Below are 56,687 nucleotides of genomic sequence, written 5' to 3'. Positions count from 1 at the left end.
GCGGCGAGTTGCGTCACCACGTCCTTACAATCACGGCCCTGCTCGATCATTGAAATAACACCGGCCAGCTGTCCCTGTGCACGGCGCAACCGATTCAACACGGCAGCGATGCTGTCTTCGTCTCCAACCATCACGGTCCCCTCGCTTGTTATATGCCAATATAAGCCATCATCCCCCGGGGGGTATTTCGCAGCGCCAGACCGGGCGGCGCGCACTCTGCCTCGCTCGCCGAGTGTGACGCCGCAGCGGCGATCCGCCGCCACTCAACGCCGCCAGTTCACACTCGACGCGGGTTGGTGTGTGGCGCGGGGTTAGGAAACCTTCTTGACCGGCGGTGAATAGTTGGGCTTGCCCAGCCCGAGCGTGTACTGGCCGATCATGTTGCGGAACACCTCGAGGGTGCCACCGTAGATCCCGACCAGAGGCGCGAACCGGTAGACGTATTCGGCGCTGCCGTCATCGGCGGCCCCGTCGGTGCCGAACGGCAGGGTCGACGCCGCGCCGTGGATGTCCATCAGATCCGGGGAGATGTCGCGCATCGTCTGCGCAATCGCCACGCGCCCGTAGATGTTAGGGGATGACAATGCCGCCTCCAAGCGGGCGACGCTGCGGCCCAGCCGGTACGCGACCGAATGGTCGTCAACGAGCTTAAGCCCATTGGGATCCGGCCGCGTCACGGCCTTCACGGCGTTGTCGACCGCCAGGGCCATCGAACCGGCCTGGTGCATCATGATCGAAGTGTCCTGCAAGCCGTCGGGTGAGGCCGCGACCGCGCCGTGCTCGGTGTTGAGCGGCTCGCGCAGCACCGTCCAGCCCGCGTTCACCTCGCCCAGCCGGTACTTGTCGTCGACGCGGACATCGCTGTAGTAGACGATGTTGGTCCGGTCCCCGTCTACCGTGCGGATGCCCTGGATCTCGATGCCCGGGGAGTCCAATGGCACCAGGAACATGGTCAGGCTCTTGTGTTTTGGCGCATTTGGGGCCGTGTTGGTGATCAGGAAGACGTACTGGCAGTTGTGGGCGCCGGTGGTGAACATCTTCGAACCGTTGACCACCCAGTTGTCGCCGTCGCGCACGGCGCGGGTTTTGCAGGTCGCGATGTCGGAGCCGCCCTCGGGCTCGGTGTAACCGAGGCAGAGCCTGACCTCGCCGCTGAAGACACGCGGCATGACCTCGTCCTGCAGCTCGGCCGAACCGAACCTCGCGACCGAGCGGGCGACCATGGCGGTGGTCCCCCAAGTCACCCAAGGAACTTGAGCGCGGCGCTTCTCCAGCTCGTAGATGCGCCGGCGCACGCGGCTGAACCCGCCCTCGGATTCCGGCTTCCATTCGCGCGCCAGATACCCCGCGGCGCCGAGTGCCAGGTGCACGCCCTCGTCGAAGTTGTCACCGGTTTCGCGGTCGCGCCGCAGAACTTCTTCGGTCACATGGGTTTTCAGGAAGCTGCGCAATTCCTCGCGAAACGCTTTGTCTTCGTCGGATAGCTCCACCCGGGAGAAGTCCATGTTTTGCTCCTGCCCTAGACCGCTGCCGCGGCGCTCTCGCGGTCGGTCACGATCTCGGCAACCCGCTTCGCGGTGGCACCCGGGTCTCCGGCCGCCAACGGCCATCCCCGGGCACGCACCAGGTAGGCCGTCGCCGCGGCTTCGGACGAAACACCAAGTCCACCTTGGATATGGACGGCCATGGTCGCCGCCTTGGCGGCCTCCTCCGCCATGAACACGAATGCCGACGGCGCCAGCTCCGCCCGTTCGCCCGGTTCGTTGTCCAGGAACCAGGCGGCCCGCCGGGCCAGGTTGCGCCCGCCCGCAACGGTGATGGCCATGTTGGCCAGCGGATGCGAAATGGCCTGCAGCGTCGAGATCGGGACACCCAACGTGTAACGGGTCTTGGCGAATTCGGCCGCGATAGTCATCGTCTCCTCGACCAGGCCCACCAGGGCAGCCGCGGTCAACAGTCGCCATTCGTCCAATGCGAGTTCGTAGTTCGCCAGCGCTTCGGGTCCCTGCGCCACAACCGTGCGGGTGTCGGCGTTCGCCGGGTCCACCCAGGCCATCGGCAGCCGGCCGAGGTTGTCGACCTTGGCGGGCCGGGTCCCGAACGTCAGGCGCACGACCTGCTCGCCATCGCGGACGATGATGTGGTCGGCGATCGATCCGGTCGGGATCAGACGAAGGCCCGGTGCGCTGTCGATCCGCGCGTCGATGCCCGCGAGCTGCTCACCGTCGGTGATGCCGGCGGTATCTTCGTCCAGCGCGTCGAGCCGGCCCAGTAGCCGCGCCGCGCACACGTGATCGACCCATGGAACCGGCGCCATGCAGCGCCCGATCTCCTCGGCCACCAGCGTGAGGTCGACGAGCGTCGCCCCGTCGCCGCCGCACGATTCGGGCAGTGCCATCGTCGTCGCGCCCATCGCGCACAAGCGCTCCCACAGGTTCTTGTCGAATCCGGAAGGCTCTGCGGTGCGGACCGTTTCGATGGAGCAGTGGGTCTTGAAGAACTGCTTGTAGGCATTCTGCAGATCGACATGGTGATCGGACAGGCTGTAGTCCAGTCTGCGTAGCTCGAAGCGGTCCATCTCTGTGCTCCTGTCGTATCTCAGGCTCGGTCGCCGAAGAAAAACTCCTGTGCGTTGTTGTACAGGTAGTTGTCCAGTACCTCGGCGGGCAGGTCCAGCGAGCGGGCTTCGGGGATCACCCGGTGCATCCGCAGGACCGGCCAGTCGGATGCGTAGATCACCTTGTTCGGGCCGCGGGTGCGCATGTAGTGCAACAGGCTTTCCGGCAGCCGCTTGGGCGACCATGCCGAGGTCATCAGGCGCAGGTTTTCGTACTTGAGCATCAGCCTGATCGCGACATCCCACCATGGATCGGCGCCGTGGATCATGCACAGCTTGAGCTCGGGAAACCGCACGCACACCCGGTCGAGGTGAATGGGGTTCTGCACCTCGCCGGGAATCGGCGGCCCCGGAATACCGGTGTTGACGCATAGCGGCAGGTTGAGTTCCGCGCACTTGGCGTACAGCGGGTAGTAGACGGCGTCGCTGGGCGGGTACTGGCCGTCGGCCCAAAAGCTCGGTCCCACTACGGCATACGCGACCGGCAGGTCGCGCACGATATCGGTCAATTCGCGTAACGGCCCCACCGGGCGCAACAGGTTGACGCCGCCCATGGCCAGCGCAAAGCGGTCCGGCTTGGCTTCGACGAATTTGCGCGCGGTGGTCGACGGGCTGGCGAGGTTATCCATCAGGACGGCCTTCTGTACGCCGTGCGCGTCCATCTCGTCGAGTAGCTCGGCCAAGTCGACCGGCGCGAACATCGACTGCGGGCCCTTGAAGTAGTCGTCGCGGACCTTGAGCATCCAGGTGGGCTGAGAGTCGACCTCTCCGAAATGTACATTGACCAGGCAGTCGATCGCTTTGTCGTTCACGGTGACCCTTCTGCCTCGGCGCCGGCCAATGCTGTGGCCGGAAGCTGTTGTGCGGCAGCTTGTTTAGCCCACCGGTAGTTTGGCTTGCCATTGCCGAGGCGCTGAACCTGCTCGACGAACAGAATGGCCTTGGGCGCTTTGAAGTGCGCCAGCTGCGACTTGCACAACGCGGCCAGCTCGGCATCTTCGACGGTGGCGGCGCCCGGCGCCAGCGCGACCAGCGCGACGACTTCCTGGCCCCAGCGATCGCTGGGGCGCCCCACCACCAGCGCGTCGGCGACGCGGGGATGGGTACGCAGCACCTCTTCGACCTCTTCGACGAAAACCTTTTCACCGCCGGTGTTCACCACCAGCGAATCGCGCCCGTACAGGCGCAGGGTGCCGTCGGATTCGATACTGGCCCGGTCGCCGGGGATCACCACCCGCGTGCCTTCGATCACCGGGAAGGTGCGCTCGGTGGCTTCGGCGTCGTCGAAGTAGCCCAACGGAATCCGGCCGCTTCGTGCCACCCAGCCGATCTCGGGATCGCCGGGTGCCAAGAACCTGCTGCGATCCTCCGACACCACCGCTCCGCCCTCGCGGAGGTGAAAGGTCTCGCTCTGCGTGCCGCGCTGACTGTGCCCGAAACCCATGTTGCCGGATTCCGACGACCCGTAACCATCGATGATGGTGACCTGCGGCAGCTTTTCCATCAGCGCACGCTTGAACTTGGGATTCGTTGCGGCCCCGCCGGTGCCGATTCCATTCAGTGTCGACAGGTCGTAGGAACCTCGTTGCAACTCGGCGACCAGCGGGCCGGCATACGCGTCGCCCACCATGGTCATCATGCCGACCCCTTCGCGCTCGGCGGTCTGCCAAACCGCTCGCGCGTCGAGTTTGCCCCGGCCGTCGTAGAGCACGGCGGTGAACCCGCCCATGATCGCCGCGAAGGCGGTCCACATACCGGCGGCATGCATCAGGGGAGAAACCGCGAACCACGGCTGACCGCCGCCGCGTACCTTTGCGTGGATCTCGTCGACGCTGGCGTGGTCGGCCCCGACCATCGACGCCACGTACATGTCGCTCTGCCGCCACAGGACGCCCTTGGGACGGCCGGTCGTTCCGCCGGTGCAGATCATGATCAAGTCGTCGGGTGATCCCGGCGTCGGATCGCCCGAACCACCTTGCGCCAGCGCATCATCCAGCGATACCGCGCCGGGCAGTTCGGCGGCGTCGCTGCCGTCGTCGATGGAGATCAGCAGCTCGGCACCGGGCGACGGCAGCACCTCGGCGCACCGCGCGCCGAGGGATCGGTGATAGATGATGCCGCGCGGCCGAACGTAGGAGAGTAGATCGGCGATCTCCCGGGGCGAATAGCTGTAGTTCACGTTGACCGGGACCACGCGGGCTTTCAGGCACGCGATCACCGCGTCCGGGTACAGGTCGTTGTACATCAGCAGCGCGACCCGGTCTTGACCGCATTCCCAGCGGTTCAGCGTGTCCCGCTCACGGTGCGCCCCGAAACCGTTAGAGCTCAGGAAGTTTGCCAATCGACTGGTTCGTTCTGCCGACTCCGCAAAGGTGCTGCGGCGCGATCCGCACACCGTCATCACCCGGTTGGGGATGACGGCGGCTATGGCATCGAGAACCGCCCCGACGGTCCATTCACTCACTGCCCGGGCCGCCTAGGCCGCCACGGTGGCTTTGACGCCGAGAAGATCTAACGCATTGTCGCGCATGATCTTTCGGATATCCGATTCGCTGAAGGCCGTGAGTTCCTCGGCGAACGACAGCGGCGACTCGAGGCCTTCGCCGTGCGGCCAATCGGAGCCGAACAGGATCTTGTCGACGCCGATGACCTCGGCCAGCTCCGGCAGGTCGTCCTCGTAGTACGGGGCGATCCACACGTTGTTGCGCAACTGCTCCACCGGATCCTCGGGGAAGTCGCGTGGCTGGGTGTTGGCCGCCTTCTTCAGGCGCTTGACGAGCCGATGCACGAAATACGAACCATTTTCGATACTGACCGCCTTGAGTTTCGGGTGGCGGGTGAACACACCGTGCACGATCATCGAGGCCATCGTGTCGTGGATGGCACGGTCGTCGAGGAGCACATTGTCCAACGGATCCTTGGCGCCGAACCCTTCGAACGTCGCCTTCCCGCCCCAGGCGGCCGCGATGTGCAGATAGCCGCTGTCGCTGAGGTGGAATCCCACCGGCACTCCCGCCTCGGCCAGCCGGGCCCAGACCGGGTCGTGGCTGGGATGCCCCAGCGACCGCGGCTTGACCAAGCCGGGCACCGGCGCCGGACGAACCAGCACCAGCCTGGCGCCGCGCGCCAACACGAAGTCGACCTCCTCGAGCGCTTTGACCGGGTCGGCCAGCGAGATGATCGGCGCGGAAATGATGCGGCGATCCGGACGGTCGAAGCCCCAGTCCTCGTCGAGCCACAGGTTGAACGCGTGGACTGACGCCATCGTCGCGTCGATGTCGTGCTTGAGCGCTTCTTCGACTCCGCACCCGAATGTCGGCAACATGAAGACGGTCTCGATGTCCTGGGTGTCCATCACCGTGATGCGGGCGTCGCGGTTCTGGTACTCGGGGTGTTCGCCGAGCCGCTCGACCTTCATCAGCGACGCCGGATCAACGCCCTCGGGAATCTCACCGCGGAACAACAGGTCGAGGCAACCGGGCACGATGATCGGGTCGAACGTGGGGTTGGGAACGAAGTAATTGACCTGGCCCCCGATGATTGCCAAGGTGCGCTTGCCGTGGGTGACCATCTGCACGCCGCGGCTCTTGAACGCCTTGTCCAGGTGGCGAGTGAACGCGTCCAGTGGTTCGTAGTAGTGGTTGTCGACGTCAATCGCCTTGTAGCTCAAGCTATTCATGATCTTCCTTCCCGGGGACTACGCGTCTGTTGGGCTAAGCGAAGGAAACTGCGGGGGCCGCTTCTCGAGGAAACTCGTGATCCCTTCGATGACGTCCGGCCGCGACATCGCCTCGTGCACCAGGACTTCGGAACGGGCATTCGCGTCCGCGACCTCGCGAATGTCGTCGCCGTAGACCTGCCGTTTGATAACGGCCATCGATGCCGGCGAACAATTCTTGGCCATGTCCTCCGCGTACTGCAGAGCACGCTTCATCAGGTCGTCGGCCGCCACGACCTCCTTGACCAGACCCAGCTCGGCGGCCTCCTCGGCGAGAAAGGTACGTGCGCTCAGCAACAGATCGAGCGCTATTCCCATACTGGTCAGCCGCGGCAGAATCCAGGAGATGCCGAATTCGGCGATCAGTCCCCGGCGAGCGAACACGGCCCCGAATTTGGCCCCGGCAGCGGCGAACCGCACGTCACACATCAGCGCCTGGGTCAGGCCGATGCCGACACAGGCACCGTTGATGGCCGCGATGACGGGCTTACGCAGGGTGGTCACGAAGTGCGGCGGTCGTTCACCGACCAATTCGGCCAAATTCGTCTCACCGGCCTTCTCCATCGATTCGCCGACCTTGGTCGCATCGCTCGGCGCGCCCAGATAGGCACCGGCGCAGAACCCTCTGCCCCGACCGGTCAGCACGATCGCCCGGATCGCGGGGTCGGATTCGGCGCGGTCGACGGCCGCATAGAACCCGGCCGCAATGTCAGGACCCCATGCGTTGAGGCGGTCCGGCCGATTGAACGTGAGAATTGCGACGCCGCTGTCGGTGGTCTCGTACAGCACCGCGTCGTCGGCCGCAGAGTCCTGGGAGGCGCCGTTGCTGCCGGACATCTTCCGCGGCACCTCCTCGTGCTTTTGACGACGGATTTCAGTGGGCTTTGTACCCATACTGTATACCTATCGGTACCGCATTCCACAACCGTCCCCACGGCCCTGCGAACCCACGCCAAACAGCGAATTTCGCGACGCGCAACCGCGGTCCGAAAGGTCTGGAGAGCGGGCCCGCGGAGGCGACGGCAAGCCGAAATCTTCGGCAACAAAGCGCGTCGCATTGTTTGGGATCGCGACTCGCCGGGTTACCGGCAGGGAGGGACTTGAACATCTGGCAGCTGAGGGGACCAGTCGTGAAATCGACGGTTAAGGCGGTCTTGCATCGCTTGAAACAGGCACGGTCTGCGCTATTGAAGGTCGAGGCGGCATGGGCGGGCACTCAATTCCTGCTCGGGTTGGGGCCGCTCGGTGTGCTGATCGCGCTCGTCTTGTGGGCACGACGGCGCCGAAATAGCAACGGACCGGCGCAGTCGGACCAGCGGGCGCCGCACGCCATGGACACCGAAGTCGAAGCCGAAGCGAACGCACCGGTAACCGCGGCTTCGGCACACGCCGCCGGTAATGGGCTGGCGCACTGACACTGTGGCAAGCGCCACGTCCCGATCGTGTTTTCGCCCGTCGGGTGGCTGGGAAGAGGAACTAGTGGCACCCACTAGGCAGGAGGAGGGAATCGCCAATGGTTGATGTCATCAGGGGCGTCGTCGAAGATGTTGTCGGCAAGGCCAAGGAGGTAGTCGGTACGGTCGCGGGTCGCAACGACTGGATCACCGAAGGCCAGGCGCAGCAAGACAAAGCAGAAGCGCTGCGCAACGCCTCGAAGAAAGAGGCTGAAGCCGACAAGGCGCGCGCCGAAGCGAAAGTTCACGAGGCGCGTCAACGCGCCGAACAGAACTAGCCAACGTCCGCGTTCGCAAGGCCCGGTCACCCCCTCGGTGGCCGGGCCTTCGCATAGGCTTGCGGCACAAGGACTTTGGGCACACAGTTGCTAGTTGATAAGCCCGAGCTTACGATACGCCGTCTCCATCTGGGCTTTGGCCTCGACGGGCAACTCGGCCTGCGGAGGTCGGGAATGCGGATAGGAACCTACCGGCAGGCCCAATAGCGATGCGGCATACTTGAACGCCCCTCCCCAGTGGGTGAAGTAGTCCGATCGTCCCGGATAGCAGGTCCACCACGGACCAATGTCGAGGTCGAATTGGTCCAGACCGGACTCGCGCCCGTAATCCATTGCCTCGAGCAGCTTGTCGGACATCACCAGATCCCAGTACTCGGAAAACAGTCGCCGCTGCGGGGTCTCGAAGAGGTAGCCGGCGGTACCCAATTGAGCCGGGCAGACGATTCCGTCACGCAGCCATCCGGCCCGATACACCGTCTTGTCGCATTCCCACACCGCCAGACCGGGTGCCAGTTCATGCAGCATCCTGCTCGCCGCGGGCCGGAACGCGCCCTCCTTCGTGGCGCACACCGCGGGCACCTCGTCGTAAATGCGGGCGCTCTCGGCCGGGCTCAACACATAACCCGAGGACGGGGAGTTGAACATGCCTAACGCGATATCCGTCCGTGCCGCAACGTATTTGAAGAAGCGCAGCACGCCCTCGCCGCCGTGCGCCTCCATCATCGGTGTTTGAATGTAGACGATGTCCGCACCCGCCTCCTGGGCGTGCAGCGTCAAATCCAGACAGTCCTTCGCCGACATGGCCGCTGTGCAGGACTGCACCACCACATCGGGATTGATGCGACGCGCCTCCTCGATCGCCACTTCCAGCAGGCGCTTGCGCTCGCCGTTGGTCAGCGACCAAAACTCGGAAAGTCCGCTGGTGCACCACAACATCGGATGCCCGAGATCACCGACGCAGTACCGCACCAGTGCCCGGTAGGCGTCCCAGTCGATGTCGTCCCCGTCGGTACCGCAAAACGGCGTGTAGAGGGAATCTCCGATTCCCCGCAACGCTCCGCGCGCCCAGGCGCGCGCCTCACCAGCTGATGGCACAATCCACTCCTTTTGTCAGCCAGTCGATTTGAGTTCAGGTGAAGTCTGAACCGCCGTCGACGTTGATGTTGGCGCCGGTCATGTAGGAGTTGCGCCGCGATGCGAGAAATGCGACGACGGGCCCGATCTCCTCCGGCAAGCCGGCACGCGGCATGTGCGCCGGATGCCCAAAGTGCTTGTCGATGGCCTCCATCAGACGATAGGGGTCGCTACCGTCGACGCCGACCGAGTCGGCCCAGCCGAGAAGCGACTCGGAGGCGATACTGCCCGGTGACACCACGTTGACCAGGATCTCGTCTTTGGCGAGCAACAAGGACAGGTTCTTCGAGACGCTCGTCAGCATCGACTTGGCCGCGGTATACGCGGGCAACATCACACTCTGCCGCTGTGTCGAATGCGCCGAGAAGTTGACGATCCTCGCCCACTGCGCCTTACGCAGCAGGGGCAGCGCCGAACGCACACAACGCACCATCCCCATCACGCCGTCTTCGACGGCCGCACGCCACTGGTCGTCGGTCAGATCTTCGAAGCCGCCGGGCGCTCCCGGCCCGACCGTATTGATCAGTACGTTGAGTTCGTCGTTCCATCGGGCGGAGATCTCGGCGAATAACTCGTCGACCTCGGCGGCGTCACCGATGTCGACCGCGAACCCAACGGCATCCGGACTGCCACGTTCAGTGAGATCCGCCACTGCGCTGTCGATGCTGGCTTGGGTTCGACCGACCAGCGCCACCCGGGCGCCGTCCTCGGCCAGGCACCGGGCTGCGGCCAAACCCATGCCACGGCTACCACCGATAACTACTGCTGTCGCATTCGCCAGGCCTAGATCCATGGCGATTTCCGCGGCTCGCGCGCTGCGGCAGCCAATGGCTTGCGTCCGGTCATCTTTGCCCGTCCAGCCTTGTATACCAAAAAGCCTACGATAGGTATTACAGTAGCAGATGGAAAAGCGTAAGAGAGCCCGGTTGACGGTCATACCCGAATGGCGACACGCCTACATATACGCAGGTGGGAGCACATCTGCCGGTAGATTTGATTCAATCGGTGGCACGGTTTCCAGACCGTACGCACAGGATACGTTTGATGGAGGTGCCCGTAGTGGCAAAGCAAGCAACCGCTGATAAGCGTCAACGACGCGAACGCGGGTCCATCAACCCCGACGACATCATCAGCGGCGCATTCGAACTCGCCGAGCAAGTCTCGATCGACAACTTGAGCATGCCGCTGCTCGGCAAACACCTCGGCGTCGGAGTCACCAGCATCTACTGGTATTTCCGTAAGAAGGACGACTTGCTCAACGCGATGACCGACCGCGCATTGAGCAAATACGTGTTCGCCACGCCCTACGTCGAAGCCAGCGATTGGCGCGAAACCCTGCGCAACCACGCCCGCTCGATGCGTAAGGCGTTCATGGGCAACCCAATTCTGTGCGACCTGATTTTGATTCGCGCGGCGCTGAGCCCCAAGGCGGCCCGAATGGGCGCCCTCGAGATGGAGAAGGCGATCTCCAATCTGGTCGAGGCCGGCCTCACGCCCGAAGACGCCTTCGATACCTATTCGGCGGTTTCGGTACACGTCCGCGGCTCGGTGGTCCTGCAGCGGCTCTACGAAAAGAACCAGTCCTCCGACGTCGGCCCGCGCGCCATCGAGGACGCCGTTGCCATCGACCCCGAAAAGACTCCGCTGCTGGCCCAGGTGAGCCGGATAGGTCACCGGATCGGGGCGCCGGATGAAACCAATTTCGAGTACGGCCTCAACTGCATCCTCGACCACGCCAGCCGGTTGATCGACGAGGGGTCAACAGCCGCCAAGTCGACGGCATCGCGACCGCGCAAGGCGACAAAGTCCGCCTCTGCGGGTGCCCGGGCGAAAGCAACCGCAGAGCGCTAGTCGCGAGTTCCGTTACTAGGCTTCGGGTTCCGGCACATGAAAATGCTCGTCGCGCAGCCGGAACGCTTCCTTGGTGCCGTGCTGGGCGCGGGTTTTGACGAAGTTGAATTCGTCCGGCCCGAATTGCAGGTTGGTGCCGTAGGCGTGGAAGAGGTAGCTCGCGACTTCCTCACCGATGTACGCCTGGGACTGCTCGACGAGGCGGAAGGCTTCCTTGGCGATCACGACTCCGTCGGCGGGCATCTTCGCCGCCTTTTCGGCCCAGTACCGGGCGCGTGCGGTCACCGCGCCGGAATCGCATGTGTCGGTGAAGATTCCGAGATGCTCGAGCTCACCCGCTTCGATCACGTCACCGGTCAATAGCAGGCGCCGGGCCAGCACCGGTCCCAACCGGTGGAAGAACATGTGCAGGCTGCCCAGCGCGGGTCCCAGGAATCGTGTCGCCGGCATGCCGATCTTCGTGTCGCGCGCGATCACCGAGATATCGGTCATCAGCGCCATCTCGAAGCCACCGCCCAGGGCGTAGCCGGAGATCTCCCCCACCGTCACTTTCGGGAAGCCCATGAAGTTGTGGTAGAAGCTAAATGACTTGCGGTCCACCGTAAGTCGCCTGCGCTGGCTGGGCCGGCGCCTGGCCGCAGCCTCGTCGGGCGCCTTGGACTTGTCGCCATACCAGCCGTATGCGTTGTTCATATCGGCCCCGGTGGAAAAGACTCCCTCGGCTCCGCGCAGCAACACCACGGTCAGATCGTCGTCGTCGGCCACCTGATCCAGGCAGCGGCCGACGGCCTCGCGCATGGTGGCGTCATAGGAGTTGCGCTGCTTGGGATTGTTCAGCGTGATCGTCGCGATTCTCTTGCCGGGGTCGACCTCGAAAAGCACGCGATCGTCGTGCGGGGCAGTCATGTCGCGGGTTCCTTTCGCCGCCGGCCGAATCGATAGCCGGCCAGCTTGTCCGGTTGCGACGCCAGGGTGTTGACCTGGCCGCTGCACAGCACCTCGTCGCCGAGTAGCAGCCGTGCGGTCGACTCGATACCCCGCTCGAGCTGCGACCGCACAATGTCGAACCGCAGTTCGGTCAGCAGCGGCGTGGGCCGCCGGAAGCTCACGTGCAGCGAACGGGTCTTGCCCGACAGCCCCATGACGCAACTGTGGTGCTGGATCACGCAGTCGAAGAACACCGACAGGAAGCCGCCGTGCACCAGTCCCGGCGGCCCTTCGTAGACGACCGGGAAGACGACCCGTCCCTCGGCCTGGTCGGCGTCGAGGTAGTCGAAGGAGTACTCGGGGAAGGACGGGTTGTAGGCGCCGATGTCGGTGGCGTGGTTGAGATAAACCCGCCGCCGATCGTCGTCCACCTCACCGATCCGGGGCGCATAGTCCGGCGGCGCGGCGGCTGCGAGCTCGCCTTCCCATTCGCCGAACTTCGCCAGCATCGCGTCGACCGTCGGGTGCGGATGTTCCAGCGAGAGCAGTAGCGAACTCAGCCGCCGCATCGCGCCGGCGGCCGCCTTCGTTTGGGCAAGGGGCAACTCGCCGAATTTTGCGTCGTCGGCGCGTACCGGTGTCCCCTCGGGCATGCGACCCTCTTCCACCGGGTTTGACCCGGTTGTTCCGTCGGCAGCGTTTCCTTGATAACTTATACAGCGTATCAATCGTATTGCCTACTGTATGGGTAACCGTATCGCTGAGAAAGGCCGGATCCGACGGTGAGTCACGACGCCGATGCGGCCGACGCCGAGGGGTCGGTGATCCCGCGCCGGGACGGTGCGATTCTGCGGCTCACCATTGACCGCCCACAACGGCGTAATTCGTTGACCCACTTAATGATCGAGGCGTTGGTCCGCGCGCTGACCGAGGCCGCCGCCGACGACTCGTTGCGCGCGATCCACCTGCGCGGCGCCGGGGAAGACTTCTGCTCGGGCGCCGACTGGGTCGCCACGAACAACGCCGGTGGACAGCGGCCGCGTGCCGGGGACCTGGTGCGCCGGATTCCGCACGCCGCACACCGGCTGATCGAACTTGTGCAAACCATCCAGCTCCCGGTGGTCTGCACCGTCCGGGGCTGGGCGGTCGGCATGGGCTGCAATCTTGCTCTCGCCGCCGACTTCGCCATGGCGGCCAACGACGCCGTGTTCTGGGAGCCGTTCATCGAACGGGGCTTCAGCCCGGATTCCGGTGCGACCTGGCTGCTGCCCCGCCTCGTCGGGGTGGCGCGAGCCCGGCGCATGCTGCTGCTCGGCGAGCAGGTGAGCGGAGCCGACGCGGCCGCCTGGGGCTTGATCCACCAGGCCGCCGACCCGGCCGAACTCGACGACAGCGTCGAGCAGCTGCTGGTGCGTCTCGCCAACGGGCCAACGGTGGCGCTCGGGCTGGCCAAGCAAGCCCTGAACTACGGCCAGCACGCGTCGCTGAGCCAGTCCATGACACAGGAGCTGTTCAACCTGGAACTGTCCTGTCGGACAAGCGATTTCAAAGAAGGCTTGGAAGCCTTTCGGCAACGACGCACGCCGAAATTCGATGGACGCTGACCAACTAGGCTTTCGGTCACACCGGTACGAAGGGAACACCATGCCTGCTGACTCGTTCGACACCATCAAATACGAGGTCGACGGGCACACCGCCACGATCACACTCAACCGGCCGGAGGCGCTCAACGCGCTGAGCCCGCACATGGTCTCCGAGCTGCGGGCCGCCTACCACGAGGCCGAAAACGACGACAACGTCTGGCTGACCATCGTGACGGGCACCGGTCGCGCGTTCTGCAGCGGCGCGGACGTCACGGAGATTCCCGAAGACGGCAAGGTGATTTACGAGCGGCCGTATCTGTCCACCTACGACCAATGGGAGGCCCCGCAGGAGGGCACTCCACCGTTCCGCACGATGGCCAAGCCGGTGATCACCGCGGTGAACGGAATCTGTTGTGGCGCGGGCATGGATTGGGTCACCACGACAGACATTGTCATCGCATCCGAACAGGCGACGTTTTTCGATCCGCACGTCAGCATCGGGCTGGTGGCCGGCCGTGAATTGGTGCGGATCTCCCGGGTGCTGCCCCGCACGATCGCCCTGCGAATGGCCTTGATGGGCAAGCACGAGCGGATGAGCGCCGGGCGCGCCTACGAGCTGGGATTGATCAGTGAGGTCGTCGAGCACGACCAGCTGCTGGACCGGGCCCGTGAGATCGCCGATATCGTCAACTCCAATGCGCCACTGGCGGTTCGGGGAACCCGGCTGGCGATCCTGAAGGGCCTGAACGTGCCGCTGCACGAGGCCGAGATCATGGCCGAAACCTTCCGCGAGCGGGTGTTGCGGACCGAAGACGCCGCCGAAGGCCCCAAAGCCTTTATGGAAAAACGCAAACCAAATTGGCAGTGCCGTTGAGTACCTCACGTTTCGAAACCATTCTCCTCGACGTCGACGCGAGCGACCACGTCGCGACCATCACGCTGAATCGCCCCGATCAGCTGAATGCGTTCAACCGCACAATGTGTGAGGAGATGGCGCAAGCCTGGCGCACCGTCAAACTCGACGAATCGGTGCACGCGGTGGTGCTGCGGGCCGCCGGCAGCCGGGCCTTCAGCGCGGGGCTGGACATCAAGACGCCGTACGGGCAACCCGAAAACGTATGGAATCATGAGGATCCCGGCGAACTGCTCAGCCCCAAGTGGCAGAAGTTGTGGAAGCCGGTGGTGTGCGCCGTCCAGGGCATGTGCACGGCAGGTGCGTTCTACTTCATCAACGAATCCGATGTGGTCATCTGCTCCACCGAGGCCACGTTTTTCGACTCGCACGTCTCGGCCGGCCTGGTCTGCGCATTGGAGCCGATCGGGCTGATGCGCCGCATCGGCCTGGGCGAGACGCTGCGAATCGCATTGATGGGCAACGACGAACGGGTCGGCGCCGACACCGCGTTGCGGATCGGCCTGGTGTCCGAGGTCGTCGCGACCGACCAGCTCTGGAGCCGAGCCCACGAGATCGCCGCGGCCATCGCGGCCAAGCCGCCGTCGGCGACGCAGGGCACCGTCAAGGCGATCTGGGAATCGCTGGACAGGCCTTACCGCGCCGCCTTGGAGCAGGGATTGATCTACACCCGGCTCGGCAACCCGCTGGGCACCGCCGAATTGGCGGCGCAGCAGAAAGCCGGCGGCAAGACCGCCCGCAGCGATCCAAAGATTCGCTGATGGGCGATCATCGGTTGAGTCAACGCATCGCCGCCGTGCTGGATCTGCAGCCGAGCGCACCCGCGATCGAGTACGACGGTCGATGGCTGTCGTGGGGCCAGATCGGCGAGGCGGCGCGGCGGATGGCGTCGGTGACGGCCGAACACAGTGACAACCCTGCGATCGGGATGCTGCTGCGCAACCGGCCGGGCCAGGTGGCGGCGTTCCTCGGTGTGCTGCTCGGTGGTGGCACCGTGGTCACCATCAATCCGTCACGCGGCGACGAGCGCACCCGAGCCGATATCGCCGCACTCCAACTGCCCCTCGTGGTCGGCGAGCCCGACGACCTGGCCACACTGGTCGCCCCCGGCACGCCGACCATGCCGGTCTCCGGCCGCCTCGCAGAGCCCGGCGAATCGGTAGGGCCCCACGACGGGCGCACTGCCGCAACACAAATCGCGGTGCGGATGCTGACCAGCGGAACCACGGGTCCGCCCAAGCGAATCGACCTCAGCTACGACATGCTGGCGCGCAGCGTGATGGGTCCAGACCCCGATCGCGCGCCGGCGCCGCAGGAACTGCGCCGCGGCGTCGCGATCATGAATTCACCGCTGGTACACATCGGTGGAGTGTTCCGGGTACTGCAATGCGTCACCGAAGCGAGATCCTTTGTGCTGCTGGAACGCTTCGAGCTCAACGCATGGGCGCAGGCGGTGCGCACGCACCGGCCACGCGCGGTGTCGCTGGTGCCGGCCGCGTTGCGGACGGTGTTGCATTCCGAGCTGTCGCGCACCGATCTGGACAGCATTCGCGCGGTCACCTGTGGCACCGCCCCGCTGTCAGCCGACGACGCCGACGCCTTCACCGAAAAATACGGCATACCCGTTTTAACTTCCTACGCCGCAACAGAATTCGGTGGCGGTGTGGCCGGCTGGACCCTGGCCGACTACCGGAACCATTGGGCCACCAAACGCGGTAGCGTCGGGCGGGCCAACCCGGGCACCCAGCTGCGGGTGGTCGACGAAGCCGGCACACCGCTGGGAGCCGACCAGGTCGGACTGCTGGAGGTCAAGCCGGGACAGCTGGGGCGTTCGGTGCAGTGGATGCGGACCACGGATTTGGCGCGCATCGACGCCGACGGCTTCCTCTGGATCGTCGGGCGGGCCGATCAGGCGATCATCCGCGGCGGCTTCAAGGTGATGCCCGACGACGTCCGCGTGGCGCTGGAGGGCCACCCGGCGGTGGCGGGCGCGGCCGTGATCGGGCGGCCCGACACCCGCCTCGGCGAGACGCCGGTCGCGATGGTGGAACTGCGCGACTCCCCCGCCACCGACACCGAGGCGTTGGTGGACTATCTGCGAACGCGGTTGGCCCGCTACGAGATTCCCACCGAGATCGCAATCGTCGGCGCGATTCCGCGCACCCCGTCGGGTAAAGCCGACCTGAGCGAGATCCGGCGGTTTTTCCACGAATCCGTGGCGCAGCGCGACCATGCCCGGTGATTCGACGGTCGCCGACGTCCTGCGGCAGCAAGCCCGCGCGCGCGACAAACACCCGCTTCTGGTGTGCGACGCAGAGCGGATCAGCTACGCCGAAGCCGACGTCGCGTCGGCGGAGCTTGCTCGCGGACTGATCGCCCTCGGCGCGGGCAAGGGGACACATGTCGGACTGCTCTACCCCAACGGCACCGACTTCGTGGTCGCGATGCTGGCCGCCGCCCGGATCGGCGCCGTGGTGGTGCCGTTCTCGACCTTCGTCACAGCTCGCGAGATGCGCGAGCAGCTGGTCGACAGCGATGTCGAAATACTGTTGACCGCGCCGTCTTTTCGCTCCCACGACTATGTGCAACGATTGGCCGAGGTCCTCTCGGACGCCGATCTCGATTCCCGGTTGTTTTCACCCGCCGCCCCACAACTGCGCCACGTCGCGACTGCCCAGGAGCCGGTGTGCCGACGGGCCGGCACCGTCGACCCCGAGCTGCTGCGGGCGATGGAGGCCGACGTCTACGGCCGCGATCCGCTGGCGATCGTCTACACGTCGGGATCGACCAGTGCTCCCAAGGGCGTGGTGCACACCCATGCCGGGCTGCTCGGACATCAGAAGAACCTCAACATGATTCGCGGATTGACCGCGGCGGATAAACTGTTCTGTAATTCGCCGTTCTTCTGGATCGGCGGATTCGCGTTCGGACTGCTTGCCACCTTGGTGGCCGGTTCGACCTTGGTGTGCTCCAACGCCGTCGACGCGGGGGCGACGCTTGACTTGCTGGAAACCGAAAAGCCGACGATGACCAATGGATTCGCGGCCGGCATCGCTCATCTGGTTGATCACCCGAGCTACCCCGGGCGTGATCTGTCGTCGATGCGGCGCGGCAACCTCTACCCGATCATGGCCCCCGACACCAGGCCGGCCGACCCGGAACTGCGGCACAACATGCTGGGAATGACCGAGGCCGGCAGTGTGGTGCTGATCTCCGGCGACGAATCCGATCAGCCCGAAGTGCGGCGCGGGTCATTCGGCAAGCCCGCGCCCGGATTCGAGACGATGCTGATCAACCCCGACACGATGGAAAACGTCGCCGTGGGTGAGGTCGGCGAGCTCTGCATCCGCGGGCCGTATGTGATGCAGGGCTATTACAAGCGTGCGCGAGAGGAGTGCTTCGACGCCGACGGCTGGCTGCACACCGGCGATTTGGTGCGCACGGACGCCGACGGCTTCGTCTATTTCGTCGGGCGCCTGGGCGCGATGATCAAAACGGCCGGCGCCAATGTCTCGGCGGCCGAGGTGGAGAGGGCCATCACCAAGGTCACCGGCGGGGCGCCGGCCTACGTCTTCGGCCTACCCGACGCGCGGCGCGGGCAACTCGTCGCCGCGGTGGTGGTCCGCCCGGACGACGCCGCGGCGTTCGACGACGCAGCGTTGAGCGAACAACTCAAATCCGAACTGTCCGCGTACAAGATCCCCAAACGGTTCCTCAGCCTGCCGCGCGCCGACCTACCGATGATGCCCAGCGGCAAGGTCGACATGCCGCGACTCAGGAAGCTCTTCGATGCCTAGTACCATCGACGCGCTGGTCCGGCTTCGGGCCGATCACGACGGGGACACGCCGATGGTGATCGATCCCGCGTCTCGGATTGGCTACCGCGAACTCGATTCGACCACAAGCGATTTGGCTGCGGCGTTCGTCGAAGCCGGCGTGGGCAAGGGCAACCGGGTCGGATTGCTCATGCCCAACAGCGCCCGTTGGGTGCAGATCTCCATCGCGTTGACCCGCATTGGCGCGGTGCTGGTTCCGTTGAGCACCTTGCTGCAGGCCCGCGAACTCGTTGCGCAGCTGCGCGTCGCGGCGGTGCAGTTCCTGGTGAGCGTCGACGAATTCCGGGGTCATCGGTATCTCGACGACCTGAAGGCGGTGCCGAGAGCCGAATTGCCCGCACTACGCCGGGTTTGGTCGACCGGGCAGCTTGACGACGCAACCGCGAGTGATCGCGCACGGCAAATCATCGACGCCATGACCGCAACGGTCACCGCCGCCGACCCGCTGGTCATCATGTTCACCTCCGGCAGCAGCGGCACACCCAAGGGAGTCGTGCACTCCCATGGCAACGCGTTGGGCGCCGTGCAGTCGGGTCTTGCGGCACGGTGCATCACTTCGCAAACCCGCCTGTACTTGCCGATGCCATTCTTCTGGGTGGGCGGTTTCGGCAGCGGAATACTGTCCGCACTGCTGGCCGGCGCCACCCTGGTGACCGAAGAGATCCCCCGGCCCGAAACCACGCTGCGCCTGCTGGAGCGCGAGCGCGTCACCCTGTTTCGCGGCTGGCCTGATCAGGCCGAGGCACTGGCCCGGCACGCGAGTGCGACCGGCGTTGACCTCTCGGCACTGCGCCCGGGCAGCCTCGAAGCCCTGCTGCCACCCGAGCAGCGGGCTCAGCCGGGAGCACGGGCCACGCTGTTCGGGATGACCGAGGCATTCGGTCCGTACTGTGGCTACCCCGCCGACACCGACATGCCCGCGACGGCGTGGGGCAGCTGCGGAAAACCGTTCGCAGGCATGGAAGTCCGTATCGTCGACGTCGACAGCGGCGAGCCCGTCGCGGCGGGAACCGCCGGCATGATCCAGCTCCGCGGGCGACACACATTGAGGGGCATTTGCGGTCGCAGCCGCGAAGAGCTGTTCACCGTGGACGGCTTCTATCCCACCGGCGACCTCGGCCATCTCGACGAGGACGGATTCCTGTTCTACCACGGGAGATCCGACGACATGTTCAAAGTCAGCGGCGCGACGGTTTACCCGAGTGAGGTCGAGCGAGCGTTGCGCACGATCGACGGCATCGACCACGCCTTCGTCACCAATGTGCCGGGCACCGCGGGCCAGCGGGTGGGCGCGGCGGTGGTGTGCAACGACCCGGGGCTGGACACCGAACAGCTGCGCGGCCAGGCACGCACGCTGCTGAGTTCCTTTAAGGTTCCGACGGTATGGCTGCTGCTGGACTCCGACGACGACGTTCCGCGTGGCGGCACCGGCAAGGTCGACATCCGCCGGCTGCGCGAGATGCTGGCCGAAGGCGACCGGCGTTAGGGCACCCGCGTCCAGGGTTGACAGTTCAGCGACTCGAAGGCCTTCACGGAAGTATTGATATTCGCGAACATCGGGCCGATCGAGGTGTTCGTCTGCAGTACATGGTCCTTGTTCGCATCGGGCGTGCTGTAGGTGAACCACGAGCACATCGAGTCCTGGGTCGGCACATTGTTGATCCACACGCCGAACGCCGAGCCCGACCCGCCCGTGTGGTAGAGACCCGGCGCGATGTCGGGCCCGACGACAAAGACGCCATTGCCGGGGATCGGGTCGAGCAAATCCGCGTGCGCGGGCGCCGCGCATGCGATCGCTGTCGCGGTTGCAACGAAGAGGGCCGATATCCGAAGCGTTGGAGTCATCTTCTTCTCTCCATCCGTTGCCCACCCTGATGGCAGCGTATGCCCCGCCCCGCCCCAGCAACAAGAGATGACGACCGCTACCGGCGAACCCCGGATACCGCCGAGCGTGGCAACCGGCCGGCCTGAGAGTGTCCGCTCAGGACATCACCGTGGACCAGCACGTCGAAAGCCAGATTCAGCCGCATGGGCCTTCTCACCGACTGGCGCCAGGTGAGTCGAGTGCCACCAGCCGCCGGCTCGCTCGTAACACCTTGCAACGCAACGGTTTCGTCTTTGTAGGTCGCCGTACCGGCGAGCCCGTCGCGCAGCTGCGTGAATGCGTACAGCACCGCCAAGGTCCCGATCGGGGTCTTGATCGTCACGTCCCAGTCGCCTTCGATGCTCAACCTAAACCTCCACCGGTTTTCGTCCCACGGGCCGCCATACGGTGCCCCGCCGCTCGTATTCGAAGAGTTCCTCCACGGCGTGGGCGATTCGAGGACCGTAGAAGCGATCGAGCAGATGCAGGGCCAGGTCAAGCCCCGATGTCACGCCGCCGGCGGTCACCAGATCCCCGTCGTCGACGACGCGGGCGGCGACCGGGCACACACCCGCGGCCTCGAGCAGATCCAGGCCCAGACGATGCGTCACGGCGTGGCGTCCTTCGATCAGGCCCGACATCGCCATTACCACCGAACCACCACACACCGCCGCCATGGTCACGTCGGGATTGGCAAATGCCTTGTGCAGCAGCGGAGTCAGTTCGGTCTGCGCCGCCCGAGCCAACAACACCGGGATGGTCTCGACGCCGTCATCGGGATCACCGGCGATGGGCCCACTGGCACCGGGAACGATCACGCACCCGGGTTCGGACGGATCGAGCACGGCGGTAGCGGCCAGCGCCAAACCGCGGGTCCCGCTCGTCACGCGGCGAGGGCCTTCCGCCGCCACCAATGTCACCCACAGCTCGCCCGCGACCATGTCTGAGCCGGCGGCAAGAACTTCGAACGGCGCGATGACGTCCAACGGGTCGAACCCGTCGTACAACACAATTTGCGCATGCACCCGGCTATGTTCGCCGGTAGCTGGAACTGAGACCAGTGGCTGGATTGCCATATTGCGCCGGTATATTGCCAAGCCATGCATTCCGTCGCTGTTCTGGCCGAGCCCGACGCCATCGCGTTCGACCTCGCGATTGCGGTCGAGGTATTCGGCCGGGTCCGGCTCGACAATGGGGCGCCGGGCTACCGGGTGCGAGTATGTGGCTGCGAACCCCTGGTCGCGGCGGGGCCAATCCGGATCGCGACGGACTTCGGCCTAGACGAGCTCGCCAACGCCGACACCATCGTCGTGCCGGGACGCAACGACGCCGCGGCTGCAGTCCGCGGCGACGTGATCACCGCATTGAAGTCCGCTTACCACAAAGGAATTCGAATCGCATCGATCTGTAGCGGCGCTTTTACCGTCGCCGCCGCGGGCATCCTCGACGGCAAACGGGCGACCACGCACTGGCTTGCGGCGGAATTGTTTTCGGCGACCTACCCGAATGTCAGACTTGATGCCGATGCGCTCTACGTCGACGAAGGCCAAGTGCTCAGCTCGGCCGGGGCATCGGCCGGACTGGATCTCTGCCTGCACATGGTCGCCCGCGATTACGGCTCGGCCGTAGCCGCTGACGCCGCCCGCCTGGCCGTCACCCCGCTGCACCGCGGCGGCGGCCAGGCACAATTCATCATCCGCAATCGCCGCATATCCAACACCGAACTCGACGGCCTATTGGTTTGGATCGAGAACAATGCGCACCGACCGCTGACGCTGCGCGACATTGCCCGCCAGGCAGCCAGCAGCGAACGGACGATCAATCGCCGGTTCAAGATCGAGACCGGTCAGACGCCCATGCAGTGGGTCAACAATGTTCGGATCCGCCATGCGCAGCGGCTGCTGGAGAGAACTGGTGACAGCGTCGAAACCATTTCGCGTCGAGTCGGTTTCGCGTCAGCGACGAATTTCCGAGAGCAATTCCGCCGGCTGTCCGGAGTATCGCCGCAGAGTTATCGACATACGTTTCGTGATCAAAGCAGCTAAGCCGTGCCGCTTCGATCTTGCTGAGCCTGCGGGCCACTCACCACACCGCGCGCGACGAGGTGGTCGATCAACGGAACAGCGCCGGCGGCAAGATGTTCCGACATCGCCGCACGGGCGAGTTTGTCATCGTGAATCTCAAGAGCGGTCAAGATCTGCCGATGGTCCTTGATCGACTGGCTCGGCCAGCCCTCGATCGAGGGAAACACCGATTCGGGGGCGTACCTGGTGATTTGCGACATCAACTGAGCGAGCTTCGGCGAGTCCGCCGCGACGTTGATGGCGCGGTGAAACTCGTGGTTCAGCCGGACCGTTCGCTCGTGGTCATCGCCGGCATAGGCCTGTTCCAGCTGGGCCTGCAGTTCCTTGAGTTCATGCAGCTGCTCGGCAGTGATGTTGACCGCGGCCCGCGCGGCCAGCTCCCCACCGACGTGTGCCTGCACGTTCGCCACGTCGGTGACGTCTCGGCCGGTGACCGGCAACACCACGAAGCCGCGGCGGGGCTGCTGGGCGATCAGCCCCTCGGCGCGCAGCGCGAACAGCGCCTCACGGACCGGCGTGACACTGATTCCCAACTCGGCCGCCAGTTGGTCCAGACGAATATACGACCCCGCGGTATAGACGCCGTCGAATATCCGCCCACGGATAATCCGCGCGACGTCCTCGGAAAGTTGAGGCCGCGCAGCGAAATCCGGAACGCTCATCTGGCTAGACCTGGTATTCCGCGAGCAATCGCTTGCTGATGATGTTCTTCTGGATCTCGCTGGTTCCCTCGCCGATCAGCAGGAACGGCGCGTCGCGCATCAACCGCTCGATCTCATATTCCTTGGAATAGCCGTAGCCACCGTGGATCCGGAAGCTTTGTTGGGTGACCTCGGTGCAGTACTCACTGCACAGGTACTTGGCCATGCCGGCAGCGACGTCGTTGCGCTCGCCCGAATCCTTCAGCCGCGCCGCGTTGACCATCATCAGATGTGCCGCTTCGACTTTGGTCGCCATCTCGGCAAGCTGAAACGCGATGGCCTGGTGCTCGGCGATCGGCTTTCCGAACGTCTGGCGCTGTTGGGCGTAGCGCACCGCGAGCTCGAAGGCACGCAGTCCGACGCCACACGCGCGTGCCGACACGTTGACCCGGCCGACCTCGATGCCGTCCATCATCTGGAAGAAGCCCTGCCCGGCGGCGCCCCCGAGCACATCGTCGGCGCTGGCCCGGTAACCGTCGAAGATCATCTCGGTGGTTTCGATGCCCTTGTAGCCAAGCTTGTCGATCTTGCCCGGAATGTGCAGGCCTGCAACGACTTCACCGAAGCCGACCGGCTTCTCGACCAGGAAAGCGGTCAGGTTGCGGTGTGGTTTGTCCGAGCCTTCGTCGGTGCGCACCAGAACCGCCACCAGTGTGGAGGTGGCACCGTTGGTCAGCCACATCTTCTGGCCGTTGATGGTGTACGTGCCATCGGCGTCGCGACGGGCCCGGGTGCGGATCGCCGCAACATCAGAACCCAGCTCCGGCTCCGACATCGAAAACGCACCGCGGGTGTCGCCGGCCGCCATCCGGGGCAGGAACCGCTGCTTCTGCTCGTCGGTGCCGTGCTGGCGCAGCATGTACGCCACGATGAAGTGGGTGTTGAGCACCCCGGACACGCTCATCCAGCCGCGCGCCAGCTCCTCGACGCACAGCGCATAGGTCAGCAGCGACTCCCCCAGCCCGCAGTACTCCTGGGGAATCATCAGTCCGAACAGGCCCATCTCGCGCATCTGGTCGACGATGTGCTGCGGGTAGGTGTCGGTGCGTTCGAGTTCGGCCGCGTTGGGGATGACTTCTTTCTCAACGAATTGGCGCACCGCGGCGATGATCTCGGTTTGGAATTCGGTCAGCCCGAGGGTTTGGGCGAGCTTGGTCATGTGCTGTAGTTCCTTCCGGCTCAGCAGGCGATGGTGTTCGCGTTGGTGAGGCGCTCGATGTCGGCGGTGCTCAGGCCCAGGCCCCGCAGGACGTCGGCGGTGTCTTGCCCCAGGGCGGGCGCGGCCGCGGGGCCCGGATGCGCACCGTCGAAAGCGGCCGGCAGGCCCGGTGCCAGGTAGTCGCCCAGACCCGGTTGCCGCAGATGCGAAAACAAGGGATTGGCAGTGACTTTCGGTCCGGCCGCAACCTCGGCGAAGGTGCGGTAGCGCTCGAACAACACCGTGGTGTCCGACAGCGCGGCGGTGATTTCGTCGGCGGTATGGTCGGCGAACCAGGTGGCGAACAGGCCGGACAACACGTCCCGGTATCGGTAACGATCGCCCTCGGACCCGAAATCCACCCCCAGCGCCTCGGCGAGTGCGGACACCGCGGCGCCGGTGCCCGTGACCGTGAGCAGGTCGCGAAAGTGCCTCCCGGTCAACAGGACAACCATGAACCGGGCCCCGTCACAGCTGGTGAAGTCCTGCCCGTACTGACCGTAGATGGCATTGCCCAGCCGCTCGCGCTGCGTCCCGTTGACTTGCGGTTCGGTCAACAAGCCGAGATTCGCGGCGGTGGCCAGGGCGACATCCTCCAGCGCCAGGGTGATCCGCGCCCCGGCCCCGGACTGCTCGCGACGGCGGACGGCCGTGACGACCGTCAGCGCGGCGTACAGTCCGCAGCACACATCCCAGGCCGGCAACACGTGATTGATCGGACCGGCCTGATCGGCCGGGCCCGTGACGAGCGGGTAGCCGATGCCCGCGTTCACGGTGTAATCCACCCCGGTGGAGCCGTCACCACGCCCGAGCAGCTGAACGTGGATCACGTCGGATCGCTTGGCTGCCAGCACATCATGGCTCAGCCAGGACAGGCCGGCGGCATTGGTCACCACGATCCCGTCCCCCTCGGTGATCAGCCGAGCAACCAGCTCCTGCCCCTCGGGCGAACGCATATCGATGGTGGCCGAACGCTTTCCCTTGTTCAGGCCGGTCCAATAGATCGAGGTGCCGTCCGACGACAGTGGCCAGCGCTGGACGTCGGAAGCGCCGCCGATCGGATCGACGCGAATCACCTCTGCGCCAAGCTGACTCAGCGTCATGCCACACAATGGCGCGGCGACGAAACTGGACACCTCGACCACGGTGAGGCCGGCCAGCGGCAACCCGGGGGCGTTCATCGCTAGCTGACCCGTTCGAATATCGCGGCCAGCCCTTGGCCGCCACCGATGCACATGGTCTCCAGCCCATAGCGCGCCTGGCGACGGTTGAGCTCACGCGCCAAGGTGGCGAGCATTCGCCCGCCGGTCGCGCCGACCGGATGGCCCAGCGAGATTCCGGAGCCGTGCACATTGGTTCGGTCGAAATCGGCGGTGCCGAACTTCCATTCGCGCGTCACCGCAAGGGCTTGGGCGGCAAAAGCCTCGTTGAGTTCGATGAGATCGATGTCGGACAGTTGCAAGCCGGCCTTGGCCAGCGCGGCCTCGGTGGCGGGCACCGGGCCGATCCCCATGATGTTGGGCGCCACCCCGGCCACGCCCCACGACACCATGCGGACCAGGGGTGTCAGGCCGTACTCGTCTGCCTTCTCCCGCGTGGTCACCACACACATCGATGCCGCGTCGTTCTGCCCGCTGGCGTTGCCGGCCGTGACCGTCGCCTCCGGATCATCCTTCAGCAGAACCGGTTTGAGCTTGCTCAGCGACTCGACCGAGGTGTCGGCGCGGGGATGCTCGTCGGTGTCGATGACTTCCTCGCCGCCGCGGGCGGGAACCGCTACCGGGACGATCTCGTCGACCAGGACGCCGTCCTTCTGCGCGGCGACGGCGCGCTGATGCGACCGCACCGCAAGCTCGTCCTGTTCCTGGCGTGAAATGCCGTACTGGCGGCGCAGGTTCTCCGCGGTCTCGAGCATCCCACCCGCAACCGGGTAGTAACGGCCACCGGCGGTGGTGCGCCCGCGCGCCAGTCCGTCGTGCACCTGGACCCCGTTGCGGGCGCCCCAACGCATGTCGGTGGAGTAGAAGGCGACATTGCTCATGCTTTCGCATCCCCCGGCGACGACGAGCTCATGGTCGCCGGCGCCCACCTGCAGGCAGGCCTGAATGACGGCCTGCAGGCCCGACCCACAGCGACGGTCCACCTGCATGCCGGGCACCGTGGCCGGCAAGCCGGCGTCCAACGCCACCACCCGCCCGATCGCGGGCGCATCGCTGTTGGGATAGCAGTGACCAAGGATCACGTCCTGCACGGCATCGGGCGCCAACCCGGTCCGCTCCAGCAGTCCTTGGAGCGCGGTGACCCCGAGGTCAACGGCGCTGAGAGACTTGAACATTCCGCCGTAGCGGCCGATCGGCGTGCGGACGGGCTCGCAGATGACGACCTCGGCACTCATAGGTGCCGGCCACCGGTGATTTCCATGACGGTGCCGGTCATATACGACGACAGGTCGGATGCCAGGAACAGCGCCACGCTGGCGACCTCACTGGGCTCGCCGGCCCGACCCATCGGTACCTCGGCGACCTTCGAGTCCCAAATACGTTGCGGCATAGCCTCTGTCATGGCGGAACGGATCAAACCCGGAGCAATGGCGTTCACCCGCACACCCAGGTAGGCCAACTCCTTGGCGGCCGCCTTGGTCATGCCGACAATGCCGGCCTTGGCCGCCGAGTAGTTGGTCTGGCCGACCATGCCGACCTTCCCCGACACCGAAGACATGTTGATGATCGCGCCCCGCTTGTTTTCCCGCATGATCGCCGCGGCCAGTCGCGTGCCGTTCCAGGTCCCCTTCAGATGCACATTGATGACCTGATCGAACTGCTCCTCGGTCATCTTGCGCATGGTGGCGTCGCGGGTGATACCGGCGTTGTTGACCATGATGTCCAGACCGCCGAAATGTTGCACCGCGGTCTGGATCAGGGCCTCGACGTCGGACGATTGCGTGACGTCGCATCGCACCGCGACGGCGACCTCGTCACCGCCCAGCTGCTTGGCCACGACCTGGGTCTCCTCGAGGTTGACGTCGCCGAGCACCACGCGCGCGCCCTCGGCCACAAACCGCTCCGCGATGGCCAGACCCAGTCCCTGCGCTCCGCCTGTGATTACCGCCGTCTGACCTGTCAACAACGACATCGGGATCCACATCCTTCACTGTTTTCGCCACCACCGGGCACGGTCCAGGCAAATATCATATTTGATATAGGATTCTGCCCTGGACCGGGGTGTCCCGGCTCGGGAGAGGAGTGTGACGCCAATGTCCATCGCCGAATCCGCGGAAGTCAGCGACGATGACTTTCGCGAGATCCTCGCTCAGACAAGGCAATTCGTGCGCACCGCCGTCGTTCCCCGCGAACAGGAGATCCTCGACGAGGATCGCGTCCCCGACGAACTGCGCGATGAGGCCAAGAAGATGGGCCTGTTCGGCTACGCGATTCCCCAGGAGTGGGGCGGTCTTGGCCTCAACCTGATGCAAGACGTCGAGCTCGCGATGGAGCTGGGCTACACCTCGCTGGCCCTGCGTTCGATGTTCGGCACCAACAACGGCATCGCCGGGCAAGTGTTGGTTGGGTTCGGCACCGAAGAACAGAAATCCCGCTGGCTGGAATCGATAGCCTCCGGCGACGTCGTCGCCTCGTTCGCACTGACCGAACCCGGCGCTGGATCCAACCCGGCCGGCTTGCGCACCAAAGCCCGTCGAGACAATGAAGATTGGGTGATCTCCGGCCAGAAGCGCTTCATCACCAATGCGCCCGTCGCCGATCTGTTCGTGGTGTTCGCGCGCAGCCGCCCCGCCGACGACCAGGGCCCGGGGATCGCGGTCTTCTTGGTTCCCGCGGACACCGCGGGCGTCGAGGTGGGCGTCAAGGACGCCAAGATGGGCCAGGAAGGCGCGTGGACGGCCGACGTCAACTTCACCGACGTCCGGGTGGGATCCGATGCGCTCGTCGGTGGCAGCGAAGACGTGGGCTATCGGGCAGCGATGACTTCGCTGGCGCGGGGCCGGGTCCACATCGCCGCGCTGGCGGTCGGCGCCGCGACGCGTGCGCTCGACGAGTCCGTCGCTTACGCAGCCACCGCGACGCAGGGCGGTGAGCCGATCGGCAGCTTCCAGTTGGTGCAGGCGATGCTCGCCGACCAACAGACCGAGGTGATGGCCGGCCGCGCGTTGGTCCGCGAAGCCGCGCGGCTGTGGGTGACCGACGAGGACCGCCGGGTGGCGCCGTCGACGGCAAAGCTTTTCTGCACCGAAATGGCAGGCAGGGTAGCCGATCTCGCGGTGCAGATTCACGGCGGCAGTGGTTATATGCGTGGCGTTGCCGTCGAACGCATCTACCGCGACGTGCGGCTGCTGCGACTGTACGAGGGCACCAGTGAGATTCAGCGTCTGATCATCGGTTCGAACCTGGTCAAGGCGGCGCAACGAGCCACGAAGAAGGAGCGTTAATGGCAGGCAAGCTCGAGGGGCGCGTCGCCTTCATCACCGGAGCCGCGCGCGGCCAGGGCCGCGCCCACGCGGTGCGCATGGCTCAGGAGGGCGCCGACATCATCGCCGTCGACATCGCCGGCAAGCTGCCGTCCTGCGTTCCCTACGACCCGGCGACGGAAGAGGACCTGACCGAAACCGTTCGCCTGGTTGAGCAAACCAACCGTCGCATCCTCGCCTCGGTTGTCGACACCCGCGACCTGGAAGCGCTGCGCAAGGCCGTCGACGACGGCGTCGCCGCATTCGGACGACTGGACATCATCGTGGCCAACGCCGGGGTCGCGGCCCCGCAGCCGTGGAACGAGATCACGTCCGAAGACTTCGGCCACGTGCTGGACATCAACGTGACGGGCACCTGGAACACCGTGATGGCCGGCGCGGACAAGATCATCGAAGGCGGGCGCGGCGGCTCGATCATTCTGATCAGCTCGGCGGCCGGGGCAAAGCAGCAACCGTTCATGGTGCACTACACCGCCAGCAAGCACGCCGTCACCGGGCTGGCCCGGGCCTTCGCGGCCGAATTGGGCAAGCACTCGATCCGCGTCAACAGCGTCCACCCCGGCCCGGTGAACACCCAGATGGGCTCCGGCGACATGGTCGAGGCAGTGGCCAGGGCGATGGAAACCAACCCCCAGCTGGCGCACGTCCTGACGCCGTTTCTGCCCGACTGGGTCGCCGAACCGGAAGAGATCGCCGACGCCGTCTGCTGGCTGGCCAGCGACGAGTCGCGCAAAGTCACCGCGGCCCAGATCCGGGTGGATCAGGGGTCGAGCCAATACTGACGCGTCGCCCGGCGCGCGCGGAATTTGGCACCGCGCTCACGAACGATGCCCAACGCGCTGACACGGGTGCTGCAACCTCATCCCGAGCTACGAAATGCGCCAACGTCTTTCATCCGACAACCGCAGATGTGGCCGGTAACTGACGCGCGAATGAGCTGGTCATTACGCCGCCGTAATGTGATGTACATCACATCGTTATTGAACGTCGTGGACGACACACCCACCCAGTGGAACCAAAGACTAAGTAACTCTCTTATTCTCTCATCATGGGACGGCCCCATCTGTCGATAGATGCTGTTACGCCACTAGCGGCTGACATAAACGATTACGTCTCCGCTGACGGCACCATCGTGTTGCCGGACGGGTTGACGCTCACCTCGTTCTTCGACCAAAACCGTGCAGCGTTCGGTGACCGTCCGTCATACCGTTTCGTCGACTACGCGAAAGAGCAGGACGGTCGCGTCGTCGAACTGAGCTGGAACGAGCTGTGGACTCAGGTCCGCTCGATCGGCGCCCGGTTACAGCAGGTCGCCAAGCCCGGAGACCGCGTCGCGATCCTGGCGCCGCAGGGCCTCGAGTATGTGGCGTCGTTCTTCGCCGCGGTCCACGCCGGCAACATCGCGGTCCCGCTGTTCGCCCCCACCCTGGCCGGCCATACCGAACGGCTGACGGCGGTACTGGCCGACGCCCGGCCCGCCGTGGTGTTGACGACCACCGCGGCGGCCGAGTCTGTCCGGGAGTCGCTGCGTGCGCATCCGGTGGTCGGTCGGCCCCGATTGATCGCGGTCGACGCGATCCCGCCGTCGCTCGCCGCGATGTTCACCGAGCCGACAATCGCCACCGACGACACTGCGTATCTCCAATACACCTCGGGGTCCACGCGCAGTCCGGCCGGCGTGGAGGTCACGCATCGCGCCGTCTGCACCAACGTGCTGCAGATGATCCTGGCCGCGGACCTGCACCGAAACACCCACAGCGTGAGCTGGTTGCCGCTGTACCACGACATGGGACTGATCATGATCATGTTCCCCGCGTTGTGCGGTGGCGAATACCTCACGCTGCTGGACCCGATGGCCTTCGTGCGCCGACCGTTCCGCTGGATCAAAGAACTGAGCGCCGAAGCCGCCAACGGCCCGACGTTCGCGGCCGCGCCCAATTTCGCGTTCGAGTTGGCCGCCGAGCGCGGGCTGCCCCCCGAGGGCACCGACATCGACCTGCACAACGTGGTCGGCCTGCTCAACGGCTCCGAGCCGGTGACCATTTCGGCCATCGAGAAATTCACCGAGGCGTTCGCTCCGTTCGGTCTGCCCGCGACGGCGGTCAAACCGGCCTACGGGATGGCGGAGGCCACGCTGGGAGTCGCAAGTACTCCCTTTGACGCGGCGGCCCGCTGGGTGTTCCTCGACCGTGCTCAACTCGCCGCCGGGCACGCTGTGATCGTCGAGCCGGACGCCGAGGGTGCGGTCGCCTACGTCTCCTGCGGCCAGCCGTTCCGTGACCTGTGGGCGGTGATCGCCAGCCCGGACGGTGCCGAGGTGCCGGACAACGGCGTCGGGGAAATCTGGCTGCACGGCAACAACATCGCCCGCGGCTATTTCGGGCGCGAGGAAGAATCACAGCGCACGTTCGGCAACAAGCTGCAGTCCCGGCTGGAGCTGGGCAGCCATGCCGAGGGCGCCCCGGACAACTGCTACTGGCTGGCCACCGGCGATCTCGGCGTGTACATCGACGGCGACCTGTACCTGACGGGACGGATCAAGGACCTCGTCATCATCGACGGTCGCAACCACTACCCGCACGACATCGAGACCACGGTCAGCAATTCGTCGCCGGCCATCCGGACCGGCTACGTGGCGGCGTTCGCGGTGCCTTCCGACGCTTCCAACGGTGGCTCGGCCGAGCAACTTGTCATCGTCGCCGAACGCGCCGCGGGTGTCGGACGCGCGGATCCCGAGGCGATTGGCGCGGCCGTGCGGGCAGCGGTGGCACGCGAGCATCAGGTTCGGGTGGCCGACCTGCGACTCGTTGCCGCGGGCGCGATTCCCCGCACCACCAGCGGCAAACTCGCCCGAAACGCATGCCGGGCCGAGTATCTCGACGGTCGATTCAACCGCTAGCCGGGCTCAGCCGAGCAGTTCCAGCGTTCCCAGATCCCGCACCGCCCGGCAGCCGCGGCTGAGCATGGCCAGCACCATGTCGTCACCGCGTTCGGTGGAGGTGGCGAACGCGAATCCGAGGGCGGAGATCAGCAGTGCCTGCGGCATCCCGAGTCGGTAATCCCGCCAACATGTTTCGCGGTCGTAGCCGGTGACGCCGTAGCCCGACAGCGCTTGATGATAGTCGTCGACGAGATCCTGCTCGATTTCCGACCTCAACTCCGAATTCAAGCTCGTTGCCGTGAAATACGCGAGATCGCGCGCTGGAAGACCCACGCCGAGGGTCTGCCAGTCGACCACGCTGACCCGGGTGTGCGCGGGGTCGAACAGCAGGTTGTCGAGCCGGTAGTCACCGTGCAGCAGCGCAAAACGATCCCGCTCGGCTGACAGCCATGGAGTCACCAAACCCATTGTCGCGGTGAAGGTCTCGCGGTCTTCCGCACTCATCCGGTCACCCAGCTTTTCCAGGGTGATGTCGGCGCTCATCTTCGCCACGTCGCCGAGGCCCTGGGCCCCAGCCTCGTCGGGGCGGGGAAAAGCCAGCCCGTGCAGATCCAGCCAGAACGGGTCGCACCAGCTGGGCCCGTGTAGGCCGGCCAGCGCCAGCACCGAGAGCCGCGCCTCCTGCTCGCCGCAGCCCGCGATCTGGTCTCCCTGCACGGCGGGCGCCTGGTCGGCCAGCAGCAGCGCGTATTCCATGGCGTCGTCGGTGATCTGGCAGTAGAAGCAGCTCGGAGTCGGCACCTGCACGCGGTCTGCCACCGTGGTGTAGAACGCGCACTCGCTGCGGTACCCGATGACGACGCGGTCGCGCACGGTGTCGTCTTGAGCGGGCAGCTTGATCACGAAAGTCTGTGGCAGCTCGCCAGGGTCGGCGGCGTATTGGGCCGTCACGCGATAGGTCGCTCCGGTCTGGCCGGTGCCGATGGCCACCACGTCGACGTGAGACACCTCGACCGGTGCGTGGCGTTCGCTCAGTGCTGCGGATAGCCATGCTGGTGTCACATCGGCGGGGTACCGCGGAATCGACACCACAGCACTCATAAGCAACCACGCCTCCAGGACCAACCAGCTGACTGACCGATCAACTGTAAGGCATACGGCAAGTGCCACCCGCCCTGGCCTAATCGGCGACTTACTCAGCGACTATGTGCCAGTCGGCGGCCTCGTGCTGCTGGCGCCAGAATTCGCTGAATCGGCCACCCGCGGCCAGCAATTCGTCGATCGAACCGTCCTCGGCCACGCGCCCGTTGTCGACGAACAGCACGCGATCGGCGTGACGGATGCTCGCCAGCCGATGGGCCACGATCACGCGGGTGCGCGCCTGCGGATCGGCGGTGAGGGCGTCGACCACGGCAACCTCGTTCTCGGTGTCCAGGGCGCTGGTCGCCTCGTCGACCAGCAGCACGGGAGCGGCCTTCAGCAGCGCCCGCGCGATGCTGACCCGTTGCCGCTCGCCACCGGACAACGCCGAGCCGGCCTCGCCGACGACGGTGTCGGCGCCGTCGGGCAACCGGTCGATCAGCTCGTCGACCCGGGCCAGCGCGACGGCGCGGCCGAACTGCTCGTCGCTCGCGGTCGGGTCGCCGGCCAGGACGTTGTCGCGGATCGTCCCGTGGAACAGGTACGGATGCTGGAACACGACACTGCTGACCGCGCGGCGCGCCTGCGCGTTCAGCGTGGCGGCGTCGGCACCGTCGATGACGACGCGGCCGCGGGTCGGTTGGTGCAGCCCGGCGATCAGCGCCAGAATCGTGCTCTTTCCGGAACCCGACGGCCCGACGATCGCGGTCGTGGTTGCGGGCTCCAAGGCGAAGCTGACCCCGTCCAGCACCGGCGCGCTGGCGCCGTCGTAGCCGAAGGCGACGTCGTCGAAACGGATGCGCGGGGCGGCCACGGCGTCCGGCAAGTCGGCGGCCCCCGCCGCCACGGCGGGTGCGGTGAGCACGCGACGGATGCGGTCGAGGGTGGCGCGGGTGCTCTCCAGCGCGGGTGCCAGTTCGCTGACGGTGCTGAACGGCTCCAGATAGCGGGCGATCACGACGATCAGGGCAACCGCCTCCGCCGCGGTGAGCGTGCCGTTCATGGTCAGCGCCGTGGTGGCGCCCGCCAGCGCGATCAGGGCCAGCTGGCTGGCGACGCTGAACAGCAGCTGGCCCGGGATTTGCATGCCGAGCAGCCGCATCGTGGCGCTGTGTTGCTCGGCCAGCGCGGAACCCACCAGGCTGCGGGCCGGCTCGACCCGCCGCGCGGCCCGCAGTGCCTGCTGGGTCCGCGCGAACTCGATGATCCGTTCGGTGAGTGCGGTATTGGCGTCGCCGGCCGCCGCGTCGGCGCGGCGCGTCAACCGAAGCGAGGCCCACAGCGCGCCAAGCAGTAGCGGCACACCGGCCAGCGCCGCCACACCGAGCTGCCACGAGACGGGCAACAGCGCCAGCCCGATGACCGCGGGCAGCAGAATCGACGTCGTCAGCGGCGTCAGCAGATTGACCACCAGGCCGACCAGTTCCGGGCCGGTCGCCGCGATCGCCTGACGCGCCGTCGCGGTGTTGTCTGCGGTGAACCAGTCCAGCCGGATGCCGGGAAGCCGATCGGCCACGTCGTGCTGCGAATGGTCGAGTACCGCGAAGCCCAAGGCGAAGCTGGTGCGCGCGGTCATGGTGTCGACGATCCATCCGGTCACGGTCGCGGCGGTCAGCCAGCCAAGCCACGCCAACGCGCGCTGCGGTGTATCACTGAACAGTGCGCCCACCAGCGGGACGAGCAGGACGGCGCCGACAGCGCGCACGACGACCGAGACGAGCGCGAGTATTCCGTAGGCGGTCACCTTCGCACGGCTGTGCGGCGGAACGAGGCTTATCCAGGTGCGAATCATCGCCGGCCCTCCTGCGCCGCGCCGGTCGCGACCACCGGAGTGCCCTGACCGGTATCCCACAACCGGCGATACCGTCCGTCGGCGCCGAGCAACTCCTCGTGGGTGCCGCGTTCGGCGACCTGGCCGTGATCGAGCACGATGATCTGGTCAGCCCGGGTGACGGTGTGCAGCCGGTGCGCGATCACCAACACGGTCCGGTCCTGGGTTAGCCGGTTAAGTGCTTGCTGCACAAGGTATTCCGACTCCGGATCGGCGAATGCGGTGGCCTCGTCGAGAATCAGGACGCCGGTGTCGGCGAGGATCGCGCGGGCGATGGTGAGGCGTTGGCGCTCACCGCCCGAGAGTGCGGCATTCGCGCCCAGCATGGTGTCGTAGCCCTGCGGCAGCCGCAGTATCCGGTCATGGATCTGCGCCTCGCGGGCGGCGGCCTGGATCTGTTCGAGGGTGGCGTCCGGGACGGCCAGCGCGATGTTTTCCGCGACAGTGCCCTGCACCAGCTGAGTCTCCTGCAGCACGAACCCGACCCGGGTGTAGAGCTCATCGGCGGTCAACGACCGAATGTCTTGTCCACCAACACGTATCGCGCCGTAATCCACGTCGTGGAACCGGGCCAGCAGAGCCGCCAGCGTCGACTTGCCGGATCCGGACGGGCCGACGAGCGCGGTCACCGTTCCCGGGCGCAGCTCCAGCGATACGTCCTGGATCACCGGAACGCCGGGGCGATAACTGAAGCCGACGCGGTCGAACACCACGGTGTCCGCGGTGTCACCGGCCACCGCACCCGGCTGCTCGGTCACCCCGAGGTCTTGCTCGTCGAGCGCGATTTGCAGGCGTCGGGCGGCGAGCATTCCGGTGCGAATGCCGCCGAGCCCGTAGGCGATGCCGAGCAGCCGGACACCGAAGGTGGTGCCCAGCAACAAGAACGGCAGCAGGTTGACCGGATCCATCCGGTGCGTGACGACCAGCAGCGTGCCGATCACCGAGATCAGCCACAGGAAGGTGGACGGGCGGGTGGCTAGATCCATCGCGGTTTTCTTGCCTGCCAGCGGGCGCTGCCAGGCCACCAGGAATCCGACGTACTCGTCCAGCCGGCGCCGGAAGCTCGACGCCGCCGCGCCACCGAACACGCGGATCACCGGCTGGCCCTCGAGGTAAGCACCGGCCTCGGAGGTCATTCGTTCGGCCCAGCGCGCCGACTGCGCGATCTTCGGACCCGATTGAATCGAGAGCGCCGACGCCATCACGAGATAGACCAGCACCGGCGCGAACAAGACCAGCGCCACTCGCCAGTCGACGGCAAACAGATAGACCAGCACCGCCACCGGCGCGACGATCGCATTGACCGCGTCCGGGATCGCGTGCGTGACCAGATAGTGCAGCGACAGGGTGTCGTCGGTGACCAGCTGCTTGATCGAGCCCGACCCACGGGAGGTGAACCAGCCCAGCGGCAGCCGCGACATCTTGCCCAACAACCGCGAGCGCAGTTCGCTGGCGAACCGGGCGTCGATCACGTGCAGCCAGAGGGTGAGGGCGGCACCCAGCAGCGTGCCCAAACCCAGCAGGACGACGGCGGCAATTCCCACATCCCACAATCGCGCCGCGCCGGCGCCGGTCACCAGGAGACGGGCGAGCTCGACCAGCAGCACGAACGGCGCGAGCTGCACGAGTGTGATCACGGCCTGCAGCACGCCGGACAGGATCAGCGCCGAACGCAGCGGCGCGAGCAACCGGCCGGCGGCTTGAGCGCGCCAGTTGCCGGGGTTCGCCCGGACGGTCACCTCGTCAACGGCGGTCGGCGCTGTCTCGGGCTGCGCCGCAACGCTTTCCGGCGTCGATTCGTCGGTGCACGCCGAGGTGATCTCCGCGTCGCCGCCGCGGGTGGTGCCCATTTCGCGCCCGGCGCTCCAGTACGCCTGCGCGTGAACCTCGGACTTGGGAAAGCCGAAGGCTTCCTTCAGTCGCTTGCGCACGGCCTTCAGCGTGGTGGCCTCGGGTGTCGCCCAGGCATACCAGTTCGACCAGTCGCGGTCCTCGATGGCGTCGGCCAGCGATTTCTCGTCCCGTCGAGGTACCCAGTGCACCCGCAATCGGGGATGCTGCGTGATCGGGATCGCCGTGTCGTGGTCGTCGTGCTGCTCGAGGTACATCTCGATCGGAACGTCGTCGGGAATCGTGGCGACGATGCCGTTCATCCCGGGGATCGACGCCGAGTCGCCGATCAGCAGGTAACCGGCCGGCTGCTCTTCGGGCGGGTCGAACCGCGACGAGCCCATCAGCGACATCACCGCGATCGTGGTGCCGGGCGCGACGGTGCGCGCCCACGTCGAGGCCGGGCCGGCGGGTTCGTGCAGCACGACGTCGATCGCGAAGCGGCCGGTCGGGGCATCGGCCGCGGAGATCGTGTAGCCGCGCTGGAACTCGGTGTCGGATCCGGCCGGGTCGGGGAACCAGAACCGCAGCCAAGCGGCGGGCTCGGCCTCGACGTCGTCGAACAGGGTTGCCGACTCCATCCGGACCCGCACGAAATGCGGTGCGATATGCACGGTTTCGAGCACGATTGCGACGTGATCGCGCGCGCCGAATCCGCGCAATAGCGCGCCCTGGAACCCGCGGGCCATCAGCCGTCCTCTCCACCCCGGTCGTGATTCACCTCAAACTAAGGGTTGCCTTACCATAGCTGAAGCCGGGAGGGCGGTCGAGGCCGGTCGTCCGGTACGCCGCGGGAGCGTAGCCCGCGTCAGGCGGCGGCTCGGGCCGCCTGTAGCTCGCGCAGCGCCGTGCGCAGGCCCCGCCGTTTGCCGGTCGCGGGGTCGACGAAGCTTTCCCGTAGCCCCTCACGTACGCGGAACTTCAACTCCGAGTGAGTCTCCGGGGCATCGTCGGGCGTCCCGTTGAGCAGCTTGTCGGGCAGGGCGAGTTTGAGGATCGTCCAGAACGACTGCCAATACTGCCGGCCAAGAGATCCCGTCGTGTAGGGCAGATCGTACTTCTCGCACAGCTCGCGCACTCGGACCGAGATCTCCGCATAGCGATTGCTCGGCAGGTCGGGAAAGAGATGGTGCTCGATCTGGTAGCACAAATTGCCACTCATGAACGCCAGCACAGGCCCGGCATGGAAGTTCGCCGAGCCCAACATCTGGCGCAGGTACCACTGCGCTTGCGTCTCGTTCTCGAACTCTTCTTTGGTGAATTTCTCGGCGCCGTCGGGGAAGTGACCGCAGAAGATCACCATGTAGGACCAGTAGTTGCGGATCAGGTTGGCGACGGCGTTGGCCCGCAGCGTGTGCTTCCAGTTGCGTCCGGCCAACGCCGGAAAAACGATGTAGTCCTTGCCGACCTGCTTACCGATCTTCTTGAGGATGATGCGCAGGTCCTTGCGGACTTCGGCCCACGTTTTCTCGTGTCTGCGGACCCGGGAAAGTTCCAGCCCGTGTGCCGCCACACCCCATTCGAACAGCGTGCCCAGCAGCAGGTTGTAGATCGGGTTGCCGATCATCCACCGCGCCCAGGGCTCGTCGCGGGTGACCCGCATGATGCCGTAACCGACATCGTCGTCCATGCCGACGATGTTGGTGTACTTGTGGTGGATGAAGTTGTGCGACTTCTTCCAGTGCACGCTCGGTGAGGTCGTGTCCCATTCCCATTCGGTCGAATGGATTTCCGGATCATTCATCCAGTCCCACTGACCGTGCGTGATGTTGTGGCCGAGTTCCATGTTCTCGATGATCTTGCCGGTACCCAGCATCGCCGTCCCGGCAACCCAGGCGTACCGATTGTTGCTGGCCATCAATACGATCCGCGCGCCGACCACCAAGGCGCGTTGCAGCTGTACGGCTCGCCGGATATACCGGGCGTCGCGCTCGCCGCGGGACTCCTCGATATCGGCGCGGATCGCGTCGAGTTCGCGCCCGAGCGCCTCGACGTCCTCGTCGCTGAGATGTGCGTATTGCGTTACGTCGGTAATAGCCATCGAATTCCTCCTCAGATCTTGAGAGTGCAGTCGCCGGATGCCGTCGAGATACACGTCTGGATGCGGTCGCCCGCGCCGTGTTCGGTTCCGGACCGGAAGTCGCGCACGTGCCCCGCCTCCAGTGGGAGCACGCAGGTTTGGCAGATGCCCATGCGGCAGCCGAACGGCATCTGGATGCCTACTTTCTCGCCTGCCTCCAAAAGAGATGTGGCACCATCGATTTCGATCGTCTTGTCGGATATCGAGAAGTTGACGGTGCCGCCCTCGCCGCCTTTGTCGGTGGCGGCGATGGTGAAACGCTCCATATGCAGCTGGTCGCCGCGACCCGCGTCCTTCCAGACCCGTTCGACCGTGTCGAGCAGGGCGGGCGGCCCGCATGCCCAGGTCGGGCGCTGCTTCCAGTCACCCACGATGCCGGTCAGTTCGCTGAAGTCGAGGTGGCCCGCAGTTTCGGTGAGGTGCAAGTGAAGTCGATACCCGGGCTCATTGGTCTCGAGCTCGCGCAGTTCGTCGTGAAAAATCACGTCGTCGGCCGTCGGTGCCGAGTGCAGGTGCACAATGTCGGCGCCGTGGCCCCTGGACTTCAGGGTGCGCAACATCGCCATCACCGGTGTGATCCCGCTGCCGGCCGTGACGAACAGGATCTTCGCCGGTGGCGGGTCGGGCAGTGCGAACTCTCCCTTCGGAGTCGCCAACCGCACGATGGTGCCCGGTTCCACGCCGTTGACCAGGTGCGTGGATAGGAAGCCCTCGGGGGTTGCCTTGACGGTGATCGTGATGTTCTTGTTGTCGCGCTGCGGAATTGAGGTCAGCGAGTATGAGCGCCAATGCCATCGTCCGTCGATCCGCAATCCGATGCCGACGTACTGGCCCGGCCGGTATTTCCCGGAGAAGCCCCACCCAGGTTTGATGGTCACGGTCGCGGAATCCGCGGTCTCCGGGTGCACGTCGACGATGAGGCCGCGCAGTTCGCGCGCCGACCACAAGGGATTGAGCAGCTTGAGGTAGTCGTCCGGCAGCAATGGAGTCGTCGCCCGGGCGGCTAATCCCCGTGGCACGTTGACCCAGGACTTGGCAGCAGTGACGCCCTTGGCGGGCGCCTTGCTCCAGCGAGTCAGGCTGTGCAGCGTAGATCCCATACGTCGTCCCAACGTCTTTGTTCGGATCACCGTGGCTCGGCTGAGGCACGGTTCTCCGTCGGCTACCCGCTGTGGTGTTCACTAAACACTTGTTCGCTGAATGACGGGGATGCGATCCGCTGGTCACGGAATCAAGATCAGGCCGTGGTTGGCCGATCCGTGGACGACGGCACGAACGCCGGGGTGCGCAAGGGGGGACTCGAACCCCCACGTCCTAAGACACTGGAACCTAAATCCAGCGCGTCTACCAATTCCGCCACTCGCGCCTGGGCGTAGCGATACTACCGCTCCGGCGCCCCTACGGACGTCTCTCCGGCCGCGGCCTGGCCGATCAATACGAACACGTGATTTGGCATGCCTAACCTAACCCCCAAACCTGGCTCGGGTAAGGTCAGCAAACGATGAACGGAGCCTCAAGCACCCAGACCGATGATTCGTCGACCCAGGTACTGAAGCGTGAGCGCAAGGATCTCTCCGAAGAGGTCCAGCGCGTTGGCCGGCTTCCGGTCCCCGCGCTGGACCCGCCATACGAGATGCGCGCCGCGGTCGGCGGCGACGCAGAAATGGTGTCGGAGTGGATGAATCGCCCTCATCTCGCCGAGACCTGGGAGTACAACTGGCCGGTGTCGCGCTGGCGCCAGCACCTTGATGCACAGCTCGAGGGAACCTATTCGCTGCCGCTGATCGCCACCCTGCGCGGCGAAGAGTGCGCCTACCTCGAGATCTATTGGGCAGCAAAGGATATGATTTCGCGTCATTACGACGCTCATCCCTACGACATCGGACTACACGCGGCCATCGCGGATCTGAGATTGGTCAATCGCGGCTTCGGCCCGCGGGTGCTGCCGCGAATCGTGGCCAGCGTGTTCGAACAGGAACCACGCTGCGATCGGATGATGTTCGACCCGGATCACCGCAACACCACCGTGCGCCGGCTGTGCGAGTACGTCGGATGCCGGTCGCTGGGTGAGCACGACGCGCCGAAGCGGCGGATGGTGCTCTACGCGTTGGAGCGTGCGACCCACTCCTGGTAGCCGACGTGGTCGGCCTTCATGCCGGCCGCGACCAATTCCCAGAGGACTTCGTCGGTGCCACCGCCGACCCGGGCCAGCTTCATGTCCCGCCACACCCGGCCCAGCGGTGTTTCGTCGACGAGATAGCCGGACCCGCCGAAGATGTGCATGCACTCGCCGATGACTTCTTCGCCGAGGCGAGCCGCGGTGACCTTGATGCCCGCGGCCGCCCGCAGATCCAGCCGCCCCGCAGCGGCGATGCCGTGCAGCGCGAAACGCAGCTGGTCGACCCGCGCCTGCAGGTCCGCCATCCGTAGCCGCAACGCCTGATGCTCGAACAAGGTGTTGCCGAATTGGCGCCGATTCATCATGCGGGCCAAGGTAATTCCGATCACCCGCTGGCAGGACGCCGCGATCTGGCCGGCGATCGACATGCGCTCGTGCGCCAATCCCCAACTGATGGCCGCCAGCCCGGTGCCGGCCCGCGCGACCATCGCATCGGCCGGGACCCAGGTATCGATGTGGACCGCCGCGGTGTCCAGCGGCCCGGCACCCACCTTGTTGTAGGGCTGCTGCACGCTGACATGTGTGGTCGGCACCGCCACCACGACGACGTTGCCGTGCCGGCTGGACGAGTCGTGGTCGACGCTGCGCGCCACGACCATGATGTGGTCGGCGATCGGCGACAGCGAGACGAACTTCTTGACGCCACGGACCGCGAAACCGCCGTCCTGCGAGCGAACCTCGGTTTCAACGATCTGCAGATCCGATCCGCCGGATTCTTCCGAGGCGCCGATGCATAGCACGGCCTCGCCACGAATCGCCTTTTCGCAGACGTCCTTCAGGTAGTCCGATTTGCCGAACCGGCGCAGCACGGCGATGGCCGAGTCGTGCAGGCTGACGCCCACTCCGATACCGGCCGACGCCAGATGGCCCAGCGCCAGGGCAAGCTCGATGAGCTTGCCGACGTCGGGTTGGACCTGGTCGGTCCACTTGGCGCTGAAGACACCGCTTGCTCCCAGATGCTCGATCATCTTGCGCGGAAAGCGTTGCCGTGCTTCGGCTTCAGAAGTCCACTCGGTGACGCGGTGATCGAACGTCTCGGAAAGCAGCGCGCGGTAGTCGGCGTCGAAAACCGTCTGGCCTGTCGCGGTCACGTCAGTCCACCAGCTCGAGGGTTCGCCGCACTTCCAGCCGGCGAAGTTTGCCCGACGAGGTGCGCGGCAGCGAACCCGGCGACATGAAAACCACGTCGGCCGGCACGATTCCGCATACCGACGCGATGCGCTGGATCACCTCGGTGCGGGCCTGCGTCTGGTCATCACCTTTGAACTCGGCCGCGACGACCAGCCCGGGGCGAGCGGACCGCTCGCCGGTGCCCAGGGCGACCACGCAGCCCTCCCGCACCCCGGGGACTTGTGCCGCGATCAGCTCGATCTCCGTCGGGAAGATGTTGCGTCCCGCGATCGATATGATTTCCTTGGCCCGGCCACACACGACCAGGCCACCGTCGTCGAAGAAGCCCAAATCGCCGGTGGGAAACCAGTCTTCGCGATCGATGGCCGGGTGCCCCAGGTAGCCATCCATCATCGACGTACCGCGAATCTCGATCTCACCGATCTCGCGGTCGGCCGTGCCGGCATAGCGATCGCTGGATACGACCCGGATGTCCATTCCGTCAAGCGCCTCTCCCAGCACGGCGTATTTGCCCGAACCGCTGTCGTCCGAGACCGTGGCAAAGGTCAATCCGGTACCGGGCGCGGGCAGGGCGACCGCGCAGGTGGACTCGGCAAGGCCGTACGACGGCGCCAGCGCACCACCATCAAACCCGAACGGCGCCATGGCTTTTGCGAACCGCGCAAAGCCGTCGCAGTCCACCGGTTCGCCCCCGTTGATCGCGACCCGCATGGCGCTGAGATCGACGTCGGACACCAGCGCCGCGTACATGCCGAGGATGTTGTAGGCGAGGTTGGGCGCGGCGGTGATCGACGCACGGCTTTCCGAGAGCCACTTCAGCCACTCGAACGGCGATGCGGAGAACGCCGTCGGCGAAGACAGCCACAGTGGCATCCCGGCCAGCGTCGAGGCCAGTACGCAGGTAAGCCCCATGTCGTGAAACAGCGGCAGCCATGAGCAAACAACGTCACGGGACGGGTCGAAGGTGAATCGCTGATCGAGACCGCGCATGTTGCTGAGCACGGCACCCGGCGACAGCATCGCGGTTTTGGGCGATCCGGTCGATCCCGCCGTGCCCTGCAGGATGGCCGGGCCAATCGTGTCGGCGTGCGGGATGCCCGAAGCCGAGCGGTTGGTGCGCGCCGCGGTGGCGAGGTCGTCGGTGATGATGCCCGCGCGCGCAGCCGCTCGCAGACTTTCCAAGTGCGGGCCGTGGCTTAGTACAGCGCCCACCCCGATGCCGGCAAACCGGGTCAGCGTCGACTCCGCCCAGTGCTGCGAGTGCGCGCCTCTGACCGGTCCCGGCAGGATCGAGATGGCCGCGCCGGTCAGCCACGAACCCTGGATCGCGGCGATGAACTCACGGTCGGCTCGCCGACCAGACCGACCGCGGCGGGTCGGTCATGGTCAAGGAGCCAGGCCGCGACCCCTTCGGCTAACCCGTGCACTTCCGGCCACGGGATCCGCTTCCAGTCCGATGTCGCCTTGTCGAAGACAGCCAATTCGGAGGTTGCGGTCTGCATCGACCGCGTGATCGCCGCCGCGAGATCGCTCATTACGAAGTTTTCGCCGCGATCGCCGCGTCCAGATCGCCGACCGTGTCGCAGTTCAGTAGCTCTTCCTCGGACAGCGCGACGCCGAGCCGCTCTTCGATGGCGACCATGCCTACAGCAAAGGCCACCGAATCCAACCCGACATCGTCGACCAGCCTGGCGTCCGGCGTAACCCGGGCCATGTCGACGTTGAGATCGTCACGCAGAATGCTTTGCAGCGCAGTGGTCACCGCGTCGGAAGAGGAGGCCATGGCGAGGGACCTTACCCGCCCAAGTAAGGCAAGGCTAGCCTTTTATTGAGCGGTGAGAGCTTCGCCACATCGGCCGCTCAGCGAACCCACCGCGCTGCCGTCACGGGGCGTCAAGAGCGCGCGGTACCGTCGAGGGGTGTCCAGTGAGGCCCGTCGCAAGCGCCATCATCGGCCCGCACTGATCGCTTTGGCGATCGTTGCGGCCGGTGGCTGCCTGGCCTTGGGCTGGTGGCAATGGACACGCTTCGAGTCCCCGTCGGGCACGTTCCAAAACCTCGGCTACGCATTACAGTGGCCGTTGTTCGCGTGGTTCTGCGTCTATGCGTACCGCAACTTCGTCCGCTACGAACAGGCACCGCCGGAGCCACGCAACCACGGGGCGGTCACCGAGATCCCGGCCGGGCTGCTGCCCGAGCGGCGCGCGCCCGCGGAGCAACCGTCCGACGACGACCCCGCCTTGCGGGAGTACAACGCTTACCTGGCCCAGCTCGCAGCCGAAGATGCCGAAAAGCAGAAGAGGACCACCGCATGACCACGCCCGAGACACCCTCCGAAACCAGCGCGGCCGTCTCCGCCGACCGCATCCGCCCCGCCCTGCTCGGCTACCGGATCATGACGTGGACGACGGGTCTGTGGCTGATCGCACTGTGCTACGAGATCGTCTCCCATCTGGTGTTCCACCACGAGATCCGGTGGATCGGGATCGTGCACGGCTGGGTGTATTTCGCTTACGTGCTAACGGCTTTCAATCTGGCCATCAAGGTCCGCTGGCCGATCGGCAAGACCATCGGCGTGCTGCTGGCGGGCACCATCCCGCTGCTGGGCATCATCGTCGAGCACTTCCAGACCAAGGACATCAAGGCCCGCTTCGGGTTGTAGGCCGACTGCGCTCAGGCCAACGCGCGCAGGGCGGGCAGCAACAGCGCCAGCGCGCGACCACGATGCGAGGCCGCGTCCTTCTCCGCGGGACTCAATTCCGCCGCGGTGCGCGCAAAGCCAACCGGGATGAACACCGGGTCGTAGCCGAAGCCGCCGTCGCCGCGCGGCTCGCGGGCGATCGTGCCCGGCCACTCGCCGCGGACGACGACTTCGCCACTGCCCGACACCAGCGCGCAAGCGGACACAAATGCCGCGGAACGCCGTTCGTCGGGCACATCACGCAATTGGGCAAGCAGCAGCGCGGTGTTGGCGGCGTCGTCGCCGTGAGCGCCCGCCCAACGCGCCGACAGCACGCCGGGCATACCACGCAGCGCCGCCACCTCCAGACCGGAATCGTCCGCGACGGTCGCTAACCCGGTGGCCGCGAACGCATCTCGCGCCTTGGCCAAGGCGTTGTCCTCGAACGTCGCACCGGTTTCCGGCGCCTCGTCGAAGGGCGCCACGTCGTTGAGCGACACCAGCGTGAGCTCCGACAGGCCGGCGCCGTCCAGCACCCGGCGCAGTTCGGCCAGCTTCTTGGGGTTGCGGCTGGCGACCAGCAGCCGTGACGATCGCAAGGGCGGCGAAGCCGGGCGCGGCGGGTCGTCACCATCCGGCACGGTCAGCTGCCGAACGCCTTCGGGGAGTTCGGGCCTTCGGGCAACACGCCCGGGTACGGCAACTCCAGCGCCTCGCGCTGGGCGGCGAACAGTGTGTCGCACGCGCCGAGCGCCATATCGAGCAGCTTGTCCAGCGTCGAGCGCGGGAAGGTCGCACCCTCGCCGGTGCCCTGGATTTCGACCAGGGTTCCGGTGTCGGTGGCGACGACGTTCATGTCGACCTCGGCGCGCGAGTCCTCCTCGTAGGGCAGGTCGACGCGGACCCTGCCGTCGACCACACCGACGCTGACCGCCGCGATCGCGCACGACAACGGCCGCGGATCCGACAGCTTGCCCGCCGCCGACAGGTAGGTGACCGCGTCGGCCAGCGCCACGTAGGCACCCGTGATCGCCGCCGTGCGGGTACCGCCGTCGGCCTGCAGCACATCGCAATCGACGGCGATCGTGTTCTCCCCCAACGCCGCCAGATCGATGCACGCGCGCAGCGATCGACCGATCAGCCGACTGATTTCCTGGGTGCGCCCGGACAGCCGGCCCTTCACCGATTCCCGGTCGGAGCGAGTGTGGGTGGCCGACGGCAGCATGGCGTACTCCGCGGTCAGCCAGCCCAATCCAGTCCCCTTGCGCCAGCGCGGTACTCCCTCGGTGACGCTCGCGGTGCACAGGACTTTGGTTCCACCAAATCCGATCAGGACCGAACCCGCGGGATTCTCGGTGAAGCCCCGCGTGATGACCACCGGGCGAAGCTCGTCGTCATTGCGACCGTCTTCTCGTTTTGACACCCAATCACCCTAGCCACCCTGGCCCGCCGGTCCGTCACGCAGGCAGGTCGGCTGAATCAGACTCGTTCGGAGTGCCGAACGTCGAATGTCTCGTTGCACACCACGGCGTGCACGGGACCGTCGAACTCGGCCTTGGCCTCGCTGATCACGTCCTCCCGCGAGGTCCACGGCGGTATGTGGGTCAGCAGCAGCTCGCGGACGCCGGCCTGTGCCGCGACCCGGCCGGCTTCGGTGCCCGACAGGTGCAGGTCGGGCGGGCGATCCGGCGCGTGCGTCCAGGACGCCTCGCACAGGAACACGTCGGCGTCGCGAGCCAGCTCGACGAGCTGATCGCAGACTCCGGTGTCCCCGCTGTAGACGAACGACGCTCCGCTGGGATCGGTGATCCGCAAGCCGTAGGACTCGGTGGGATGTGCGACAACGCGTGGTGTCACGGACAGTGCCCCGACTTCGACCGGCTCGCCGTCGACCCAGTGACGGACGTCGAATATGTCCGAGCAGTCGTCGATTTCACCGCCGTAGGGCGACGACGCGGCGCCCAACCGCGACCAGGTGTCGCTGGGGCCGTACAACATCGCCTTGCCGAGCGGACGCGACGAGGGGTGGTAGCGGCGCCACACGAACAGCCCCGGCATATCCAGGCAATGGTCGGCATGCAGATGGGACAACAGCACGTGCACGGAAGCCGGGTCGGCGTGGCGCTGTAAGGCGCCGAGCACACCCCCGCCAAAGTCCAGGACCAGCGGCGGAGTGTCCGGAGCCCGAAGCAAATATCCCGACGCTGGCGAGTCCGGACCGACCACGCTGCCCGAGCAGCCGAGCACGGTTATTCGCACAGGCACTACTGTGCCATGCCCGGAAGCGCCGTGAGAAAAACATCGCGTGATTGATGTGATGAGAATCTTCTGCCGGCTAGCCAATCGGCGAGCGGTGCACCGGCCGGACGCCGCTGACGGCGGGCCCCAGGAATCGCGCCGCCAGTTTGGTGAAGGCATCGGGGTCGCCGGTGGCTTCGAAGACTCGCGTCGCCGGCGGCGCGTCATGCGGGCGCAGCAAATCCTGTTCGGTGAGCACCCGGAGCACTTCCTTGGCGGTTTCCTCGGCGCTGGAAACGAGCGTCACGTTTTCGCCCATTGCCAGCTGAATCAACCCCGATAGCAGCGGGTAGTGCGTGCAGCCCAGCACCAGCGTGTCGACCTGAGCGCGTTGCAGCGGCTCCAGGTATCCCTCGGCCAGTCCCAGGACCTGACGCCCGCTCGTCACGCCGCGCTCGACGAAGTCGACGAAGCGCGGGCAGGCCACCGCGGTGATCTCGGTGTCACGGGCGGCGGCGAACGCGTCCTGGTAGGCGTGCGACGTGATGGTGGCCTGGGTGCCGATCACGCCGATGCGGCCGTTGCGGGTGGTGGCCACGGCGCGGCGCACGGCCGGCAGGATCACCTCGACGACGGGCACGTCGTAGCGTTCGCGGGCATCGCGCAGGCAGGCCGCCGACGCGGTGTTGCAGGCGATCACCAACGCCTTCACCCCGCGGCCGACCAGATCGTCACCGATGGCCAGGGCGTGGGCGCGCACCTCGGGAATGGTGAGCGGGCCGTAGGGGCCGTTGCCGGTGTCACCGACGTAGACGATGTCCTCGTCCGGCAGTTGGTCGATGATCGCGCGGGCCACCGTCAGTCCCCCGACGCCGGAGTCGAAGATCCCGACGGGCGCTAACCGCGAGCTCATGAGTGCGTGCCGGCTTTTCGCTTCGCCCTGGCCTTACGTTCGGGACCGGACAACACATACGCGGCGACGACGCCGGCGATGGCGCCACACAGGTGGCCCTGCCAGGACACCCCGCCGCATTGACCGAGCACGGGCATCGCGCCGAGCAGCACGCCACCGTAGATGAACAGCACCACCAGGCCGATGACGATGTCGACGAACCGGCGCACGAATATCCCGAAGACCAGCAGAAAGGCCAGCCAGCCGAAGATCAGCCCGGAGGCCCCGATATGGTCCGTCGGCCCGCAGTTGCTGCCCCAGTTGCCGATCAGCCAGGTGCCGAAGCCGCCCAGGATCCACACGATCGCGGTCGCCCACACGAAGCGGGACAACCCGGCCAGGGTCATCAAAAATCCGAGCACTAGCAGGGGAACGGTATTTGCCATCAGGTGCTGCCAGTTGGCGTGCAGCACGGGTGCGAAGACGATCCCCCACAGGCCGTCGGTTTCCAGCGGCCTGATGCCGTTTGCGTCCAGGGAATGCCGCGACAGTTGGTCGAACAGTTCGATCAGGTAGAGCAGCGCGACAAAGGTGAGGATGGTGGCCCCGCCCACCACCCACTCGGACCGCTTTTTCCGTGTAGCGGGTACGCGTTGCTGTCTCGGGCTCATGCCCATAACTGCCCTTCCAGAGCGTCCTCGGCATCATCCAGGCTACCGGCATAGGCGCCGGTCGATGCCCTCGGACTCCACCGGCTCGCGGGTGTGACGGACCGCGTCCAGCGAGCCGGCGCGGATCACCAACACGTCAGCTCCCTGTCCGGAACGCACCGGGCAAGGCGTCGCGGTAGGTCGGTATTCCGGCGACCGACCCGGCCGACAACACACCGATCAGCACCGCACGGGCCAGGCAATCGGCCGCGGCCGCGCCCACCTCGGTGACCAGCCGCGTCTCCGGCGACATGGCCGCGGGCGCATCGGCCGGCGGGGGCACCTCGACCGCCCCGGTCGCCAGCGCGAACACGGTGTCGCCGTCCAGCGGGGTGTGCGCCGGGCGGATGGCGCGGGCCAGGCCGTCCTGGGCGGCGATCGCGACGCGCCGGCATCCCGCGGAGCTCAGCGCCGCGTCGGTCGCGACCACCGCGATCGTCGTGTTCAGCGGTTCCAGCGGCGAAGGCAGCTGCGCGAGCGCGTCGATCTGGTCGGGCGGCGGCGGCGTCAACGCGAACTCCTTGATCGCATCCGCCATCCACGGCAGGCCGGTGGTCCGGTCGACGACCTCGCCGGCGGAATTGACCGCGACGACCGCGCCGACGGTGACGCCCGACGGCAGCGTCGTCGACGCCGTGCCGATGCCGCCCTTGAGCACGCCCGCCCGCGCGCCCACCCCGGCGCCGACCGTGCCGACGGCCACCGTCGCGCCGGCGGCCTCGCAGGCCGCGTAGCCGAACTTCGCCGTCGGCCGGCAATGCCAACCTCCGACCGGCAGGTCGAAGATCACCGCGCCCGGGACGATGGGCACCAGTCCGCCCTTCATCGCCACGCCGCGCTCGTGTTCCTCCAGCCAGCGCATCACGCCGTCGGCGGCCGCCAAACCGTAGGCGCTGCCGCCGGCCAGCAGGACCGCGTCGACGAACCGCACCGTGTTGGCCGGGTCCAGCAGATCGGTCTCCCGGGTGCCGGGCGCGCCGCCGCGGCAATCGACCGCGCCGACCGTCCCCGGCGGGGTCAACACGACGGTCACGCCGCTGGCCCACCCGGCGCCTAACGCCGCGTCCGGATCCAGGCGCTGATAGTGGCCGACGCGGATGCCCCCGACATCGGTGAGCGCGTTCATCCGGCGCCCATCAAGATGACCGCGGTCCCATCAGCACCAACACCAGGTATTCCTGCAGCACGGTCAGCCACTGGTAGACGTCGAAGTGGGTGGCCATCGGATGGTCGGCCGGCAGCCGTTCCGGCCCGTTTGGCCCGATTTCGAGCATGACTCCCAGCGCCAGCCGAATGTCGTTGACGGCCGAGATCCAGGCGTTGGCCTGGTCCTCGCTCAGCTCGAACCGTCCGCCGCTATCCGGAATTGTGCGCAACAACTGCTGTGCCGCAACACGTTTGGTGTCGATAATCTCCGGCTCGTGCAGACTGCGCAGCGCGGAGTTGAGGCCTTCGGGTGTTTGCGACCCGATGCTCGACGCGTCCTCGTCGTCGGGCCGGAAGAAGTCCGGCAGCAGCCGGCGCAGCGTCGGATCTCGCGGCGGCTCCGAATTTCCGGTCTTGATGCCGGTGATCTCCTCGAGTTCGTCTGGCGGCGAAGAGGATTCGCGCTCGTCGAGCAAGCCGATCAACGCGCCCACCAGATTCTTCAGCAGCTCCGCCTCGTGCGGAGCCAATGAGGACCGGAAACGGGGACCGTCGGCGGTCTCAACCCGCTTCCATTTGCGCACAGGAAATCCCGGATGCCCCTCGAATCTCAGCGGTCCTGCTGCAGCGTCGCCCACAAACCGGCGGCGTGCAGCTTGGACACGTCAACTTCCATCGACTCACGACTACCCGCCGACACCACTGCCTTGCCTTCGTTATGCACCTGCAGCATCAGTTTGGTGGCATGCGGCTCGCTGTAGCCGAACAATTTCTGGAACACATACGTCACGTAGGTCATCAAATTGACCGGGTCGTCCCACACCACGGTGACCCAGGGACTGGCGGTGACCTCGACGGGAGCGGTCTCCCGTTGCCCGGTGGTGCCGGGCTTGGTGGGCGCTGACGCAGCAACCATGGCCTCCAGGATACCGAGAGACCGGCCCCCCGACGCCAGCCGTTACCGTTGCGGAATGAACGAGCCGGCCTTAGCTGGGCTGTTGATCGATAAGTACGAGCTGACGATGCTGGCAGCGGCGCTGCGCGACGGCACGGCAGAGCGCCGGACCACGTTCGAACTGTTCGCCCGCCGCCTTCCCGGGGGTCGGCGCTACGGCGTGGTCGCCGGCACCGGCCGTTTGCTGGAGCTCTTGCCACAGTTCAGGTTCGACGACGACGCGTGCCAGCTGATGGCGCAATTCCTCGACGCTGAGACCTTGGGTTATCTCCGCGATTTCCGGTTCACCGGTGATATCGACGGCTACGCCGAAGGCGAGCTCTACTTTCCGGGCTCGCCGGTGCTGTCGGTGCGCGGCAGCTTCGCCGAATGCGTGCTGCTCGAAACGCTGGCGCTGTCGATCTTCAACCACGACACGGCGATCGCCTCCGCGGCGGCACGCATGGTGAGTGCGGCCGCCGGGCGCCCGCTGATCGAAATGGGATCGCGGCGAACCCACGAACAGTCCGCCGTCGCCGCAGCCCGCGCGGCCTATATCGCCGGTTTCGCCGCGTCGTCGAACCTCGAAGCAGAGCGTCGCTACGGCGTACCCACCGAGGGCACCGCCGCGCACGCGTTCACGATGCTGCACACCGGCGCGGGTGGGCCCGACGAGCTCGCGGCATTTCGGGCCCAGGTCGACGCGCTGGGCGTGAACACCACGCTGCTGGTGGATACCTACGACGTGACGACCGGCGTGACCAACGCCGTGGCCGCCGCCGGCGCGGCGCTCGGCGCGGTGCGACTGGACTCCGGCGAGCTCGGCGTGCTGGCCCGCCAGGTGCGCGAGCAGCTCGACCGGCTGGGCGCCACCCGCACCCGCATCGTCGTGTCCGGCGATCTCGACGAGTTCTCCATCGCCGCGCTGCGGGCCGAGCCGGTGGACAGCTACGGCGCCGGCACCTCGGTGGTGACCGGCTCGGGTGCCCCGACCGCGGGCATGGTCTACAAGCTGGTCGAAGTCGACGGCATACCGGTGCAAAAACGCAGCAGCCACAAGGAATCCCAGGGTGGCCACAAAGAAGCGCTGCGACTGTCCCGCCCGACCGGCACGATCATCGAAGAGATCGTGCACCCCGCCGGCCGGCCCCCGGCGACCACGGAACCGTTCCGGGTACTGACCACCCCGCTCGTCCGCGGCGGCGAGGTGGTCGCGGGTACCGACGGCGTGGCCCTGGCCGCCGCCCGGGACCTGGTGGCATCCGGGTTGCACAGCCTGCCCTGGGAAGGCCTGAAATTGGCGGACGGTGAACCGGCGATTCCGACGACGCGCATCCCGGTCTGATCGATACCGTCGAGCTAGCCGAATCCGCGCGCAACCAAGGGAGTTATCACGCCAGACCTCTCTGTGCCCGAGCTGCTGGCCATCGCCGTGGCCGCGCTCGGCGGCAGCGAACGCAGCGGCCAGCTGGAGATGGCCACGGCGGTCGCGCGCGCATTCGAAACCGGTGAGCACCTCGCCGTGCAGGCGGGCACCGGGACCGGCAAGTCGCTGGCGTACTTGATTCCGGCGATCGTGCATGCGATCGCCGATGAGGAACCGGTCGTGGTTTCCACGGCCACGATCGCCCTGCAACGCCAGCTCGTGGACCGCGACCTGCCGCGGCTGGCCGAGTCGCTTGCCGACGCGCTGCCGCACCCGCCGCAATTCGCGCTGCTCAAAGGAAGGCGAAATTATTTGTGCCTGAACAAGATTCACAACGGCTCCGCCGAAGAGCCCGACGGCGACGAGGGTCGGCCCCAGGAGGAGCTGTTCAATCCGATGGCGGCCAGTGCCCTGGGGCGCGACGTGCAGCGGCTCACCGCCTGGGCCTCGACGACGGATTCCGGTGACCGCGACGACCTCAAACCCGGTGTGCCGGACCGATCCTGGTCGCAGGTCAGCGTCTCGGCGCGGGAATGCCTCGGGGTGGCCCGCTGCCCGTTCGGCTCCGAGTGCTTCTCCGAGCGTGCCCGCGGGCGCGCCGGTGTCGCCGACGTCGTCGTCACCAATCACGCCCTGCTGGCCATCGACGCGGTATCGGAATCGACAGTGCTGCCCGAACATTCGCTGTTGGTGGTCGACGAGGCGCACGAGTTGGTCGACCGGGTGACGTCGGTGGCGACCGCGGAGTTGACGTCGGCCGCGCTCGGGGTCGCCGCGCGGCGGATCACCCGATTGGTGAACCCGGAACTGGTCGGACGCCTGGAGGCGACGACCGCAACCTTCGCCGCGGCGATCCACGACGCCACGCCGGGGCGCATCGATCACCTCGACGACGAGCTGGCGACATACCTGCGGGCACTGCGCGACGTGGCCAGCGCCGCGCGCGCCGACATCGACACCACCAGCGACGCCAAGGCGGCCGCGGCGCGCGCCGAAGCCGTTGCGGCACTCAGCGAGATCTCCGATACCGTGTCGCGGATCCTGACGTCGTTCGGGCCCGCGATCCCCGATCGCACCGAGGTGGTGTGGCTGGACCACGAGGACAACCGCGGCTCGACGCGCCCCGTGCTGCGGGTGGCACCGCTGACGGTGGCCGGCCTGCTGCGCAACCATGTGTTCTCGCGGTCGACGACGGTGCTGACCTCCGCCACGCTGACGATCGGTGGATCCTTCGACGCGATGGCCTCGGCGTGGGGCCTCAAAGGAACCGAGACCGGACCCGACGACGCGACGGATCGCCCACCCTGGCGGGGTCTCGACGTCGGATCGCCGTTTGAGCACGCGAAGGCCGGAATCCTCTACGTGGCAAAACATCTGCCGCCGCCCGGCCGTGACGGCACCGGCTCGGCCGAGCAGCTGAACGAGATCGCCGAACTGATCACCGCGGCCGGCGGTCGCACCCTGGGCCTGTTCTCGTCGATGCGCGCCGCCCGGGCCGCCGCCGATGCCATGCGCGAACGGCTGTCCACGCCGGTGTTGTGCCAGGGCGACGACAGTACCTCGGCGTTGGTCGAGCAATTCAGCGCCGACCCCGAGACCTCGCTGTTCGGCACGCTGTCGCTATGGCAGGGCGTCGACGTGCCCGGGCCGTCGCTGTCGCTGGTGCTGATCGACCGCATCCCCTTCCCGCGTCCCGACGACCCGCTGCTGGGTGCCCGCCAGCGCGCGGTGGCCGCTCGCGGCGGCAACGGATTCATGGCCGTCGCGGCCAATCATGCGGCGCTGCTGCTCGCGCAGGGCTCGGGACGGCTGCTGCGCCGCGACACCGACCGCGGAGTGGTGGCGGTGCTCGACTCGCGGATGGTCACCGCCGGCTACGGCGGCTACCTGCGCGCGTCGCTGCCGCCGTTTTGGCAGACCACCGACGCCGAGCAGGTCCGCGGCGCCTTGCAGCGCCTGCGCGCCGCGCCCGACGCCTAACCGGCGAGCGCGACCAGGCCGAGCTCGTCACTGGCGGCGAGCAACGGGTGATACGGCAGCACCCGAACGGTGTATCCGACCGCCCCCGCCACCGGCAATGAAGTCGTCGTCGTGAAGACCTGGTTGCCGCCTTCGGCCGTTCCGGCGTAGGACATTTCGACGGTGACCGGGTCCAGCAGTGCATCGCCGGAATCGACGCGGCCCACCATCGCCTCCACGGTGACCTCGTCGGGCGCCAGACCGGCCAGCTGCACAGTCGCTGTCAGTGTGAGCTTCGAGCCGAGCACCGGAGTGTCGGGCAGACCGGTGGAATCGACGTCGGTGATCGCGACCTTCGGCCACGCCTGCGCGGCACGCCGCCGGTAGTCGGCCAGCTCACGCGCGGCGCCGAAAGCGCCCTCGCCGGCGTCGGCAACGGTCTTGCGCAGCGACTGCGCCGCCGGCGTGTAGTACTGCTCGACGTAGTCGCGCACCATCCGGGAAGCGAGCACCTTGGGCCCGAGCGTTTGCAAGGTGTGCCGGACCATTTCGATCCAGCGCGGCGGCACCCCGTGTTCATTGCGCTCGTAGAACTTCGGCGCCACTGCTTGTTCGAGCAGGCCGTACAGGGCGCTGGACTCCAGCTCGTCGCGGCGCTCCTCGTCGCTCACTCCGTCTGCCGACGGTATCTCCCAACCGTTTTCGCCGTCGTACCATTCGTCCCACCAGCCGTCACGGATGGACAAGTTCAACCCGCCGTTGAGCGCGCTCTTCATTCCCGAAGTGCCGCAAGCCTCCAGGGGCCGCAGCGGGTTGTTCAGCCAGACGTCGCAGCCCCAGTACAGCAGCCGGGCCATGGACATGTCGTAGTCGGGCAGGAACGCGATGCGGTGGCGCACCTCGGGCCGATCGGCGAAGCGCACGACCTGCTGAATCAAGGCCTTGCCCCCGTCGTCGGCCGGGTGTGACTTCCCGGCGACGATCAGCTGAATCGGGCGATCCTCATTGAGCAGCAGGCGCTCGAGGCGGTCGGGGTCGCTCAGCATCAGCGTCAACCGCTTGTACGTCGGCACCCGGCGAGCAAAGCCGACGGTGAGCACGTCCGGATCGAAAGCCTCTGTGATCCAACCTAATTCAGCATGCGGCGCACCGCGCTCCAGCCACGAGCGGCGCAACCGCCGCCGGACGTCGTCGACCAGCAGCGCACGCAGTTGGGAGCGGATCCACCACAGATGACCGGCGTCGACTTCCCGCAGCCGCAACCACACCCCCGGATCGCTGAACGCCGCGTCGTCCGGACCGGCCAGCTCGCGGCCCAGCTGCAGCCATTGCGGCGCCGCCCACGTGCGGGCGTGCACGCCGTTGGTGATCGACCCGATCGGCACCTCGGCGCGGTCGAATCCCGGCCAGAGTTCGTTGAACATGCCCCGGCTGACGCGGCCGTGCAGCAGCGAGACACCGTTGGCGCGTTGCGCGAGCCGCAGCCCCATGTGCGCCATGTTGAATTTGGTCTCATCGTCTTCGGCGCCGAGCGCGAGCACCCGATCGATCGGCACGCCCGGCAGCAACGCGGGCGTGCGATCGCCGGAAGCCTCGTCGGAGTGGTCGTCGAAGTACAGCCGCACCATCTCGACCGGGAAGCGGTCGATACCCGCTGGCACCGGCGTGTGGGTGGTGAACACGGTGGCCGACCGCACCACCGTCAGGGCGGTGTCGAAGTCCAGCCCCTGCTCGGCGATCAGCTCGCGAATACGCTCCACGCCGAGGAACCCGGCGTGCCCCTCGTTCATGTGGAACACCTCGGGAGCGGGCAGGCCCTCGATCGCGGTGAACGCGCGGATCGCTCGCACGCCGCCGATCCCGGCCAGGATCTCCTGGCGCATCCGGTGTTCCTGGTCGCCGCCGTACAGCCGGTCGGTGACGCTGCGCAGCTCGTGCTCGTTCTCGGGGACGTCGGAATCCAGCAGCAGCAGCGGAACCCGGCCTACCTGAGCCACCCAGATCCGGGCGGAAAGGCGCGCGGAATCGGGCAGCGTCAGTTCGACCAACGCCGGATCCCCGGCGGCATCGGTGAGCAGCCGCAGCGGAAGCCCGTGCGGATCCAGCGACGGGTAGGTCTCGTTCTGCCAGCCTTCCGCGCTCAGCGACTGCCGGAAGTACCCCGAGCGGTAGTACAGGCCGACGGCGATCAGCGGCACGCCCAGATCGGACGCGGACTTGAGGTGATCGCCGGCCAGGATGCCCAGGCCGCCCGAGTAGTTGGGCAGCACCTCGGCGACGCCGAACTCCATCGAGAAATACGCGATACCGGTCGGCATCGCGATACCGGCTTCCTGCTGCTGCTGGTACCACCGCGGGCGGCTCAGGTAGTCGTTCAAGTCGGCGGACAGCTCGTCGAGCCAGCGCAAAAACCCCTCGTCGAGCGCCAATTCGTCGAGACGGGCGGGGTTGACCGCACCCAGCAGCGCCACCGGATCGCTGCCGCAATTCACCCACAGCGTCGGATCGATACTCGCGAACAAGTCTTGCGTTGCCTTGTCCCAGGACCATCGCAGATTGATGGACAGCTGTTCGAGTGCGGCGAGCCGCTCGGGCAGGTGGGCGCGGACCGTAAAGCGGCGGAGAGCTTTCACGCAAGACAACCTTACTTAGGATTGGCGGGCTCGCAGGGTCAGTCTTCGACGTCCGCCAACCGGTCGTGTGTGACCAGACACTAGGGTGGGTACGGGTAGTAACTGGGGCCGCAAAGACGCTCCCCCAATACATGAAATTTCCCCACGAGACGATGTTTCTTCAGACGGCAGGCAGTCCGCGCCGCAGCACAATCCGCGGTTTGCCCGCAACCAATCGGACGGAACGGAGTGGTGGTGCCCGGTCGCGTCGAGATCGATAACGTCGCACCCGTCGTTTCTTGCGGCGCGTACCCCGC

Annotated in this window: 53 protein-coding genes, 1 tRNA gene and 3 pseudogenes (2 of these 57 running past the window's edge); 19 read left to right on the top strand and 38 right to left on the bottom strand. The window is 66.4% G+C overall.

Translation table 11 applies throughout. The features are described 5' to 3' along the window. The 7 genes from SKC41_RS15990 to SKC41_RS15960 all read right to left on the bottom strand — a co-directional run. A protein-coding gene (locus SKC41_RS15990; RefSeq protein ID WP_330978463.1) for a metal-sensitive transcriptional regulator crosses the window boundary here: on the bottom strand, positions 1-131 show its 5' end (the start). It extends 139 nt beyond the left edge of the window; 131 of the gene's 270 nt are visible here — the first part of the coding sequence; it begins with the start codon at positions 129-131; its stop codon lies off the left edge, out of view. 180 nt (positions 132-311) lie between these two features. Continuing rightward, the gene (locus SKC41_RS15985; RefSeq protein WP_330978462.1) at positions 312-1,505 is read right to left on the bottom strand and encodes an acyl-CoA dehydrogenase family protein; all 1,194 of its coding nucleotides are present in this window, start codon (positions 1,503-1,505) and stop codon (positions 312-314) included. A gap of 14 nt (positions 1,506-1,519) precedes the next feature. Further along, positions 1,520-2,578, bottom strand: a complete 1,059-nt coding sequence (locus tag SKC41_RS15980) for an acyl-CoA dehydrogenase family protein (protein ID WP_330978461.1) — start codon at positions 2,576-2,578, stop codon at positions 1,520-1,522. 20 nt (positions 2,579-2,598) lie between these two features. Continuing rightward, a complete protein-coding gene (locus SKC41_RS15975; RefSeq protein ID WP_330978460.1) occupies positions 2,599-3,429 on the bottom strand; it encodes an amidohydrolase family protein in 831 nt (276 codons plus the stop codon). After that, the gene (locus SKC41_RS15970; protein ID WP_330978459.1) at positions 3,426-5,081 is read right to left on the bottom strand and encodes an acyl-CoA synthetase; all 1,656 of its coding nucleotides are present in this window, start codon (positions 5,079-5,081) and stop codon (positions 3,426-3,428) included. The genes SKC41_RS15975 and SKC41_RS15970 overlap by 4 nt, the downstream gene beginning before the upstream one ends. Before the next feature lie 12 nt (positions 5,082-5,093). Continuing rightward, on the bottom strand, positions 5,094-6,296 hold the full coding sequence (locus tag SKC41_RS15965; protein ID WP_330978458.1) for an amidohydrolase family protein: 1,203 nt from the start codon (positions 6,294-6,296) through the stop codon (positions 5,094-5,096). 18 nt (positions 6,297-6,314) lie between these two features. After that, on the bottom strand, positions 6,315-7,172 hold the full coding sequence (locus tag SKC41_RS15960) for an enoyl-CoA hydratase (RefSeq protein ID WP_330978919.1): 858 nt from the start codon (positions 7,170-7,172) through the stop codon (positions 6,315-6,317). 293 nt (positions 7,173-7,465) lie between these two features. Here SKC41_RS15960 and SKC41_RS15955 point away from each other — a divergent pair, with 293 nt between their 5' ends. Together SKC41_RS15955 and mbp1 are read left to right on the top strand one after the other, a co-directional pair. Then, entirely contained in the window at positions 7,466-7,750 is a 285-nt protein-coding gene (locus tag SKC41_RS15955; protein WP_330978457.1) for a hypothetical protein, read from the top strand. 98 nt (positions 7,751-7,848) lie between these two features. After that, positions 7,849-8,067, top strand: a complete 219-nt coding sequence (gene mbp1 / locus SKC41_RS15950; protein WP_330978456.1) for a microaggregate-binding protein 1 — start codon at positions 7,849-7,851, stop codon at positions 8,065-8,067. A 90-nt stretch (positions 8,068-8,157) separates the two neighbouring features. On the opposite strand, the gene SKC41_RS15945 is transcribed toward mbp1, so the two are convergent. Beyond that, complete coding sequence (locus SKC41_RS15945) at positions 8,158-9,120, bottom strand: dihydrodipicolinate synthase family protein (RefSeq protein WP_442931691.1); 963 nt, start codon at positions 9,118-9,120, stop codon at positions 8,158-8,160. Between the two features lie 76 nt (positions 9,121-9,196). Then, on the bottom strand, positions 9,197-9,994 hold the full coding sequence (locus tag SKC41_RS15940) for an SDR family NAD(P)-dependent oxidoreductase (protein WP_330978454.1): 798 nt from the start codon (positions 9,992-9,994) through the stop codon (positions 9,197-9,199). A gap of 251 nt (positions 9,995-10,245) precedes the next feature. Between SKC41_RS15940 and SKC41_RS15935 the strand changes: the two genes are divergently transcribed. Next, complete coding sequence (locus SKC41_RS15935) at positions 10,246-11,052, top strand: TetR family transcriptional regulator (protein ID WP_330978453.1); 807 nt, start codon at positions 10,246-10,248, stop codon at positions 11,050-11,052. Between the two features lie 15 nt (positions 11,053-11,067). Here SKC41_RS15935 and SKC41_RS15930 read toward each other — a convergent pair whose 3' ends face one another. Next, on the bottom strand, positions 11,068-11,958 hold the full coding sequence (locus SKC41_RS15930; protein WP_330978452.1) for an enoyl-CoA hydratase/isomerase family protein: 891 nt from the start codon (positions 11,956-11,958) through the stop codon (positions 11,068-11,070). Next, positions 11,955-12,632 carry a hypothetical protein gene (locus SKC41_RS15925; RefSeq protein WP_330978451.1) on the bottom strand — a complete coding sequence of 226 codons (678 nt, stop codon included), beginning with the start codon at positions 12,630-12,632 and terminating at the stop codon, positions 11,955-11,957. The genes SKC41_RS15930 and SKC41_RS15925 overlap by 4 nt, the downstream gene beginning before the upstream one ends. 129 nt (positions 12,633-12,761) lie before the next feature. On the opposite strand from SKC41_RS15925, the gene SKC41_RS15920 reads away from it, so the two are divergent. Genes SKC41_RS15920 through SKC41_RS15895 form a run of 6 tightly spaced genes read left to right on the top strand, consistent with a single transcriptional unit; the run spans position 12,762 to position 19,797 of the window. Then, positions 12,762-13,583 carry an enoyl-CoA hydratase/isomerase family protein gene (locus SKC41_RS15920; protein ID WP_330978450.1) on the top strand — a complete coding sequence of 274 codons (822 nt, stop codon included), beginning with the start codon at positions 12,762-12,764 and terminating at the stop codon, positions 13,581-13,583. Positions 13,584-13,623: 40 nt separating this feature from the next. After that, positions 13,624-14,436 carry an enoyl-CoA hydratase/isomerase family protein gene (locus tag SKC41_RS15915; RefSeq protein ID WP_330978449.1) on the top strand — a complete coding sequence of 271 codons (813 nt, stop codon included), beginning with the start codon at positions 13,624-13,626 and terminating at the stop codon, positions 14,434-14,436. Next, positions 14,427-15,236, top strand: a complete 810-nt coding sequence (locus SKC41_RS15910; protein ID WP_330978448.1) for an enoyl-CoA hydratase/isomerase family protein — start codon at positions 14,427-14,429, stop codon at positions 15,234-15,236. Before SKC41_RS15915 ends, SKC41_RS15910 begins: the two co-directional genes overlap by 10 nt. Continuing rightward, positions 15,236-16,717, top strand: a complete 1,482-nt coding sequence (locus tag SKC41_RS15905) for a class I adenylate-forming enzyme family protein (RefSeq protein WP_330978447.1) — start codon at positions 15,236-15,238, stop codon at positions 16,715-16,717. The genes SKC41_RS15910 and SKC41_RS15905 overlap by 1 nt, the downstream gene beginning before the upstream one ends. Then, positions 16,707-18,272, top strand: coding sequence for a class I adenylate-forming enzyme family protein (locus tag SKC41_RS15900; protein ID WP_330978446.1), 1,566 nt, complete (start codon positions 16,707-16,709; stop codon positions 18,270-18,272). The genes SKC41_RS15905 and SKC41_RS15900 overlap by 11 nt, the downstream gene beginning before the upstream one ends. Beyond that, on the top strand, positions 18,265-19,797 hold the full coding sequence (locus tag SKC41_RS15895) for a class I adenylate-forming enzyme family protein (protein ID WP_330978445.1): 1,533 nt from the start codon (positions 18,265-18,267) through the stop codon (positions 19,795-19,797). Before SKC41_RS15900 ends, SKC41_RS15895 begins: the two co-directional genes overlap by 8 nt. Here the strand turns inward: SKC41_RS15895 and SKC41_RS15890 are convergent. The 3 genes from SKC41_RS15890 to SKC41_RS15880 form a co-directional block, all read right to left on the bottom strand. Further along, positions 19,794-20,156, bottom strand: a complete 363-nt coding sequence (locus tag SKC41_RS15890) for a hypothetical protein (RefSeq protein ID WP_330978444.1) — start codon at positions 20,154-20,156, stop codon at positions 19,794-19,796. The genes SKC41_RS15895 and SKC41_RS15890 overlap by 4 nt on opposite strands. Positions 20,157-20,233: 77 nt before the next feature. After that, on the bottom strand, positions 20,234-20,542 hold the full coding sequence (locus tag SKC41_RS15885; protein ID WP_330978443.1) for a hypothetical protein: 309 nt from the start codon (positions 20,540-20,542) through the stop codon (positions 20,234-20,236). A gap of 1 nt (position 20,543) precedes the next feature. Next, positions 20,544-21,200, bottom strand: coding sequence for a DJ-1/PfpI family protein (locus SKC41_RS15880; RefSeq protein ID WP_330978442.1), 657 nt, complete (start codon positions 21,198-21,200; stop codon positions 20,544-20,546). A 75-nt stretch (positions 21,201-21,275) separates the two neighbouring features. On the opposite strand from SKC41_RS15880, the gene SKC41_RS15875 reads away from it, so the two are divergent. Continuing rightward, complete coding sequence (locus tag SKC41_RS15875; protein ID WP_330978441.1) at positions 21,276-22,220, top strand: GlxA family transcriptional regulator; 945 nt, start codon at positions 21,276-21,278, stop codon at positions 22,218-22,220. Here SKC41_RS15875 and SKC41_RS15870 read toward each other — a convergent pair. Genes SKC41_RS15870 through fabG form a run of 5 tightly spaced genes read right to left on the bottom strand, consistent with a single transcriptional unit; the run spans position 22,217 to position 27,290 of the window. Further along, positions 22,217-22,921, bottom strand: coding sequence for a GntR family transcriptional regulator (locus SKC41_RS15870; protein ID WP_330978440.1), 705 nt, complete (start codon positions 22,919-22,921; stop codon positions 22,217-22,219). The two genes, SKC41_RS15875 and SKC41_RS15870, sit on opposite strands and share 4 nt — an antisense overlap. A gap of 4 nt (positions 22,922-22,925) precedes the next feature. Continuing rightward, the gene (locus SKC41_RS15865; RefSeq protein ID WP_330978439.1) at positions 22,926-24,119 is read right to left on the bottom strand and encodes an acyl-CoA dehydrogenase family protein; all 1,194 of its coding nucleotides are present in this window, start codon (positions 24,117-24,119) and stop codon (positions 22,926-22,928) included. A gap of 20 nt (positions 24,120-24,139) precedes the next feature. Beyond that, positions 24,140-25,339: a CoA transferase gene (locus SKC41_RS15860; protein WP_330978438.1), complete on the bottom strand. Its 1,200-nt coding sequence runs from the start codon at positions 25,337-25,339 to the stop codon at positions 24,140-24,142. A 2-nt stretch (positions 25,340-25,341) separates the two neighbouring features. Continuing rightward, positions 25,342-26,553 carry an acetyl-CoA C-acetyltransferase gene (locus tag SKC41_RS15855; protein ID WP_330978437.1) on the bottom strand — a complete coding sequence of 404 codons (1,212 nt, stop codon included), beginning with the start codon at positions 26,551-26,553 and terminating at the stop codon, positions 25,342-25,344. After that, entirely contained in the window at positions 26,550-27,290 is a 741-nt protein-coding gene (fabG, locus tag SKC41_RS15850; RefSeq protein ID WP_330978436.1) for a 3-oxoacyl-ACP reductase FabG, read from the bottom strand. The genes SKC41_RS15855 and fabG overlap by 4 nt, the downstream gene beginning before the upstream one ends. A 121-nt stretch (positions 27,291-27,411) precedes the next feature. On the opposite strand from fabG, the gene SKC41_RS15845 reads away from it, so the two are divergent. The 3 genes from SKC41_RS15845 (at position 27,412) to SKC41_RS15835 (ending at position 31,540) form a co-directional block, all read left to right on the top strand. Next, positions 27,412-28,602: an acyl-CoA dehydrogenase family protein gene (locus SKC41_RS15845; RefSeq protein ID WP_330978435.1), complete on the top strand. Its 1,191-nt coding sequence runs from the start codon at positions 27,412-27,414 to the stop codon at positions 28,600-28,602. Next, on the top strand, positions 28,602-29,423 hold the full coding sequence (locus SKC41_RS15840) for a mycofactocin-coupled SDR family oxidoreductase (RefSeq protein WP_330978434.1): 822 nt from the start codon (positions 28,602-28,604) through the stop codon (positions 29,421-29,423). The genes SKC41_RS15845 and SKC41_RS15840 overlap by 1 nt, the downstream gene beginning before the upstream one ends. A 266-nt stretch (positions 29,424-29,689) precedes the next feature. Next, entirely contained in the window at positions 29,690-31,540 is a 1,851-nt protein-coding gene (locus SKC41_RS15835) for a fatty acyl-AMP ligase (RefSeq protein WP_330978433.1), read from the top strand. A gap of 6 nt (positions 31,541-31,546) precedes the next feature. On the opposite strand, the gene SKC41_RS15830 is transcribed toward SKC41_RS15835, so the two are convergent. The 6 genes from SKC41_RS15830 to SKC41_RS15805 all read right to left on the bottom strand — a co-directional run bounded on the left by SKC41_RS15830 (position 31,547) and on the right by SKC41_RS15805 (position 39,829). Further along, positions 31,547-32,623, bottom strand: coding sequence for a phosphotransferase family protein (locus SKC41_RS15830; RefSeq protein ID WP_330978432.1), 1,077 nt, complete (start codon positions 32,621-32,623; stop codon positions 31,547-31,549). Between the two features lie 91 nt (positions 32,624-32,714). Beyond that, positions 32,715-34,454 (bottom strand): ABC transporter ATP-binding protein, encoded by a 1,740-nt coding sequence (locus SKC41_RS15825; RefSeq protein ID WP_330978431.1) that lies wholly within the window; start codon positions 34,452-34,454, stop codon positions 32,715-32,717. Then, on the bottom strand, positions 34,451-37,072 hold the full coding sequence (locus tag SKC41_RS15820) for an ABC transporter ATP-binding protein/permease (protein WP_330978430.1): 2,622 nt from the start codon (positions 37,070-37,072) through the stop codon (positions 34,451-34,453). Before SKC41_RS15820 ends, SKC41_RS15825 begins: the two co-directional genes overlap by 4 nt. A gap of 119 nt (positions 37,073-37,191) precedes the next feature. After that, positions 37,192-38,424 carry a fatty acid desaturase family protein gene (locus SKC41_RS15815; RefSeq protein ID WP_330978429.1) on the bottom strand — a complete coding sequence of 411 codons (1,233 nt, stop codon included), beginning with the start codon at positions 38,422-38,424 and terminating at the stop codon, positions 37,192-37,194. Positions 38,425-38,435: 11 nt separating this feature from the next. Beyond that, positions 38,436-39,563, bottom strand: coding sequence for a ferredoxin reductase (locus tag SKC41_RS15810; RefSeq protein WP_330978428.1), 1,128 nt, complete (start codon positions 39,561-39,563; stop codon positions 38,436-38,438). 184 nt (positions 39,564-39,747) lie between these two features. Continuing rightward, positions 39,748-39,829, bottom strand: a tRNA-Leu gene (locus SKC41_RS15805). A 135-nt stretch (positions 39,830-39,964) separates the two neighbouring features. On the opposite strand from SKC41_RS15805, the gene SKC41_RS15800 reads away from it, so the two are divergent. After that, the gene (locus SKC41_RS15800) at positions 39,965-40,597 is read left to right on the top strand and encodes a GNAT family N-acetyltransferase (RefSeq protein ID WP_330978427.1); all 633 of its coding nucleotides are present in this window, start codon (positions 39,965-39,967) and stop codon (positions 40,595-40,597) included. On the opposite strand, the gene mbtN is transcribed toward SKC41_RS15800, so the two are convergent. From mbtN to SKC41_RS15785, 3 genes and pseudogenes are all read right to left on the bottom strand, one after another. Further along, complete coding sequence (mbtN, locus tag SKC41_RS15795) at positions 40,564-41,733, bottom strand: mycobactin biosynthesis acyl-ACP dehydrogenase MbtN (RefSeq protein ID WP_330978426.1); 1,170 nt, start codon at positions 41,731-41,733, stop codon at positions 40,564-40,566. The genes SKC41_RS15800 and mbtN overlap by 34 nt on opposite strands. Before the next feature lies 1 nt (position 41,734). Further along, positions 41,735-43,308: pseudogene (mbtM, locus tag SKC41_RS15790) on the bottom strand (long-chain-fatty acid--ACP ligase MbtM). After that, a pseudogene (locus SKC41_RS15785) lies at positions 43,308-43,559 on the bottom strand (acyl carrier protein); the annotation flags it as partial. The pseudogenes SKC41_RS15785 and mbtM, both read right to left, overlap by 1 nt. Positions 43,560-43,692: 133 nt before the next feature. On the opposite strand from SKC41_RS15785, the gene SKC41_RS15780 reads away from it, so the two are divergent. Both SKC41_RS15780 and SKC41_RS15775 read left to right on the top strand, forming a co-directional pair. After that, positions 43,693-44,088 (top strand): hypothetical protein, encoded by a 396-nt coding sequence (locus SKC41_RS15780; protein ID WP_330978425.1) that lies wholly within the window; start codon positions 43,693-43,695, stop codon positions 44,086-44,088. Beyond that, the gene (locus tag SKC41_RS15775; protein ID WP_330978424.1) at positions 44,085-44,435 is read left to right on the top strand and encodes a DUF3817 domain-containing protein; all 351 of its coding nucleotides are present in this window, start codon (positions 44,085-44,087) and stop codon (positions 44,433-44,435) included. Before SKC41_RS15780 ends, SKC41_RS15775 begins: the two co-directional genes overlap by 4 nt. 11 nt (positions 44,436-44,446) lie before the next feature. Here the strand turns inward: SKC41_RS15775 and rdgB are convergent, their stop codons facing one another. The 9 genes and pseudogenes from rdgB to clpS all read right to left on the bottom strand — a co-directional run bounded on the left by rdgB (position 44,447) and on the right by clpS (position 50,355). Continuing rightward, positions 44,447-45,052, bottom strand: a complete 606-nt coding sequence (rdgB, locus tag SKC41_RS15770; protein ID WP_330978918.1) for an RdgB/HAM1 family non-canonical purine NTP pyrophosphatase — start codon at positions 45,050-45,052, stop codon at positions 44,447-44,449. 44 nt (positions 45,053-45,096) lie between these two features. Then, the gene (rph, locus tag SKC41_RS15765; protein WP_330978423.1) at positions 45,097-45,876 is read right to left on the bottom strand and encodes a ribonuclease PH; all 780 of its coding nucleotides are present in this window, start codon (positions 45,874-45,876) and stop codon (positions 45,097-45,099) included. Between the two features lie 56 nt (positions 45,877-45,932). Beyond that, complete coding sequence (locus SKC41_RS15760) at positions 45,933-46,718, bottom strand: cyclic nucleotide-degrading phosphodiesterase (protein ID WP_330978422.1); 786 nt, start codon at positions 46,716-46,718, stop codon at positions 45,933-45,935. 70 nt (positions 46,719-46,788) lie between these two features. Continuing rightward, the gene (murI, locus tag SKC41_RS15755; RefSeq protein WP_330978421.1) at positions 46,789-47,604 is read right to left on the bottom strand and encodes a glutamate racemase; all 816 of its coding nucleotides are present in this window, start codon (positions 47,602-47,604) and stop codon (positions 46,789-46,791) included. Continuing rightward, positions 47,601-48,260: a rhomboid family intramembrane serine protease gene (locus tag SKC41_RS15750; RefSeq protein ID WP_330978420.1), complete on the bottom strand. Its 660-nt coding sequence runs from the start codon at positions 48,258-48,260 to the stop codon at positions 47,601-47,603. Before SKC41_RS15750 ends, murI begins: the two co-directional genes overlap by 4 nt. After that, positions 48,251-48,319: pseudogene (locus tag SKC41_RS15745) on the bottom strand (hypothetical protein); the annotation flags it as partial. The gene SKC41_RS15750 and the pseudogene SKC41_RS15745, both read right to left, overlap by 10 nt. Positions 48,320-48,390: 71 nt before the next feature. Then, on the bottom strand, positions 48,391-49,419 hold the full coding sequence (locus tag SKC41_RS15740; RefSeq protein ID WP_330978419.1) for a P1 family peptidase: 1,029 nt from the start codon (positions 49,417-49,419) through the stop codon (positions 48,391-48,393). Between the two features lie 10 nt (positions 49,420-49,429). Then, complete coding sequence (gene aosR / locus SKC41_RS15735; RefSeq protein WP_330978418.1) at positions 49,430-50,023, bottom strand: oxidative stress transcriptional regulator AosR; 594 nt, start codon at positions 50,021-50,023, stop codon at positions 49,430-49,432. A 26-nt stretch (positions 50,024-50,049) separates the two neighbouring features. Further along, on the bottom strand, positions 50,050-50,355 hold the full coding sequence (gene clpS / locus SKC41_RS15730) for an ATP-dependent Clp protease adapter ClpS (protein WP_330978417.1): 306 nt from the start codon (positions 50,353-50,355) through the stop codon (positions 50,050-50,052). Here clpS and SKC41_RS15725 point away from each other — a divergent pair. Both SKC41_RS15725 and SKC41_RS15720 read left to right on the top strand, forming a co-directional pair. After that, positions 50,354-51,718: a nicotinate phosphoribosyltransferase gene (locus SKC41_RS15725; RefSeq protein ID WP_442931622.1), complete on the top strand. Its 1,365-nt coding sequence runs from the start codon at positions 50,354-50,356 to the stop codon at positions 51,716-51,718. The two genes, clpS and SKC41_RS15725, sit on opposite strands and share 2 nt — an antisense overlap. 45 nt (positions 51,719-51,763) lie before the next feature. Further along, the gene (locus SKC41_RS15720; protein ID WP_330978917.1) at positions 51,764-53,779 is read left to right on the top strand and encodes an ATP-dependent DNA helicase; all 2,016 of its coding nucleotides are present in this window, start codon (positions 51,764-51,766) and stop codon (positions 53,777-53,779) included. Here the strand turns inward: SKC41_RS15720 and glgP are convergent. Beyond that, a complete protein-coding gene (gene glgP / locus SKC41_RS15715) occupies positions 53,776-56,391 on the bottom strand; it encodes an alpha-glucan family phosphorylase (protein ID WP_330978415.1) in 2,616 nt (871 codons plus the stop codon). The genes SKC41_RS15720 and glgP overlap by 4 nt on opposite strands. A gap of 234 nt (positions 56,392-56,625) precedes the next feature. Here glgP and SKC41_RS15710 point away from each other — a divergent pair, with 234 nt between their 5' ends. Then, positions 56,626-56,687, top strand: partial view of an alpha-1,4-glucan--maltose-1-phosphate maltosyltransferase gene (locus tag SKC41_RS15710; RefSeq protein WP_330978414.1) — the beginning only. Its footprint extends 2,029 nt past the window's final position; the window shows 62 of its 2,091 coding nt (coding positions 1-62); its start codon is at positions 56,626-56,628; its stop codon lies off the right edge, out of view.

Source organism: Mycobacterium sp. 050128, from assembly GCF_036409155.1.
Classification (GTDB): Bacteria; Actinomycetota; Actinomycetes; order Mycobacteriales; family Mycobacteriaceae; genus Mycobacterium.
Note: the sequence above shows the minus strand (reverse complement) of the source record. Positions and strands in the feature narration are given on the sequence as shown.

What these genes read in the sequence shown, in the direction of transcription:
- SKC41_RS15985 (WP_330978462.1), bottom strand. Translation starts at nt 1,505, where the DNA reads ATGGACTTCTCCCGGGTGGAGCTATCCGACGAAGACAAAGCGTTTCGC.
- SKC41_RS15980 (WP_330978461.1), bottom strand. Translation starts at nt 2,578, where the DNA reads ATGGACCGCTTCGAGCTACGCAGACTGGACTACAGCCTGTCCGATCAC.
- SKC41_RS15965 (WP_330978458.1), bottom strand. Translation starts at nt 6,296, where the DNA reads ATGAATAGCTTGAGCTACAAGGCGATTGACGTCGACAACCACTACTAC.
- SKC41_RS15960 (WP_330978919.1), bottom strand. Translation starts at nt 7,172, where the DNA reads ATGTCCGGCAGCAACGGCGCCTCCCAGGACTCTGCGGCCGACGACGCG.
- mbp1 (WP_330978456.1), top strand. Translation starts at nt 7,849, where the DNA reads ATGGTTGATGTCATCAGGGGCGTCGTCGAAGATGTTGTCGGCAAGGCC.
- SKC41_RS15940 (WP_330978454.1), bottom strand. Translation starts at nt 9,994, where the DNA reads ATGGATCTAGGCCTGGCGAATGCGACAGCAGTAGTTATCGGTGGTAGC.
- SKC41_RS15935 (WP_330978453.1), top strand. Translation starts at nt 10,246, where the DNA reads ATGGAGGTGCCCGTAGTGGCAAAGCAAGCAACCGCTGATAAGCGTCAA.
- SKC41_RS15930 (WP_330978452.1), bottom strand. Translation starts at nt 11,958, where the DNA reads ATGACTGCCCCGCACGACGATCGCGTGCTTTTCGAGGTCGACCCCGGC.
- SKC41_RS15925 (WP_330978451.1), bottom strand. Translation starts at nt 12,632, where the DNA reads ATGCCCGAGGGGACACCGGTACGCGCCGACGACGCAAAATTCGGCGAG.
- SKC41_RS15915 (WP_330978449.1), top strand. Translation starts at nt 13,624, where the DNA reads ATGCCTGCTGACTCGTTCGACACCATCAAATACGAGGTCGACGGGCAC.
- SKC41_RS15905 (WP_330978447.1), top strand. Translation starts at nt 15,236, where the DNA reads ATGGGCGATCATCGGTTGAGTCAACGCATCGCCGCCGTGCTGGATCTG.
- SKC41_RS15900 (WP_330978446.1), top strand. Translation starts at nt 16,707, where the DNA reads ATGCCCGGTGATTCGACGGTCGCCGACGTCCTGCGGCAGCAAGCCCGC.
- SKC41_RS15895 (WP_330978445.1), top strand. Translation starts at nt 18,265, where the DNA reads ATGCCTAGTACCATCGACGCGCTGGTCCGGCTTCGGGCCGATCACGAC.
- SKC41_RS15890 (WP_330978444.1), bottom strand. Translation starts at nt 20,156, where the DNA reads ATGACTCCAACGCTTCGGATATCGGCCCTCTTCGTTGCAACCGCGACA.
- SKC41_RS15875 (WP_330978441.1), top strand. Translation starts at nt 21,276, where the DNA reads ATGCATTCCGTCGCTGTTCTGGCCGAGCCCGACGCCATCGCGTTCGAC.
- SKC41_RS15870 (WP_330978440.1), bottom strand. Translation starts at nt 22,921, where the DNA reads ATGAGCGTTCCGGATTTCGCTGCGCGGCCTCAACTTTCCGAGGACGTC.
- SKC41_RS15865 (WP_330978439.1), bottom strand. Translation starts at nt 24,119, where the DNA reads ATGACCAAGCTCGCCCAAACCCTCGGGCTGACCGAATTCCAAACCGAG.
- SKC41_RS15860 (WP_330978438.1), bottom strand. Translation starts at nt 25,339, where the DNA reads ATGAACGCCCCCGGGTTGCCGCTGGCCGGCCTCACCGTGGTCGAGGTG.
- SKC41_RS15855 (WP_330978437.1), bottom strand. Translation starts at nt 26,553, where the DNA reads ATGAGTGCCGAGGTCGTCATCTGCGAGCCCGTCCGCACGCCGATCGGC.
- fabG (WP_330978436.1), bottom strand. Translation starts at nt 27,290, where the DNA reads ATGTCGTTGTTGACAGGTCAGACGGCGGTAATCACAGGCGGAGCGCAG.
- SKC41_RS15845 (WP_330978435.1), top strand. Translation starts at nt 27,412, where the DNA reads ATGTCCATCGCCGAATCCGCGGAAGTCAGCGACGATGACTTTCGCGAG.
- SKC41_RS15840 (WP_330978434.1), top strand. Translation starts at nt 28,602, where the DNA reads ATGGCAGGCAAGCTCGAGGGGCGCGTCGCCTTCATCACCGGAGCCGCG.
- SKC41_RS15835 (WP_330978433.1), top strand. Translation starts at nt 29,690, where the DNA reads ATGGGACGGCCCCATCTGTCGATAGATGCTGTTACGCCACTAGCGGCT.
- SKC41_RS15830 (WP_330978432.1), bottom strand. Translation starts at nt 32,623, where the DNA reads ATGAGTGCTGTGGTGTCGATTCCGCGGTACCCCGCCGATGTGACACCA.
- SKC41_RS15825 (WP_330978431.1), bottom strand. Translation starts at nt 34,454, where the DNA reads ATGATTCGCACCTGGATAAGCCTCGTTCCGCCGCACAGCCGTGCGAAG.
- SKC41_RS15820 (WP_330978430.1), bottom strand. Translation starts at nt 37,072, where the DNA reads ATGGCCCGCGGGTTCCAGGGCGCGCTATTGCGCGGATTCGGCGCGCGC.
- SKC41_RS15815 (WP_330978429.1), bottom strand. Translation starts at nt 38,424, where the DNA reads ATGGCTATTACCGACGTAACGCAATACGCACATCTCAGCGACGAGGAC.
- SKC41_RS15810 (WP_330978428.1), bottom strand. Translation starts at nt 39,563, where the DNA reads ATGGGATCTACGCTGCACAGCCTGACTCGCTGGAGCAAGGCGCCCGCC.
- SKC41_RS15800 (WP_330978427.1), top strand. Translation starts at nt 39,965, where the DNA reads ATGAACGGAGCCTCAAGCACCCAGACCGATGATTCGTCGACCCAGGTA.
- SKC41_RS15775 (WP_330978424.1), top strand. Translation starts at nt 44,085, where the DNA reads ATGACCACGCCCGAGACACCCTCCGAAACCAGCGCGGCCGTCTCCGCC.
- murI (WP_330978421.1), bottom strand. Translation starts at nt 47,604, where the DNA reads ATGAGCTCGCGGTTAGCGCCCGTCGGGATCTTCGACTCCGGCGTCGGG.
- SKC41_RS15750 (WP_330978420.1), bottom strand. Translation starts at nt 48,260, where the DNA reads ATGGGCATGAGCCCGAGACAGCAACGCGTACCCGCTACACGGAAAAAG.
- SKC41_RS15740 (WP_330978419.1), bottom strand. Translation starts at nt 49,419, where the DNA reads ATGAACGCGCTCACCGATGTCGGGGGCATCCGCGTCGGCCACTATCAG.
- SKC41_RS15725 (WP_442931622.1), top strand. Translation starts at nt 50,354, where the DNA reads ATGGCCTCCAGGATACCGAGAGACCGGCCCCCCGACGCCAGCCGTTAC.
- clpS (WP_330978417.1), bottom strand. Translation starts at nt 50,355, where the DNA reads ATGGTTGCTGCGTCAGCGCCCACCAAGCCCGGCACCACCGGGCAACGG.